A 57671-nucleotide genomic window follows, 5' to 3' on the forward strand; every position below is an offset into this window, starting at 1 on the left:
TCGGTACGTATGGGTACGCCCGCCCAGTTCCGGACCAGAAAGAAGTACGTGAGCGCCCGCATGAAGCGAGCTTCAGCAACAAACCGGGCCTTATCAGCTTCCGACAAACTGGCCCCTTTGGGCGCGTTGGCAATCACCAGATTTGCGTTACGGATAGACAGGTAAAACAAGTCCCACATCTGCCCTACCCGCGTGATGTTCGTATTATCGATTCCCTGAAAATTACTCAGGATACCGTAACTACCCCGGCCGTAGCTGTAATCGGTGTACGCTTCCATCTGAGCCGGATACAGCCCGCCCAGGCAGTTGTCGTTCCGTAATGGTGCGTAAATAGCATTCACGGCAGACTCCACTTCGGCCGTTGTATTATAAAACGTTTCGACCGCCAGCGATTTGGTCTCTTCCACCAGTACGTCTTCGCAGGACATCAGAAAAAGCGAAAGAGCGAATAAGAGAATGAGCGATTGACCGGGCCGCCGTGCGGTGATTGAACGAATCGTTATGTTAGTTTTCATGGCGAACGTATCAAAGAGTAGATGTACGATTGAGCGATAACGTGGCTGAGCGCTCCAAGGGCTGGAAAGCAAAGCCGTAACTCATTCGCTCGTTGAATTAAAATCCAGCCCGAATGCCGAACGTAATGGATTTTGCCGTCGGGTAGCTGTAGTGATCAATGCCCTGCGTAATGGAGTTCGAACCCCCGTATGAGTTAATCTCCGGGTCCCACCACGAATATTTTGTCAGCGTGAGCAGATTCTGACCGCTGACGTAAATCTGGGCGTTTCGAATCCAGTTGACGCCCCACTGCTGGAGGGGCAGCGTATAACCCAACTGAATATTCCGCAACCGAACGTATGAACCATCCTCAACGAAGCGATTCGAAATCTGGGTCTGCGTAGTCCGGCTGATGACGGGATATTTGGCGTTCGTATTGGTCGGCGTCCAGTGATCGAGATACACTTCGCGCGGCATATTCAGCCCGAAACCATAGTCGAGGGTCTGGTTTACTGAACTCAGGTTAAAGATATCGTTCCCCTGCGAGCCCTGGATGAAGAAGGTCAGCTCCAGGCCTTTGAAAGCCATTGTCGAATTGAACCCGTAGATGAAATCCGGATTTGGATTACCGATGATCGTCTTGTCGTTGATGTTGATGGAACCGTCGCCGTTCAGGTCCTGATACGTGATCTTGCCTTTGTCATCATACCCCTTTTCAACGTAGCCGTAAAACACACCCAGGGGCTGTCCCTCACGTAGTATGTTAATCACATCGTTGACGACCGTGATGTTGATAGCCGATCCCAGTACGTCCTTACCGCCGTACAGTTTGACGACCCGGTTACGGTTGAAGGCAATGTTGCCCGACACATCCCACCGGAAGGCTTTGTTCACCAGATTGGCATCGACTGCCAGTTCGAAGCCTTTGTTCTGGATCGAGCCGACGTTCTGAATCGTGCTCGTAAAGCCCAGCGACGATGGAAGCTGGACCGTATTCAGCAGATCGCGGGTATTTTTAATGTAGTAATCAGCCGTAACCCGGATGCGGTTGCTCCAGAAGCCAGCGTCGATGCCAAAATCGGTCTGCTCGGTTGTTTCCCACTTCAGGTTGCCCGGCAAGCGAGTTCCCGGCGCGTAGGTCGTGTACAACGCATCGTCGAAAACCGTCTTGCCCGATCCCAACTGGTTCAACGTAGCATACGGATTGATAGCCTGGCTGCCGGTTGCTCCATACCCGACACGTAGCTTCAGGTCGGTCAGGAACGATATACTTTTCATAAACGGTTCTTCTGAAACGCGCCAGGCCAGCGCTCCCGACGGAAAATACCCCCACTTGCTTCCCTCGCTGTAGCGCGACGACCCATCGGCCCGAAAACTGGCTGTTGCCAGGTATTTGCCTTTGTAGCTGTAATTTACCCGACCCAGGTACGACAGCAGCGTAGCCTTGGAGAAGGCCGAATTCGGTACGCCCGGCGTAATAGCCGCCCCTACGTCGTAGGTTTCGCTGGCATCACTGATGTAGCCATTACCGGAGGCATTCAGCGTCGTGGTTACAAAGTCCTGGTACGTAAAACCGCCCAGGGCCGAGATGTTGTGCTTGTCGGCAATGGTTTTGGTGTACGTAATGGTATTCTCGTTCAGCAGGCTGGTGAACTGCGTCGTACCAATGCTGGCGCTTCCCTGCGAATTGACAAAGTTGCGTGTGGTGTAGGCATCATTGCGGTCGTCGTTATTCTCCACCCCACCCGAAATCCGGATCGCTATCTCAGGAATAGGCCGGAACGTAACGGCGGCATTAGCCAGCACTTTATTGGACACCACCCGGTCGGTTTGCTCATTGATAAAGTTGATCGGGTTAACCAGTACGTTCGATCCCCAGGGGTAAGCCGTGGCCAGTACCCGGTACGAGCCATCTTCGTTATACGGTGTCAATGTGGGATAGGCGGAAAGCGCAGCCGAGATCATCGAACCACCCCGATTGCCCCCTGATGAATTACGGCGGTCGGTATTGACCCGCGTCAACGTAGCGCCGTAGCTGAGACTGAATTTCTTGCTGATGTCATTGTTAATGTTAGCGCGCAATGAATACCGATCATACCCGCTGCCGATAACAATACCTTCCTGCTTAAACACACTGCCGCTTACCGAAAACTGCGTTTTTTCGGAGCCCCCACTGACGGTCAGGTTGTGGTTGTTGATCGGTGCCCGCTGAAAAATCAAATCCTGCCAGTCGTACCCTTCGCCGAGCGCATTGATCTGAGCCTGGGTGAAGTAAGGCGTTACGTTATCGTTGGTGGCCTGCTCGTTGTAGAACGTAGCGTACTCCCTGGCGTTCATGAGTTCCAGCTTTTTGCGAAGCGACTGAATGCTGTAACTACCGTCGTAATCGACCGTAGTCCGCCCGGTCTTTCCGCGTTTTGTCGTAATCAGCACCACCCCGTTGGCCCCCCGAGACCCGTAGATAGCCGTTGCGCTCGCATCTTTCAGGATTTCGATGGATTCAATATCGGAGTTATTCAGCACCGTTGGGTTACTGCCCGAGATAGGAAAACCATCAATCACGTACAGCGGCTCGTTACTCCCCTGGATGGAATTGGTACCCCGGATTCGCACACTGACGCCCCCGCCCGGCGAACCGTTGTTTTGCGTAACCTGTACGCCGGGAGCCCGCCCAGATAGTGCCTGCAATACGTTCGTAGCCGGAAATGCATTAATTTCCTTGGCTTTCACCTGTGCCAGCGAACCGGTCAGATCACTTTTCTTGACGGTACCGTAGCCAACCACAACGACTTCGTTCAGTTGCCGTTCGTCAGCAACCAGCTTGACATCAATAACAGATTGTCCATTGATGGCTACTTCCTGGCTCTGATAACCCACCGACGAAAACACCAGGGTTCCACCACTGGTAGGGACGTTGATGCGATACATACCGTTTGCATCGGTTGTTGTGCCGGTGGTGGTTCCTTTGAGCGAAATAGTTGTTCCTGGTAAAGCGATTTCCTCGCCAGCCCCTGTCACCTTCCCGGAAACGGTCTGGTTCTGTGCCCAGAGCATCCCGGTGCCTAGAGCCATAAATATGCTCATCAGCAGTTTTACGTAGACTGTAAATTTCATTGAAGCAGGGTTTAATTTTTATATTATAAAATTCATTTTTATAATGAATCAATAATAGACAGCTTTATGAATTAAGTCAAATTTTTTTGCGATTTTTTTCTAAATATTTGCCTTGGGGACCAAATGAGGTATTAAGAAAGGCTTTAGGCTAGCCTCTCCTACATTGACTTTGCTATGGAGCCAGCAGGGAAGTAAATTACAATAGCCGACCGGAGATATGGTTTGCTGTTTTTTGTAGCAATTGGATCAAATCCGTTTTTTCCGCCATCGAATACCGGTATTCGGGCAGGTATATACTCAGGCTGGCCACTACGTTCTTGTGTTTGTATACGGCAACGGCAAGGCCAATGATCTGCCGTTTTGATAATGCCTGGAGTGCATACCCCTGCGATCGAATCACGTTGATGCAGGTTTGAAACTTTTCATCGGTATCCGCTTCCGGCCAGACCTCTGAAGATGGCAAACCAAATTTGCGGACAAATCGCTCCAGATCAACATCCGAGAGCGTCGCTACCAGCAGCCGCCCCGATGCCGAATCATACACGTGTTTTTCGTCGGCAGTTCTCACCTGTAGGTCCTGTTCAGCGTAGGTCCGTAACACGACCTGACGCATATTGCCTTTCAGGATGGCCAGCAAACAGTTTTCGTTCACTTTCCGGGTTAATAAATCCATTTCTTCCCGGGCGGCATCCAGCAGATCTTTCCGGTACGCGTCATTCCCCGTCAGGCTATACGATTTTGCTCCTAATATGTATCCTTTTTTGGTACCAACCTGCTCTACGTAGTTTCGGCTGACCAGGGTTTTCAGAATGTTGGCGCACGTTCCGTGATTTAACCCCAGTGGATCAGCTATATCACTCAACGATTTGGGTTTTTCCGGATCAGCGGCAATTTGTTCCAGTATATCTAAGGCTCTGTTAACGACCTGAATCATGAAATGGCATTTTTATAATGCAAAATACTAATATACGACAGGTGACCATATTTTACGGCTGAATCCGACGCAGGCGCCCTGGAACGATCAAAGTAGGTATATGATTTGAGATATTTTTTTAACTTTTTTGAAAGGCTGGCAATCCAAACTCCGCACTTATTCGTATGCATAAGCGAAAAGCCGGACTACTGATCGGCAAAGCGATCTGACAAATCACGTAAAACACTATAAGTCAGAGCGCTTGCCTTTACTATACAAGTATTAATCTCGTGAAGAGTACCACGTAGCGTCCTGTCGATTTCGTGGTTCAGCTCTTGAACTAGGGTTTTAAATAAAGTGAGTGTACAAACAGTGGACCGCCACATGCCTTTGGCTTGTGGCGGTTTTGTTTTGGCCTATTTTCTAAAAATCCATCGGATTCCAGGCTACGCGCGTATTGTCATGCCAGGTGTTCATCTCAGCCATGTCCTCGTCGGTGATGGTAAAATCAAACACGCTGAAATTTTCCTGAATACGTTCCTTCTTCACGGATTTGGGAATCGTGACAACGCCTTGTTGCAGCGACCATTTTACGAGAAGCTGATACGTGCTCTTACCGTATTTCCCGGCCAGGGCTATCAATCGGGGATCACCGCTTTTTTCGCCCCGTACCAGGGGCGCATAGCCCTCGGGCTGGATGCCTTTCTGACGGCAGTACGCTACTACGTCGGCTGGGTTGCAGTATGGACTAAATTCAAACTGATTGACAGCCGGCGTTACGTTGGCAATCGTGAAGAGTTCGTCCAGATGCGGTTGGTAATAATTCGATACGCCGATGGCCCGTACGCGTTCATCGCCATACAGCTTTTCTAGTGCACGCCACGTATCGAGCCGCTTCTCCCGAATGGGCCAGTGGATCAGGTACAGATCGACGTAATCGGTTTTCAGCTTTTCCAGACTTTTGTCAAAGGCGGCCAGTGTGGTATCGTAACCTTCATCGTCGTTCCAGACTTTGGTAGTGAGAAATATTTCCTGACGCGGGATGCCGCTGGCGGCAATGGCATCGGCCACTTCGCGCTCGTTACCGTAGATGCTGGCCGTATCGATCAGCCGGCAGCCTGCTTCGAGCGCCCACTCGACGGCCTGTTGTACTTCGTTGTTGTGGCGGGGAGCATACACGCCGAGGCCAAGCAAAGGCATCTCGACGCCGTTGTTAAGCGTGACAGTAGATTGTAGGTTCATGAAGCGCAAACTCAGACGCCTGGCTAAAAGTTTAGCCAGGCGTCCTTTGCCAGTCGAATCTCTTATCCTACTCGGGCACCAGCCGAACAATCCGGCCCGGCCCTTCAATCGACATATACAGATTACCATCGGGGCCTTGTTTCACGTTCCGTACTCGGCCCTGCTGATTCATCAATCGTTCTTCGCCCACGACGCGGTTTCCGTCAATATCCAGGCGACTGAGGTAAGTCAGCGCCAGCGCCCCGGCAAACAGATCGCCCTTCCAGTTCTTGAACGCATCGCTTGTGACAAACGCTAATCCAGACGGTCCCATCGACGGAGTCCAGGTGTAAATCGGAGCCTGAATCCCCTCGCGTGTCGGGCTATCGGCAACGGGTTGACCGTTGTAATTAACACCATTGGACACCAGCGGCCAGCCGTAGTTGCGGCCTGCCTGAATGATATTCAGCTCGTCGCCCCCACGCGGCCCGTGTTCAGTGGCCCACAGATCGCCCGTGGCCGGGTTGAGCGCCAACCCCTGCGGATTACGGTGTCCATACGAATAGATCGTTGTTGGGCCTGTTCGGCCAGGTAGCACCGGATTATCGGCAGGAACTCCGCCCGATTCGGTCAAGCGGTGAATTTTGCCCCACTCGTTACTGAGGGTCTGGGCATTCTGATTTGGAGACGTAGCGCCACCGTAGCTGCTGGGTCCGCCTTCGCCGACACTGAGATACACCAGCCCGTTTCGATCAAATTCAATACGCCCGCCATAGTGCCCCTGCCAGGTGTTGGTGGCCACCGTCCGGAAGATATTCGACAGCTCGGTGATCTGATTTCCGTTGATCTTAAATCGGATCAGATTAAGCCGGGTGGCTCCACTACCCGCCGACGAACTCGAATAGGCTACATATACCCAGCCGTTGCTGGCATAATTGGGATGTACGCGCAGATCAAGCAACCCACCCTGCCCTCTGGCATCAATGTCAGTAGGCAAGCCCATCAGTTCGGTAGCGGTCCCATTGGCAAAGCGGAAAATACGGCCCCGCTTTTCAGTAAATAATAAATCGCCGGTGGGCAGGAAGTCCATGCCCCATATGATCTCATAGCCCGTCAGTACGTTCTCAGTACGAACGGCCGGTGCATCCGTAGACGTTGGCGTTGTGTCTGGCTCCGTTTCGGCTTCCTCACGGCAGCTAACAAACAAGGCTGTCAATACCATAAATGCGACAGCCCGTATCGGCAAAGCAGGTTTCATAGCGATGTTCGTTGATGCTTTATTTAGTAACGCAGAACACCAAAAACAGTTGTGCCACAGCTTCATGAAGCTGTGGCACAACCATAAATACTCCACTCCGGCCTACCGGCTCAGGTACAGATTCCGCTCGGAGTAGACCTTCTGAAAGAAATCGTCGGTCAGGTCGTCGATGAAATAGATACCTTCACCCGTCGACTTCATCTCTGGCCCAAGCTCCTTGTTCACGTTCGGAAATTTGTTGAATGAGAACACTGGAATCTTGATCGCATAGCCTTTCTTGACCGGCTTGAAGTCAAAATCCTTCACTTTCTTGTCGCCCAGCATCACCTTAGTGGCGTAGTTGACATACGGCTCCTGGTAGGCTTTGCAGATGAACGGCACCGTCCGCGACGCCCGTGGGTTGGCTTCGATGACATACACCTGCTCATCTTTGATCGCAAACTGGATGTTGATCAGACCAACAGTACGCAGTGCCACGGCAATCTTCTTGGTGTACTCCTCGATCTGCCGGATTACGTTCTCACTCAGGTCGAAGGTCGGCAGTACGGCGTAGGAGTCGCCGGAGTGAATACCAGCCGGTTCAATGTGCTCCATGATACCAATGATGTACACGTCCTTGCCGTCGCAGATAGCATCCGCTTCGGCTTCTATGGCGTTCTCCAGGAAGTGATCGAGCAGGATGTTGTTATCCGGAATGTCGTTCAGAATTTTCATCACGTGCTGCTCCAGTTCCGTTTCATTGATGACGATCTTCATGCTCTGACCGCCCAGTACGTAGCTCGGCCGTACCAGCAAGGGGAAGCCCAGCTCCCGCGACAGTTCCAGCGCACCTTCCGACTCGCGTACCGTACCGAACTTCGGATACGGAATGTCGAGCTTGCGCAGCATCTCGGAGAAATGGCCCCGGTCTTCGGCCAGGTCGAGTGCTTCCCAGCTTGTTCCGATGATTTTGATACCGTAGCGGGTTAGCTTCTCGGCCATTTTCAGGGCCGTTTGCCCACCCAACTGCACAATAACGCCCTCGGGCTGCTCATGCATGATGATAGCATGAACGTGCTCCCAGAACACCGGCTCGAAATACAGCTTATCGGCAATGTCCGGATCGGTCGACACCGTTTCCGGGTTGCAGTTAATCATAATGGTTTCGTAACCAGCCTCTTTGGCGGCCAGTACGCCGTGCACGCAGGAGTAGTCAAACTCAATACCCTGACCAATACGGTTTGGTCCGGAACCCAGCACGACAATCTTCTTCCGGTTGCTCCGGATGGATTCGTTACCGGGCAGGTCCGACACCGGCTCGGGACGGTCTTGCGTGATGGGCACCTGGTTGTTAAACGTCGAATAGTAGTACGGCGTTTTAGCCTCAAACTCAGCCGCGCAGGTATCCACGCATTTAAACACCCGACGGATATTGTGTTGTTGACGATACTGATACACTTTACTTTCCTTCACGCTCAGCAGGTGCGCCAACTGCCGGTCGGCGTAGCCTTTCTGCTTGGCGGTGCGGAGCAGTTCGGGGGGAAGGTCTTCCAGGTCGTACTGCTGAATTTCGCGCTCCAGTTCGATCAGCTCTTCAATCTGGTGCAGGAACCACGGGTCAATCTTTGTCAGCTTCTGAATAGTGCGGAAGGACATGCCCGCTTTGAACGCATCGTAGATATGAAACAGCCGGTTCCAGCTCGGATGCGCCAGCGATTGTTTCAGTTCCTCCTGATTGGTCAGTTCACGACCGTCGGCACCGAGACCATTCCGCCGAATTTCGAGTGACTGACACGCCTTTTGCAGAGCTTCCTGGAAATTCCGGCCGATACCCATGGCCTCGCCCACCGACTTCATCTGCAAACCCAGCGACCGGTCGGCTCCCGGAAACTTGTCGAAATTCCAGCGCGGCACTTTCACGATCACGTAGTCGATGGCCGGCTCGAAGAACGCCGACGTAGTACCTGTGATTGGGTTGATCAGTTCATCAAGATTATACCCAATAGCCATTTTGGCGGCAATCTTGGCAATGGGGTAGCCCGTTGCTTTCGATGCCAGCGCCGACGACCGGCTCACCCGTGGGTTTACTTCGATCACAATGATATCGTCGGTTTCGGGATTGACCGAAAACTGAATGTTACACCCACCCGCAAACTGTCCGATGCCGTTCATCACCCGGATCGCCAGATCACGCATCTGCTGGTAGAGCGTATCGGGCAGGGTCATAGCCGGGGCTACCGTAATGGAGTCGCCCGTATGGACGCCCATCGGATCGAAGTTCTCGATGGAGCAGACAATGATGAAGTTGCCGTTACCATCCCGCAGTAATTCAAGTTCGTATTCTTTCCAGCCCAGAACACTCTGCTCGACCAGCACCTCATGTACGGGTGATGCATGCAGCCCGTGCGTAAGGGCTTTGTCGAACTCCTCAGGCGTATTCACAAAACCACCGCCGGTCCCGCCCAGCGTAAACGACGGACGAATAACGAGTGGGAAGCCGATCTCCTGCGCAATTTCTTTACCCTCCAGGAATGAGCGGGCGGTACGGCCTTTACAAACGCCCGCGCCCAGTTTGAGCATCAGGAGCCGGAATTTTTCGCGGTCCTCGGTTGTCTCAATGGCTTTGATATCCACGCCGATGATCTGCACATCGTATTTGGTCCAGATACCTGCCTTGTCGCAGTCGATGGCCAGGTTCAGCGCCGTTTGGCCACCCATCGTTGGCAACACCGCGTCGATGGGACGGCCCATATCCCGGTGTTTCTCCAGGATTTCGATGATGTATTTCTTTTCGAGGGGCTTGAGGTAGACGTGATCAGCGTTGATCGGGTCGGTCATGATCGTCGCCGGATTGGAGTTGATCAGCGCCACTTCGATACCTTCTTCCCGGAGTGAGCGGGCAGCCTGAGAGCCGGAGTAGTCAAATTCACACGCCTGGCCGATGATGATGGGGCCGGAGCCGATAATGAGTACTGAGCGGATGTTGGGATTTTTGGGCATTGGTGGTTAATAAGCGGCTATTAACTAGTCAATTATTAGCTTGAATAATGATCTAATTAGTAATCAATGACAAAACCATCATTGACCTCGCCGAAACCGAACCGACTGCCGAGCGAAACGGGATGGGTGACAATCAGCCCCGATTTGTCGGACCGATCCGTTTCTGTCTGGTCAAAAATTACGCAAAATTAGCGTATGGCGAAGGAAATTGAAAAGGTAAATCGAACAAAAACAGGTTGATGATCTTATTTTTACCATAAATTCCTCCCGCTATGCACCGACCGTATCTTTATTGCCTTTTTTTGCTGCTTACCTGTCTTGTCCTTTCGTGCGTTCAGGTAATAGGGCCGGAAGATTACGTCGCCCCCCAACGCCCACCGACCAACCCCGGTAATGGCGGGCTGCCTCCGCAGCAACAGCCTACTCCGCAGAAACGCCTGTTCATCTCAAACGGGCAGGTTCGGCTTGGCATCGATCTGAACGCCGGAGGAGCCATTACGTACCTGTCTGAAGCCAGCAGCAGTGTCAATATGGTCAACAACGTGGATCTTGGCCGACAGATACAAACCTCGCTGTATGCCGGTCCGATTCCGTACGTCATCAACGGCAAACAGCCCGTCCCCCAATGGCGCACGCTCGGCTGGAATCCCGTTCAAACCGGCGATTATTACAACAACCCGGCCCGCGTTGTAAGCTACCAGCAGGGCGAAACCACTCTGTACGTAAAAACTGTGCCCCTGATCTGGCCCTTGTTTAACGAGCCGGCCGAGTGCGTAATGGAACACTGGATTGAGTTAAAAGAAAACCGGGTTCACGTTCGTTGCCGGTTTGCCGTGAACCGCCCCGATACGACCCAATACGAAGCGCGTACGCAGGAGTCGCCCTGTGTGTACCTGAACGGTCCTTACTACCGGATGATTGGTTACACCGGTCTGCAACCGTTTACCAACGCCCCCGTTTCGGAGTTCACCGAAGCGGGCGTCACCAATCGGTATTCGACCGAGAACTGGATTGGGTTATTCAACGAACAGGGCCGGGGCGTTGGTTTGTATCGACCCAACGAATTCCGCTATCGGTCGTCGTTTATGGGAAACTCCCGGACCTCAGGCGAATATGATTTTTCGAGCGGCTACGTCAACGCGGAAGATTTTCTGCTGATCGATCACAACGGTCAGTATGAATTTGATTACACCCTGATCCTGGGCTCCATAACCGATGTTCGGCAGTACGTCTACAGCCAGCCCCGCCCAGCCCGGGTTCCGAACTATCGGTTTGTAAACGACCGGCAGGGCTGGTACTACAGCAACGCAACGGATAGCGGCTGGCCGATTCGCAACGAACTCAACATCCGCTGGAGCCGGGTCGATACCTCGAAAGTGAATTTCCGGGTCAGCAGTCCGCTGGTGTTCTGGCAGGCAACGGAAGTCCCCAGGATTTACATTCAGGCCGCTTTTCAGACCAGGTCTACAACCGCGCGTTTCAGTTGGCGGAAGCCTGACGAAGTAGATTTCTACGCCATCAACGGCCGATTCATCGATTTCCCGATTATTGGTGATGGGCAATACCGAACCTACGAAATCAACCTGAACGGCGTTCCCGGCTGGGAGGGCGTTATCAAACAGATCAGTCTCGACCCGACACCCGGGCAGGAACCGTTCGAAAAAGGCTCTACGTTGCGATTGCGCAGTGTAACGGCCTCAGCCCCCTAACAAACAAAAGAGCGCCGGGCACAGGCCCGGCGCTCGCGATTTTCCCAACTGGTCGATTAAGCCAGAAACGGCGTAACGATACCCAGTACGCTTTCCCGCGATAGTGGTTCGTCGAACGCTTCTGAAACAACTGTTGCCGGAAGGCCAGTAAGCTGAACCAGATCGACCCCAGCCTGGATTTGTGCTTCGTCGCCGGTGTAAACTCCCTGCGGAGCCCCGTTAGCCAGCGTAATCCAGCCTTTCTCGCCCCGCAGATAGCGAATCCGGGCTGCGTGACGAGCTTCTACCGAGTGAATCTGCAGAGCTACCGTCAGCACTTCGGGCGATACCAGCAACCGGGCAGCCTGCCCTTTATAAGCTCGTACACCTGTATCTTCAAAAGCCTGGGCTACGGCGTAGTTCGTCTGAACGTTAGAGAACACGTCGGCAAAAGTCCCTTTGGCTGTGAAGTCGAAATTCGGCTTCATCACGGCCGCTGAACCCAGCGCCCCTTTCAGCACGTCAACGTGTGCGTTTTCGTGCTTGGCAATCTGCTCATAATAAGGCCGCGCCATAGCCGGAATGATACCAGATGCCAGGCTCTTGTTATAAAATTCGGCTTCGAGGTATTCCAGCGTCAGGGCGAAGTTCAACACCTCGGCCACTACGTTATTTTGCGCATACGCCTTGTTCAATACGGCCGAGAAAGCTACGGGGGCCGTACCGACCAGAGCTTTTTTCAGCCAGCCCTGAAATACATGGCGACGCGTTACATGGTCCAGACGCTCGTACATGTCAGCATCGACCTTTTCAATTTCATTCAGTATGTTTTGGAGATTCATGGCGATTAGGGGGTTATGCGCGACGACGCACGTTCATGCCGTTGAGAGTTTCTTTTATGTACGGTGTTACCAGCGCCAGTACCTCTACCGGCACCCGAATTTCTTCCAGTCCTGTGCTCGGGAAGATAACATCGTCACCGGCGAACGAACGGCTCTGCGGCTCGATCAGTGTGCTGATAATGGAAGCATGACGAGCTTCTACGGATACGATCTTACCTGCCAGCGTCAGATAGTCGGCGCTCATGATGTACTGACCAGCACCGTTGTAAGCCGATACGCCGATGTTCTCGAACAGGCGGGCTGCGCCCAGTACCGCAGCACGGCTACTGAAATTGATGCTGCTGAAATCGGGGGTCAGGCCGGGGATGGCAGCACTACCCAGTGCAGCTTTAAACAACTCGCGGTGAACGATCTCGTGGTCGCGGATATCGGTCAAAATTCTCCGTTCCATATCCGTAATGCCCGAATATGGCGTTGCTATGACCTGCGTGTAAAAAGCTGCTTCTAATTGCTCCAGCGCGTAGGCGTAGTTGAGCACCGTTACATCGTTGTTACCAACGTCCCCAAAGTCAATGGTTCTGAACCCTTCGCGTGCGTTCCGGGCCGTAGCGGTAGGGTCAACAATTTCGTTTTGGCAGGCACTTAATGCCACACCTGCTGCCGCGGTTACCCCGAGGTAGCGCATGAACATCCGGCGGCCAAGTGCTGCGGACTCTTTGCCGGACAGCAACTGACGAACGTCAGTGTGGCCATTAGACTGATTTTCCATTGAGTACAAAAGTTTGGTTTGCCACTTCCCCATTCATCGAAGAAGTACCATAAGTACGCACGGATCAGTCACGTAGATTTGTTGATATGTATAATTTTATCTCTTTTGATTGAAACTGAGGGAATGGCCTTCTATTTCACGAACGGATGCAAAAAATTTATAAAAGCCTATTACACCTACGTATTGTTAAATATTTATTGCCGTCACTGTCAATTAACAGCTTACTAGTACGGGAATTTTACTAAAAGCCCAAATACCAGAAATCCGCCCGGCAAGGTCCTGGGAACCTGACCGGGCGGACTAATGATCAGCCTACACGGACCTTTACCTGACAACAAATAACTCGGGAAACCATTAAGCCTATCGTAGCATCAGGGCTAATCCAAAGATTGTACGATCTGCTTCACCTGATCTCTGAACACGTTTAGGTAACAACGGTCAGGTTATACGCTCTGCATCGTGCTCAGTTTCCGGTAGAAACCTTCGTCCAGCGACACCAGCTCGTCGTGGCGACCGCGCTCGATGATACGTCCCTGATGCACCACCAGAATCTCATCGGCGTGTTGGATGGTGCTGAGCCGGTGTGCGATCACCAACGTAGTTCGGTTGGCCATCAGGCGGGTCAGAGCTTCCTGTACCAGCTTTTCCGATTCCGTATCAAGGGCCGACGTAGCTTCGTCAAGAATTAGAATGGGCGGATTTTTCAGAATGGCACGGGCGATGCTGATCCGTTGCCGCTGCCCGCCCGACAGCTTGCTGCCCCGATCGCCGATGACGGTCTGGTAGCCGTCGGGCTGCGCCACAATGAAATCGTGGGCGTTGGCAATGCGGGCGGCTTCCTCAACCTGCTGCGGTGTGGCCGAACTACCAAAGGCGATGTTGTTGAAGATCGTATCGTTGAACAGAATGCTTTCCTGCGTCACGATGCCCATCTGCGTCCGCAGCGATTCCGTAGTGCAGTCGCGCAGGTCAACACCGTCGATTAAGATCTGACCGGCGGTCGGATCGTAAAAGCGCGGAATCAGGTCGGCAATGGTTGACTTGCCGCCCCCTGAAGACCCCACAAGCGCAACGGTTTTCCCCCTCGGCAGATCGAAGCTGATGTTCCGCAGCACCGGTACGTCGGGTTGGTAGGCAAACGATACGTTCTTCACGCTGATCCGGTCGCGGAAGGCCGTCAGTTCAACGGCACCAGGCTTATCCTGAATGGCCGATTCGGTATCGATCAATTCCAGCACCCGCTCACCGGAGGCCAATCCACGCTGGGCACTGCTGAACGCATTGGAGATGTCTTTGGCCGGTCGCATCACCTGCGAGAAAATAGCGATATATGCAATGAACTGCGACGGCGACAGGTCCGACTGGTTCGACAACACCAGCGACCCGCCGTACAGCAGGATGCCCGCCACAACCGTTACGCCCATGAATTCCGAAAACGGCGACGCCAGTTCCCGCCGATTCGCCAGCGACCGTACGGCCCGGCGATACGCCTGGTTTTCTTCCTGAAACTTACCCATCACGTAGGGCTCGGCATTGAATCCCTTCACAACACGCATACCGCCGAAGGTTTCATCGAGCAGACTGATGAGTCCGGCGAGCCGGTGCTGGCCTTCCTGGGCGTCGCGCTTCATACGCTTAACCAACGTAGCAATGAACACGCCGGACACGGGAATTACGATGAAGGCAAACAGGGTAAGCGAAACCGAGATGTTAAAGAGCGCGTAGAGGTAGCCGATGAGCAGAAAAATCTCTTTAATAGCCGCCGACAACGTATTGGCAATCGAGTTTTCAACTTCCTGCACGTCGGTCATGATACGGGAAATGAGATTTCCTTTGCGCTCGTTCGAAAAAAAGCCGAGGTGGAGCCGAACCGCCCGCCCGAACACGGCCTCGCGCAGTTGCGCTACCATCCGGGCCTTGAAGGTTTCCAGTTGACGGACAGACAGGTATTTGAAAATGTTGCTCAATAGTACGGACAGGATGATCACGACGCAGACAAATTGCAACGCGCCCGCCCGACCGTATTCCTGGAAATACTGCACGAAATAATAGCGGAACAGATCGGCCAGCTCACTCGGATTAAGCGAAAAATCAGGGGCTGGCTGGCTTAACAAAGTCTGGCGTTCCTGCGGACTGATCTGATCGAACAGTACGTTAAGCAGCGGAATCAGGAGCGTCAGGTTCAGCACCGCGAACACGCTGGCCAGCAACGAGGTTGGCAGGAATCCAACGATGAACCGCCCCAACGGTTTGGCGTATGATAATAAGCGAAAGTACGTCTTCATTCAGTAGTGTCTTCACCGCAAAGGCGCGAAGGCTCCTGCAAAGGTCGCAAAGAAATCAACGCGGAGCCTCAATCACCTCCTGATACAACGCCCAGTATGCCTTTGCGGCTTTTTCCCAGCTAAAACGGTTGGCCTGCCAGCGTAGCCGTTCGGCTTTGAGCGGGTCGTCGTGGTAATCCATCATACCCTGCCGGAACGTATCAACCATATCATCCGGCTCAAACGACGTAAAGTACACGGCTTCACGACCGCCAATTTCCGGCAAGCTGGTCAGGTTGGAGCAGAACACGGGCTTTCCAAACGACATGGCTTCAACCACCGGTAATCCGAACCCTTCGGAGAGCGACGGAAACAGAAACGCTTCGCAGTGGGCATAAAGCCAGATTTTTGTGGCTTCGTCTACGGTACCGGGCATAATCAATCGGTCGGCTACACCAATCTTATGCGCCTGCTCCAGAACATGCTGGGCGTACGGGTGACCATCAGGACCGGCCAGAATGAGTTGATAATCCGGAAACGCTTCCAGAAACGGTAGCAGCACGTGGACGTTTTTCTTGGGATGGATAACGCCTACGGACAGAAAAAACGGCTGGTCAGTCCGGATCGTCGAGGCCGCTTCCTGAACCGGGATGGTAAGGTTTGCCAATGAGTTACCGTTATAAATGACCCGTACCGGCAGGTGTTTCGATACGTTCAAATGCTCCCCCACGACCGAGGCCGTAAACTCCGAAATAGCCGCCAGGGCCGAGACCCGGCTAAGTTTGCGTTGCAACAGGCTCAGCTTTCGGGCTTTTTTGACAGATGGGTAATCCGGCCGATCGAGGAAGTTCAGGTCGTGGATTGTCAGGATCAGTTTGGTGGGCGATACGGGCAGATAGATGGAATCCTGATGCAGGCAATGCCAGACATCGTACCGACCGCCCAGCCAGATTTTTCGCCACCACGACGCTTCAACGTAGCTTACGTCATCGCCGAAGATACCCTGTTGTCCCTTGGGGACCAGAAACGTTAACGTCCAGCCGTCGGGCCGCTGGCGGATCAGTTCACGGCCCAGGTGCAGGCAGACCTGCCCCAGGCCGCTGTTAAGATCACGCAAACGTTCGGTATCGATAAAGAGAGACGGCATGAGCAGGATTTCCTAATTTTGGCAAAATTGGGAAATCTTAGGAAATCCTCACACCCGCTGAAACACGACAATCGCGTTGTGGCCCCCAAATCCGAACGTATTACTCATCACGACGTCCACGGTAGTTTCAACCGCTACATTCGGGGTCAGATCAAACCCCGCCGGTACGTGCTCGTCGCGATCCTGCTGGTTAATCGTCGGTGGAATGCAATTATGCTGCATAGCCAGGATACCCGCTACGCCCTCAATAGCCCCGGCGGCTCCGAGCAAATGCCCCGTCATGGATTTTGTTGCGCTGATGTGCAGCCGCTCGGGAGTTGACCCAAACACGGTTTCAATCGCTTTGGCCTCGCTGACGTCACCAATCGGGGTCGACGTAGCGTGAACGTTCAGGTAGTCAACGTCGGCCGGTTGCAGCCCCGCTTCCCGTAACGCTTCCTGCATGGCCATGGCAGCGCCGAGCCCTTCCGGGTGCGTGCCGGTCATGTGGTAGGCATCGGCGGTAGCCCCCGTACCGACCAGTTCGGCGTAGATTCGGGCACCGCGGGCTTTGGCGTGTTCGTATTCCTCCAGCACAATAGCACCGGCCCCTTCGCCCAGCACAAAACCGTCGCGGTTGGCGTCGAACGGCCGCGATGCCGCAGCCGGATCGTCGTTACGTTCCGACAGCGCCTTCATGTTGCTGAACCCCCCAACGGCCGATTCCGTCACGACGTACTCTGAACCTCCGGTTACAATCACATCGGCTTTGCCCAGCCGGATGTGGTTGTAAGCTTCTATCAGCGAGTGCGTCGATGATGCACAGGCCGATACCGGAGTAAAGTTGACCCCCATGAAGCCGTGCCGGATCGAGATCAGACCGGATGCCATATTGGCGATCATTTTGGTAATGAAGAATGGGCTGAACCGTGGATTCCGGTTGCCGTTTGCGTAGGCTATAACTTCCTCCTGAAAGCTATACAGACCGCCGATGCCCGACGCCCAGATGACACCCACGCGTTGCTTATTGACACCACTGTCAGCTAGACCAGCGTCGGCAATGGCTTCGTCAGCGGCTACGATGGCGTAATGCGAGTAGCCATCCATCTTGCGGGCTTCTTTCTTATCAAAAAAATTGAGCGGATCAAAGCCTTTAATCTCGCAGGCGAACCTGGTTTTGAATAACGTTGTATCAAACTTGGTAATCGGCGCAGCTCCGCTTTTGCCCGACACCAGACCGTTCCAGTATTCGGCGACAGTATTGCCAATAGGTGTGAGGGCACCCAGACCCGTTACGACCACACGTTTGAGTTGCATAGTGATTACGTCTGATTCTGTTGAATAAACTGTACGATTAATTGTGCCCATTCCTCTCCTTTATCTTCCTGGATGAAGTGCCCTCCGCCCGTGAGTGTTGTGTGGGGCTGGTTTTTGGCACCAGGAATGAGCGCTTGTAAAATACGATCGGCCCCGGCCGTGATGGGGTCTTTATCCCCAAAGGCCGTCAGGAACGGTTTTTGCCACTGTTTGAGCGTCTGCCAGGCCGCTCCGTTTGCAGCCGCGGCCGGATCGCCGGGCGATGTGGGTACTAATTTTGGAAATACGCGGGCCGCCGTTTTATACGATTCGTCCGGGAAGGGCGCATCGTAAGCCGCGATGACTTCAGCAGGTAGCTTGTTTACACAGCCTCCACTGACGATGAAACCAATCGGTAGTTCAGGTACCGTCTGAGAGAACTGCTGCCATTGCAGAAAGGCGGCCGAGGGAGGCTGATCACCCGTCGGCAGACCAGTGTTAGACGCCGTGATACGTGCAAACCGTTCCTGGTTTTCGGCCGCCACTCGCAACCCCAGCAGGCCCCCCCAATCCTGGCAAACGAGGGTTATGCTACGTAGATCCAGAGCGTTAATGAACACAGTGAGCCAATCGACATGCTGCTGATACGAGTACACATCCGGCTCAACCACTTTATCGGACCTCCCAAAACCGATAAGATCCGGTGCGATAACCCGGTAACCCGCCCTGGCAACAACGGGAATCATTGTGCGGTATAGATACGACCAGGTAGGCTCACCGTGTAGCATCAGCACTACCTCCGCCGACTGCCGTGGGCCTTCATCAACGTAGTGCATCCGCAGGCCGCCAACATCCACGTAGTTAGGGATAAACGGATAGCCGGGTAGCTTCTCAAATCGATCGTCAGGGGTTCGAAGTACAGTCATGCATTGGCACGTTAAGTCGGTTAATCGCCCGTTCCCGGCAATCCCGCAGCAGCGATTCCGGACTACCCAGTTTCACCAGAAGCAGTGAGCCTTCTATTTCAGCCGCCAGTTGCTGAGCCAGTTTCAAAGCCTGTGCGGTTGGATACGCAGTCTCATAGATATGCGCAACGGCATTGGTCCAATTTGTAAAGAAAACCAGCATCGGCTCCTTAAACTCGTCGGTTATCATGGCCGTTTCGAGTACGGTATTCCCCATGATGCAGCCGCCTTCGGATACTAGTACGGCCGCGTACAGGCGGTCCAGAAAAAGCCCCAGTCGTTCGTCGGGGGGTAACTCGTGCTGATAAGCAACGGAGAAAATACGTTGCTCGCTGGTACGGTTTACCCACCAGAGCACTTCCTTCATCAGCGTTTCTTTGCTGTCGAAGTAGTAATAAAAGCTTCCTTTCAGTAAGCCACACGCCCGCGCCAGGTCATCCATCGTCGTGCGGTGGTATCCCTGCCGTTTGAATACCCCCAGCGCTTTCTGGAGTATTTCGTCCCGGGTGACTTTCTGAATGGGCATAATCAGCGTTTCGTTCCGACGGCAATTTTACCAAACGAACGTTTGATATAAAAGCCTGAACACCGATTTTCCTGATTTTATCTTAGTTACATGAGTTCGTAAGCGTTCCGCATCTGGCTGAAATCAGTCAATCAATAAATCAGTTAACTCCCGCGGGGTCGCCCTTGCGATTCTGACTACCTTTGCACCATGACTTTGCAAAATGATCTGCTGCTGCGCGTTGCGCGGGGTGAACTGACTGAACGGGTTCCGGTCTGGATGATGCGCCAGGCCGGGCGCGTACTGACCGAATACAGAGCCGTTCGGGAACGTGCCGGAAGTTTCATTACGTTAGCCAAAACACCTGAACTGGCGGCCGAAGTGACCATCCAGCCCGTTGACGCTTTTGGGGTCGATGCGGCCATTATTTTCTCCGACATTCTGGTGGTGCCCGAAGCGATGGGGCTTCCCTACGAGATGATCGAAGCCCGGGGACCGGTTTTTCCGCAAACGGTACGTTCATCGGCCGATCTTAATAGACTGCGGGTAGCCGATCCGGAAACGGACCTTGGTTACGTACTGGATGCCATCAAACTGACCAAAAAAGAGCTGAATGGGCGCGTGCCGCTGATCGGTTTTGCCGGTGCTCCGTTCACGATCTTCTGCTACATGACCGAGGGCAAAGGCTCCAAAACGTTCTCGGTTGCCAAGAAATTACTGTATACCGATCCTCACTTTGCTCATACGCTGCTTCGGCAGATCACCGACAGCACCATTGCCTACCTCAAAGCGCAGGTTCGGGCGGGGGCTGATCTGGTGCAGATTTTTGATTCGTGGGCGGGCATTCTCTCGCCAGAGCAGTACCGCACATTTTCGCTGCCGTACATTCAGCAGATTTGCGACGCGCTGGGCAGCGAAGTCCACGACGGCATTGTCGATCATGCACCGGTGCCCGTCACTGTTTTTGCCAAAGGCGCATTTTTTGCCCGGCACGAGATTGGTCAACTGAGTTGCTCGGTGGTTGGTCTGGACTGGAATATGGACCCGCACGAATCCCGGGCGTTAATACCGAACAAGGTCTTACAGGGTAACCTAGACCCCTGTGTGCTCTATGCTGACTTTGCCCAGATACGTACGGAAGTGAAACAGATGCTGAGCGCCTTCGGGCATCAGCATTACATCGCCAACCTCGGGCACGGTATCTATCCGGACACCGACCGGGATAAGGCCCGGTGCTTTATTGATGCGGTGAAGGAACTGGGTGTTGCTCCAGGCGTCAGTGTGTGACGCTGCGAATTTACTAGAATCGTACATGTAGAGGGGGCCTACTGCCCCCTTTTGCATTGTATGTCATCTAAAAGGTTGATTAACTTCCTTAAAACAACTCATGCTATATCTCGTTATATACAAGAAAATTATATATTTATTACTAATTAAACCTGCCTTACTGTGAAAACTTTACTGATTGATCTTTTCCGGGCTTCAGTACCCCTGTTTTTCCTCTCCCTGGTGGCTTTAGCGTGTCCAAGCTGTCAATCAACGCCTACCGAGGAGCAGATGATCGTCATGGGCGACTTAACCGATACGCATTCTTACCTGGAGGGAAAGACACTCTATCTGGAAGACCTCGAAACAGCGCGTGCACTGGATTCCTCGGTAGTTAAACAAGGCAAGTTCAAATTCACCGTCAACTCTGGCAATGATTATACACCCGTCAGAGTCCGAATTGGCCATGAAACCGGTAACCCCACATCACCTTATCAGGTACTTGGCTACACTAACCCTTTTCTTGAGCGAACCTACGAGAGTATTTTTTACCTTGAGCCGGGTACTACGTATCTGGAAAGAGATCCTGCAGTAGGTCCGCATGGTTTGGTTAAACTGGGGCTTCGGTTTGTAGACGTTAAGCCACAAACGGCTGTGGCATTCAAACACCTGCGTTTCAGCAGCAAGCCGGTGAAAGCGCAATCGCCCGAAGAACACAATCGCGCCCTTGTTCGTCGCTATCCGTATTCAGTTTATTTACTAAACACACTAAATGAAAGCAAGTACAGCCTGACCTCGTCCGAAGTAACAGAACTCCTGTCGCTATTTGATGAGCGTTTGCATACTATCTCTGTCTATCAAGACCTGCAAGCCTATGCCACCTATAAAAAATCCGGATCGGATTTTCCGGCTGATGTTGTCCTGAAAAAAGCGGACAATTCGTTAACGTCCGCCATCATCCATCCGGCGAAGTACAACCTGGTCGTATTCTGGGCTAGCTGGTGCGGCCCTTGTCGCCGGGAGATCCCGCACATTAAGGCACTCTACGAGGCAAATAAAGACAAACTTGCTATATCGAGTATTTCCATTGACAAGCGGGAAGATCACTGGCGCAGGGCTTTGCAGCAGGAAGCCATGCCTTGGGAACAATATCTGGTTAACCAGGGGACATCCTTTGCCAGACTGGATCGGAAATACAGGCTAAATGCGGTGCCGCTCTGGTTGCTGTTCGACTCAGGTACCAAACTACTTGATTACGGGCTGGGTACAGAAGAAGGCAAGGATGCCATTGACAAACGGGTGGCGGCTGTGATCAGTAAGTAATCAGCTATACTCTCTGGGCACGGCAACCTATTCTACCGCTTTCCTGCGCTCAACACGTACCAGTTTTCGGTCGGGTATATGACCGGTAATGACACCATCGCGCAACAACCGCGACACGAGTGTTCTGCGACTTCACTACCACCCGAACTCGACTTGTCTTAGCCCTCTATCAGTTGGACCGGCGTTGGGCTTCGGCGTAGAGGGTACCGAAAGCCAGGGATGATTTACCGGAACCGGAGATGCCCGTAAACACCACCAGGGCATCCCGAGGAATGGCTACGTCGATATTTTTAAGATTATGCTGTCCGGCTCCGCGCACGCGGATGAAGCCCTCGTGGCCCTGTTCAGACGAAGAATTCACTAGGATTATAGATGGCTTTCCTTGTGTAACCGCTGCTGGTTCGTGGTTGTTAGTTAGCGAATCGAGTTTCTGATCCGGCATAGGGTTGCAACGTTTGCTATTCAAGTCAGAAGTAGCTGTACTAGTCATTCTGCACAGAGTCGGAATGACTAGTACAGCTACACTGGTTTAGAATTTACTCCTTATAAGAAGGTTGGTAACCCGCCTTATACAAGAGTCTAACCGGCTATTACGGAGCAAACACAACCCGCATGGTTTCTTTCTTATTGAATAGATCGTAGCCTGTCATGCCCTCATCGAGCGACATTTTGTGCGTTAGTAAAAAGCCTGAATTAAGCTCTCCTTTTTGCAGATGTTCCAGCAACCGGGGAATATACCGCTGCCCGTGTTGCTGACCCATCCGGAAGGTCAGGGCTTTATTCATGGCCGCACCCATCGGGATGCTGTCTACCAAACCGCCATAAACACCGATAATCGAAACGGTTCCGCCTTTCCGACAGGCCAGGATGGCTTCCCGCAGTACAATCGGCCGATCGGATTCCAGCCGGACAAACTGCTTGGTTTTATCGTAATAATAATCCAGCCCTTCGCTGACCGCTTCCATGCCCACGCAGTCGATGCAGCGGTCGGGGCCACGCCCACCGGTCATCTCACGCAACGCTTCCTGAATATCGACTTTCGAGAAATCCAGCACTTCGGCTCCACTGATGTCTTTCGCCATTCGCAGCCGGTCGGGTTCACGGTCGATGGCAATCACGCGGGACGCGCCCAGCAGAAACGCACTTTGAATGGCCATCTGGCCAACTCCTCCGCATCCCCAGATGGCCACCACGTCGCCCGGCTGGATGTCGGCTAAATCAGCCGCCATAAAGCCCGTCGGGAGGGCATCCGAGGCAAACACAGCGGCTTCGTCGGGCAAGCCTTCGGGAATGACAAAGCAGCCCCGGTCGGCATACGGCACGCGAATGTAATCGGCATGCGAACCGGCATAGCCGCCAAAGGCATGGGAGTACCCGAAAATCCCGGCTGGCGAATCCCCGTAGGCTTTTTCTGGTATCCAGGCGTGGGGATTGGAGTTGTCGCAGAGTGAAAATTGCGTACTCTGGCAATATTGACACTCGCCACACCCCAGAATCGAGCACACCACGACGCGGTCGCCTTTTTTCAGATTCTTCACCTCGGAGCCTATTTCGACGACTTCGCCCATAAACTCATGGCCAATGATGTCGCCTTCGCGCATCGTTGGCACGTAGCCATTGAGCAGGTGCAGGTCGGAGCCGCAAACCGATGACAGAATAACCCGCAGAATCGCATCTTTGGGGTTGATGATGGTTGGGTCGGGAACCCGCTCTGTGCGCAGGTCGCCAACACCATTATAACATAGCGCTTTCATGTTTTTCGTCTACTTTAGCGTGTTCAGATACAGGTTTCTTACCGGATTGTTGCTCACTTTTTCGACCGGACGGCTGCCCTTCAATGGTCGTAATTTCGCCGGTTTCCAGCAATTGCTTGAACCGGCGCAGGTCCTGCTTGATCATTTGCTCAAAAGCCGGGTTAAACAGTTTCATGATCGCACCGCCCAATTGCCCGGCTGGTGGACGGTACTTGATAACCGCGTGCACTTCCGTACCCTGACCATTGGGCGCATCGACAAAACGGACTTCACCCGCGTTGTCAATCCGGGCGTCGGCGACTGATTTCCAGACCAATCGCTCGTTTTTTACCTCTTCCAGGATCTCCGCATCCCACTCTACCGTTCCCAGCGTTTTAGCAAGGAGACTATCCGAGAGCTTCGCTACCCAATGCGACCGTTTGTTATCGAGTTGTCGAACCTCGCTCAGGTGAAACATAAACCGGGGCAGGTTCTCCAGTTGCCGCCAGTAGGCGTATACCTCTTTGCGCGGTTTGTTGATCGTCAGGCTTTTGGCGATTTCAATCGAATCCATCGACTTGTCTTCAGCGGTTGGCTCGGCCGTATTTCGCCCCACCGCCTGGTTCATGGGGCAATAGCCCGACGCCCCCCGATAGACCATAAATCCGCCCAGTGTGGCCAGTACTAGCCCGCTAAACGAACCCCGCCGTAAGCCGTACGTGGCTAACAGCGCTCCACCTGCCACCGACCAGATCCGCTCCGTATTGCCAACATTGATTTGACTGGAACCACTGGTGTCTGGTTCAACCTGTCCCATGCCCAGTACACTCGACACGGGCTGCTTTTTGTTTGCCATAGTTTTAGAAAGATATAAGGTTTGTTTACCTGCTTAACCACCTATTTCACTCGCCAGCCCCGCTCAATCCAGGACTGGCAAGCCCCCCCTCTTAGGTATCAGGCAACTTCATCCGGTAAATGGCATACGGGGTAGTTCGTTTGTTTTCACCTTCGTTGTAATCGGGCTGCTTGTTGATCTGGGAGCAACTGATGTACAAATAGTTATCCGTCGAAATGGAATAACTATCCGGCCAGATCAGCCTTTCATCGGCCACGACATCTTCCAGCTTGTGTTCAGGCGTTATTCGGACCAGTTTGTAGTTCTGGTAATCGCCCAGGTACAGGTTGCCGTTAGTGTCGAAGATCATCCCGTCCGTGACCGCAAACCTGCCCAAATCTTCCACCGCAGCCTCCCGTTGATCGTCCGGCAATGCCTCGTCCCGCAAATAGTCCGTCTGGATGCGGTAGAGCTTGTTGTCGGTGAGCGGTTTGTAATACAGCCATTCGCCATCCGGTGTTAAGGCAATGCCATCGGATTGAAGGTGTACCGGCTGCCCCTGCTTTTTAAATTCCTTCCCGTCCACAATCAGGGTAAAGGAAGGGTCGTGTTTTACCGACGGATGGTTGTGCAACACCTCCCGGATTGTTCCCGTCTCCAGATTAACCACCACAATGCCCCCTTCATTGGAGTTGGTTAAATATGCTACGTTTCTACGGGTATCGACCCGCACATCGTTGATATAGCTTTTGTTGCTCAGTACGCCCTCAAACCGGTACACATCTTCGATGCTGTCGGTAGCCAGATTGAACTTGACCAGCTTAAAACTAGTGTCATACACCTGTTCCATGTTCGGGCAGGCTGGGTCCACCACCCACAAGTTGTTCTCATTATCAACGTACACGGCCTGCACACAAACCCATTTGTTCGTTCCGTCGTCCCCTTCCTGCCAACTGTTCCATTGCTCATCCGGATACGGTTTCACCCGGTTATTGGGGAAGATTTCAACAACACTGTACCGATGGGGCCCGGGCCATAATGGATAACAGCTAAACAAACGACCGTCTTTGGCAATCGCCACACCGGTTAACTGGTAGATATCGTCGGAAAAGACTGGTTCCAGTTGATGACTGCTTGTACTCATGATTGGATCGGTTTAATTGACATGGTACAGGTAAACCCGATCCTATGCCAAGCTATTCTTAATGGAATGACCCGTCTCGTTGATCTTTTTTTCACTTGCTCTGGGCAGGGCGAAATAGACGTATAGTAACAAAACAGGTATAATACTGAAAGGAACACTCCACAGACAAATGATCAAGGCCGCCAGGTGCAGCCCAGGGACAATTGCATATTCTTTTGTAAGGGAACGAATGAGCCGCTTATCTGTGCCATCTTCCAACAGTTCATCCTTTCTAATTGCGTACCACCAGACACAATTGTAAAAGAATGTCATCAACAACAGTGTAGCATGATAGATCAAGGCTGCCGTACGCTCGTCTGGTTTGCCTACATGCTGTGCTAATAAGCCGGTGGTAAACGACTGCAGTGTCACGAAGATCAAAAACAGAGTATTCAGGATGAGCAGGTACTGATCCGTCTGCCTGATGTAAATAAATATGTTGTGATGGTTAGACCAGGCAATGCAGATAAACAGGAAAGACGCAGCAAAGGCAGCATACGATGGCCATTCTTTGGCGACGGCCTGCAGCAAGCCTGTTTCTGTTTCGGGTTTCGGCAATTCGGTAGCAAGCAATGTTGCTGCGATAGCCAGAATAGCATCACTAAAATATTCGAGCCGGTCGGTTGGCCGATGATTGTGCATAAAGCCTGTTTAAAATTCTACGTTCCTACACAACAGAAGGATTCAAAAAGGATCAACCCAAACGTGTTCAGTGAATACCAACTTCTGGGTTGATCCAATTAAGGCGACCTGCTGGCTACAACCTACTTCCGTTTGCTTTCCCGTTTCAGCAGCATAAGACCGGCCGTGATCAGCAGGGCCGTAGTCGCTGCCTTTCGGACAAAAGCAGGGCGATTGTGCTTCCATTCCGCTCGCCAGCCCCGCTCAATCCAGGGGTTGGGAAGAATGCCGTGTCTTAAGTCATCGAGCTTGCCCTCAATGGCATTGATCCGGTCGGCCAGTATGAGCGTCATCCAGTGCGTAGCGGTCGCTTCGCTATACTTGTAGGCGTAGCGACGGATAGCTCCACTCAGACCCGAAGGCGGTGTTGACGTACCAAAGACCCGGGTAACGCCCGGTCGCTCCACCGAATGAAAGACCTCGATGTCGATGCGCTGCTGGGGGGCTTTTTTATAATTGAGCCGCTCGTGGTCCGCCCCGTTCCAATGTTTCATGGGGTAGGTGGGGTCATTTTCCGGATCGGCATCCATGCCCCAGCCGGGGATGTCTTTGACGCGGTTATTTAGGTTTCGGTCCGCAATCTTGCGGTCCTGAAATTCGTCGATTCTATCTTCTAATACGGGTTGCATATGATAAGGGGTTAAATCGCATTGGCGCGTGGCGGAATCAATAAAGGTTTGACTATGTGGTCCAGCTTACTGGAAAACATGCGGTAGGCATCCGACACCTCTTCCAGCGGCAGCCGGTGTGTAATGATTTCCTTGGGATTGATTCGGCCGCTCATTATGTGATCGATCAGCTTGGGCAGCAGCCGTTTGACCGAGGCCTGGTTGGCCCGTACGGTAATCCCTTTGTTCATGAGACTCCCAATGGGTGCCAGATTCCAGGGAGGACCGTAAACCCCGATAATAGAAACGATGCCGCCTTTTTTGACGGAGTTAATCGCCCAGTGCAGCGCGGTGGCATTGCCGGCCTGCAGCATCAGTCCCTTGCCGGTAATCTCCTGCAGGAGACCGCCGGAGGCATCGCAGCCTACCGCATCAATACATACGTCGGCGCCAAAGTAATCGGTGGCTTTTTTCAGGAACAGGACCGGGTCTTTCATTTCCCGGAAGTTGTAAGCCTCGGCAAAGGCAAACCGGCGGGCAAACTCCAGGCGGTAGTCGACATGGTCGATCACAATGACGCGGGTAGCTCCGAAAAACCAGGCAAAGCGGGCGGCCATCAGACCCACCGGGCCAGCGCCAAACACCACTACGGTATCGCCTTTCTGGATGCCGCCCTGCTCGGCAGCCTGGTAGCCGGTCGGCACGACGTCCGTCAGCAGGACGGCATTCTCCAGGTCCATTCCGTCGGGAATTTTAGTGGGGCTCACATCGGCGTATGGTACCCGAACGTATTCGGCCTGTCCGCCGTCATAACCACCGGCTGTGTGGGCATAGCCAAAAAAGCCGCCGACGGCGGTAGCTTCCGGGTTTGACTCATGGCAGTTGCCGTAGAGTTCCTGCTTGCAATGCGGGCAGGTGCCGCAGGCGATGTTAAACGGCACCAGCACGTGGTCACCCACTTTCAGTTTCTGTACGCCCGAGCCTACCTCTTCTACGATGCCGGTAAATTCATGACCAAAGGTCATGCCCACCCGGGTATCGGGCACCCGGCCGTGGTACAGGTGCAGGTCTGAGCCGCAAACCAGGGATCGGGTAACCCGGACAATGGCATCATAGGGATGCTTGATCTCTGGCTCGGGCTTGTTACGGTCTACCCGGATTTGCCGGGGCCCGCGAAAATTCATGGCCAACATAGTAACTTGGGGTTAAGCGTGAGGAAACGAATCGACTGAAGTCACAAGCTATCGTGCCGTCTTTAGACCAGCCTCAGCGCTTAGCACAAGGCCTAAATGAGTCCTTCAGCAACAATATCTTGTTAAGACACCTACCTGAAGCGTAGGTTAAAAGGCGAAAAATCAACCAAGAAGTTTTTCCCTAACAAGCATCCACACCCGCGCTTATCGAGCGACGCGGTTGGGTTCTCAGAAGGAAATGTCGTACGTACGGGGCAAACCAGTCACCCCCTTACGAATCGTTCCTTCAGGCTGAGCCAAATCATCCCACCGTAAGCTTGATGAATCAACCTGTCGTGTCGGTTGTCAACAAGCCCATTCACCTTGTCGCCCTACAGCAGAAGGGTCATCCTTCTGCAGGCTGCACAGTGTTGTTCTGATAGGGGACTATCAGCATCGTCCAGGCGGTACCAGCAAGTCTTTTAAAGGTTTACTTAACGAGCGAGCCGCATCGGTCAAGCCCTCGACCTGTCTGCAAGAGACTCTTTTGTCCTAAAGGCAGTTCGCAAAATGAATAGAGAATGAGGTAATGGCCCTGCCTTGTGGGTCAGAAAATTTAATCATCAAAAAGCCCGCTGGCTAGGCCACAGCATGAAGGGAAGATGCTGTTTTGCTCCGGCGTAGAGGCCGTTGCAGCCAAATTGTTCGAAGGAAATTCAAATCATTTGAATCCGCTAATTCGGCTCATGCTAGGCGTAAACCATTTTCTTTTAAACGGGTAATTGATGCAGGGGCGCGCCTGCCTACACGCGTTTGAAGAGATGAAAGGTCAATTTGTCAAAATAGTACTTTACCGCTAATCAGGAAAGTAAAAGATTACAAACTCTCCGATTCTCTAATTTGCATTTTCCAACGTAAGCGCGTGAAAAGCGCAACGGCTTCGTGAACGCTTTTTCCAATCAACAGCAATGGTTGAGTTCCTTCATCAAGAAACAGGTGACATCCAATTGGTGAAGCGTTTATGAGAGACAAGGGCTAGCCTATCAATTGCTCAGGCTGGTCGAGCAAATTCCTGAGCAGTTTTGTTAGTGCCGCCACGCTGAGCTGGAGCAGGAACTGATACCAATCCCGACTTTCTCTGAGGAAGCTGTCATCTGTTTGCTGCTGTATCTCCCTGAGTGGATAAGGATGGGGTCTTGCGATTGCTCCTCCATAAGAAAATAGATTATATAGGCTCAAAACTAAGTCGTCTCTTAACTGTTTAGGGGGTTCGGGTTTAAACTGGTTTAAGGTAGAGAGCTACTTGAATTTGTTAAACGCCCCGTACTCAAGACCGTCTGAAAGGGTTTGGCATTGCCATAAGCAACGTAGTGGCTGATGCAGATTATTGTCCGGGAGAGAACTACGAGCAACTTGAAAATCGCGGACTGAACGGCTTTATTCCCCCTCATGGCAAGTACAAAGACGAGCGCTCCAACTTTACTTACGATGCACCTAGTGACAGTTGTACATGTAGCCAAGGTAAACAACTGGCCTTTGGGGATCGACTGGTAGTCGATAAGCCAAGCAATCCTAAGAAGCGCTATCTGGCCAAGGCATCCGATTGTAAGGACTGCCCCATTCGTGAGCATTGTAAGGGTAAAAAGGCTAAGGAAAAGCGCTTGCATCATACCTACTACAAAGCCCAATACGAGCGAATGTTGAAGCGCTTATCGAGTCGGCTCGGCAAGCGCATGATGCGAATCCGTTCGGCAACGGTGGAGCCCGTCTCAGGAAGCCTGATCAACTACTATGGCTTGCATCAAATCAACACTCGGAGCCGAGAAGCCGCGACCAAAGTGATGTATGTGGCAGCTATGGCTTACAATCTAAAGAAGTACTTACGCTTTACTTCAGTTGAGCAAGGCGGAATGGTAATTGCCCTACCAATACCTGATCAGTTTTATTATATACTGATTTACTTTTGCAACAGCCACAAGCTAAAACTTAAGCAATAACTTCTCCTTAGCTTCTTCTTTCAATTGGGCCTTATCAATCGGCACGACGCCTACCGATTCGCAGACCAGGCCACCGCCGAGGTTCGATAAGCCCGCAATGACGTGGGGCGGCTGCTTCAGGGCCACGCAGCAGGCGGCAATGCTGATCACCGTATCGCCCGCGCCCGATACGTCGGAGATTTGCCGAACGTGGGCCGGAAGCAGGTGCTGTTCGCCGTTATAGTCGATAAACACACCCCGCTCCGACAACGTAATGAGCGCCCCTTTCAGATTCAATTGTTCCTTCAACTGGTTAACTGCCATCTGAAATTCATCGGCATTATCGACCTCAAAATCGAGCTTAAGCCCTTCGCGCAGTTCTTTCAAATTTGGTTTGAACAGCGTGGTGTTGTGGTACGCCAGAAAGTTTCGCTTCTTGGGATCAACAACCGTTGGGATGCCTTTCTCGTTGGCAAAGTCGGTTATTTCGGCAATAACGTCCCTGCTCAGTACCCCCTTGTCATAATCCTCAAAGATGATAACATGGCAGGTCGGAATCAATTCTTTGGCCTTCGCCACCAGCTTCGCCTGCTCTTCGGCAGTGATAGTCTTATCCGTTTCCGTATCGACGCGCACAACCTGCTGCGATCCGGCGATAATGCGTTCTTTGATCGTCGTAATGCGAGAATCGGACCGGATTAGGCCGTCGCAGTTCAGGCCCCGGTCGCAAAGCTGGCCTTCCAGCATATCGCCCGGCCCATCGGTGCCAATCACTGAGCATATGATGGCTTCGGCTCCCAATGCCTGTACGTTCAGCAGTACGTTGCCCGCCCCACCCAGCCGCAGCTCCCGGCGCTGAACCGTTACGACCGGCACGGGCGCTTCGGGCGAAATCCGTTCGACACGACCCCATACGTACGAATCGAGCATCACATCACCAATAATCAACACACGCAGGGAATCGAACTGGTCGAACAGTTCATCGATAGTCATGTCCAGCACCGGACTCATACGGGTAAAAACACTTGTTCAGACCACAAAGAAACGAAAACCAGAAAAGCTTTCCGCAGTGCCCGAAAGAGTTCGAGGGAGTGGCCGATGCGGAGGTCTGTACCGGATTGCGTATTTTGCAATCGGTTTGTGGCCTCTTGAATGCTGTACTCACTGTTCGCTGCACTCAACCGTAAACCAAAACCTGTAAACCTTCTTGCCAATGTATTTCCTTGGATTCGATCTGGGCAGTTCATCCGTGAAAGCCTGCCTGTTAGACGCCGAAACCGGCACAGCCGTAGCCTCTGCTTTTTTTCCTGAAACCGAAATGGCCATCGACGCCCCGCAGCCGGGCTTCGCCGAACAAAACCCCGAAGCCTGGTGGAAAAACGCCTGTCAGGCTTCTAAAGCGGTGATCCAGCAGGCTGGCGTAGCACCGGAGGCTGTCAAGGCCATCGGTATCTCCTATCAGATGCACGGTCTGGTTGTGGTGGATAAAAATTTCAACGTACTGCGTCCATCCATTATCTGGTGCGACAGTCGGGCCGTACCCTACGGCAACCGGGCATTCGACGCACTTGGCCACGACCGTACGCTCCGGCATCTGCTCAATTCGCCCGGCAACTTTACGGCCGCCAAACTGGCGTGGGTGAAAGCCAACGAACCGGATGTCTATGCGCAGGTCGATAAGTTTATGCTCCCCGGCGATTACCTGGCGGCCCGCATGACCGGCGAGATTGTAACGACCGCATCGGGGCTGTCGGAAGGTATTTTCTGGGATTTTCAGCAGAGTCAGCCCGCCGATTTTCTGCTCGATTACTACGGCTTCGATTCGTCGCTTATCCCAACGATTCGCCCTACGTTCGCTGAGCAGGGTCAACTGAGTGCAGAGGCTGCCGCCGAACTGGGACTGGCGGCCGGTACGCCCGTTACGTACCGCGCCGGCGATCAGCCTAACAACGCGTTCTCGCTCAACGTCCTTGAACCGGGTGAAATTGCTGCTACGGCTGGTACGTCGGGGGTTGTCTATGGTGTCAGCGACAAGGCCGAGTACGATGCGCAGTCGCGGGTCAATACGTTCCTGCACGTCAGCAGTACGCCCGAAGCCGCGCGGTATGGCGTATTACTGTGCGTTAACGGTACGGGTATCCTGAACAGTTGGCTGCGCAACCAGCTCCTCCGCAACTCGGTGAGCTACGCCGACATGAATACCATTGCCGCCCACGCGCCGGTAGGTGCCGACGGACTCGTTTGCCTGCCGTTCGGTAACGGAGCCGAGCGGGTACTCGAAAACCGCGACCTGGGTGCTTCGTTCCACGGCCTCCAACTGACCCGCCACGGTCTGCCGCACCTGGTTCGGGCCGCGCAGGAGGGCATTGTGTTCGCGCTGTACTACGGCATCAAGGTGATGGAGCAGGTCGGAGTCGGCCTCAAAACCATCCGGGCCGGAGAAGCCAACATGTTCCTGAGCCCCCTCTTCCGCGATACGTTAGCAACGCTGACCGGCGCTGAAATTCAACTTTATAACACCGACGGCGCGCAGGGAGCCGCCCGGGGAGCCGGCCTGGGGCTGGGTTATTACAAAAACCGCGACGAAGCGTTCGTGGGCCTGCACGTAACGAAAACGATCGATGCCGACATCCGGGATCAGGCCCGGTTCACCGATGCGTACGAACGGTGGCTGGAAAAATTGATGGCCAATACTACAGACATAACACCGGTACTATCATGAATGCTGTTTTCCAGAAACTGAACTTAAAAAATCAGACTGAGGTAGCCGTCTTTAATGCGCCGGATGAATTTCTGCCCGTGCTGGAAGATGTAAAGCCGATGGTCTCGATTTGCAACGACCCTGAGCAAATCCAGGAGGGGCAGTTTATGCTCGCTTTCGTAAAAACTCAGAAGCAACTGGATGAGTTGGTACCGGTTCTCGCTGAACGGCTGCAGGGCGACGGGTTGCTTTGGTTCGCGTATCCAAAGGGGTCGTCTAAAAAGCACAAGTGCGACTTCAACCGGGATACGGGCTGGCGGGAACTGGGCAAACTCGGGTTCGAGGGCGTCCGACAGGTTGCCATCGATGAAGACTGGAGTGCAGTCCGGTTTCGCCGGGTTGCGTATATCAAAAAAATGACCCGTCAGGATAGCCGCGCCCTGAGCGAACAAGGTAAAATCAAAACGAAGCCTACCGGCACAACAGCTCCGTAAAGAAACTTCCTGTCCGACTTATGAGTAAAGGGACTAATTTCACCGCCTTAATACCCTAAAATTTCCGCTGAATACCATGTCAGACATCAAGCTTACCCTGGGCCAGAAGACCTACTTCCCCTTTGTCGACAAGCCCATCGCCTTCGAGGGACGTGACTCCGACAACCCTCTCGCCTTCAAGTTCTACCAGGCCGACCGAACCATCCTGGGCAGGCCCATGAAGGACCTCTTCCGATTCGCCGTCGCCTACTGGCACTCCTTCTGCGGCACCGGCAACGACCCCTTCGGACCCGGCACCAAACACTTCCCCTGGGATGAGCTGGCCACCTCCGACCCCCTGGCGGCCGCCCACCACAAGATGGATGCCGCCTTCGAGTTCATCACCAAGATGGGCATCGAGTTCTACTGCTTCCATGATGTCGATGTCGCCCCCGAGGGTAAGTCTAACGCTGACTTCGAGCGCAACTTCCGCGCCATCGTCGACTACGCCAAGCAGAAGCAGACCGCCAGTGGCGTCAAGCTGCTGTGGGGCACGGCCAACCTCTTTTCGCATGAGCGCTACATGAACGGGGCCTCGACCAACCCTGACTTCCACGTGCTGGCCCATGGAGGCTGGCAGGTCAAGAACGCCATCGATGCCACCATCGAGCTGGGCGGCTCAGGCTACACCTTCTGGGGAGGTCGGGAAGGCTACATGTCGCTGTTGAACACCAACATGAAGCGGGAGACCGAGCACCTGGGGCGCTTTTTGCAGATGGCCCGGGACTACGCCCGCCAGCAGGGCTTTCAGGGGGCCTTCTACATCGAGCCCAAGCCTATGGAGCCCTCCAAGCACCAGTACGACTTTGATGCGGCTACGGTGGTGGGCTTTCTCAACCGGCATGGGTTGCAGGATGACTTTGAGCTGAACATCGAGACCAACCACGCCACGCTGGCCAACCACACCTTTGCCCATGAGCTGCAGGTAGCGGCCGATGCTAACATGCTGGGTTCGATCGATGCTAACCGGGGTGACTACCAGAACGGCTGGGACACGGATCAGTTCCCGATGGATCTCTATGAGCTGACCGAAGCGATGCTGGTGATCCTGGAAGCGGGTGGTCTGAAGTCGGGCGGGGTGAACTTTGATGCCAAGACGCGGAGGAACTCGACCGATCTGGAGGACTTGTTCATTGCCCACATTGGTGGGATGGACGCTTTTGCGCGGGCCGCGATCGTGGCGGAGGCCATCCTGGAGAAGTCGCCGTACCGCAAGTTGCGGTCGGATCGGTATGCGAGCTATGACAGTGGTGAGGGGGCACGTTTTGAGCGGGGCGAGCTGACGTTGGCCGACCTGCGTCAGTACGCAATGGACAATGGCGAGCCCAAGCAGATCAGCGGCAAGCAGGAGCTGTTTGAGACCATCATCAACCAGTATATTTAAGCAACTAACGCTTAGCTGAAAATAGGTTTACCAGATTTACCGTCTGTGTAAACCTATTTTCGTTTGTATAACCCTTATCCTATCTTGAGTTTTATTCCTGATCAATCACTTTATGGAGCTATTCATCGGATTGGGTGATATCGAGCTAACTGTGCTGTTGGCTGTCATCGGGTTTTTCGTCCTACTGCCGCTCATTGCACTCATCGATGCCCTTCGCAGTTCATTCCGTGAGAGCAACGATAAGCTTGTTTGGGTATTAGTTATTTTATTTTTCCCTTTTTTGGGGGCCATCTTATACTTTGTCATGGGCCGTAACCAACGCATTTCATGAAAGCCATTCTACTCCTGGTTAATCTCTTTATCTGTTCAGTAGCTATCGCCCAATCGGGGGAAGAACAAGCCGTTCGCGCCACCATCACCCGAATGTTCGACGGTATGCGCAAATCAGATACGACCTTGTTTAAATCTGTTTTTGCGCCAAACGCTACGTTGCAGAGCATCGCTAAAAATAAGGAAGGCGTCGTGTCGGTCCGGCAGGATGCCATTCCCGGCTTCATTACGTCGGTGGGAAAACAAACACCGGGCTCCCTCGATGAGCGGCTGTCGGGTATGGAAATCAAAATTGACGGCGAACTCGCTACGGTCTGGACGCCCTACACGTTTTACTACAACCAGAAAAAGAGCCACTGCGGGGTTAATGCCTTCACGCTGGTCAAACTGGACGGCAACTGGAAAATCCAGAGCATCATCGATACCCGTCGGCGCGAGAACTGCCCGGATTTGTAGCCGCTACTGGCCGCTCCACCGGGGCGAACGTTTTTCCAGAAAAGCGGCCATACCCTCTTTCGCATCGGCCGTTTGCTGGATCTCCTGAAACTGCTCGTACAAAAAAGCCTGCTGCTGATCTGGTGGCAGGCTTTTTAATTGCTGATATGCCCGCAAACCGAATTGCATGGCCGTTGGGGAATACTGCTTCAACTCGCCGACCAGCTCTTGTACGGCATTATCAAGTTGATCGGGGGCTACTACGCTAGTGGCTAACCCCACTTCCAAAGCGTCGGCGGCCGTCAGCGTTCGGGCTCGCAGACAAAGATCAAGCGCCGTTCGGGCGGGCATGATGTCCAGCAGCACTGCCAGCACCTGAAACGGAAACAATCCGCGCTTCACCTCGGGCAGACTGAACGTAGCCCGTTCCGAAGCAACGACGTACGTACTACCCCCAACCAACAAAAAGCCACCGGCATACACCGGCCCCTGCACCCGGGCAATGCAGGGTTTGTGCAGACCCGCCATCAATTCGCCCAACCGAACGGGTCCGGACGGTGGCGGGACGGTAGGCGACTCCTGCTCGCCCACAGACAACGCTTTCAGGTCCATACCGGCGCAAAACGTATCGCCCGCGGCCCCCAGCACCACCATCCAGATCTCGCTGTAGTAGTGTGCGTAGTGTAGAGCAAAAGCCAGTTCGTTGAGCAGGGTCGGGTTGAGGGCGTTCTTCTTTTCCGGCCGGTTGAGCGTAACGGTTAATACGTGGTCGTTACGTTCGACCAGGAGGTGACGAAAACCGGCAGCGGGTAATTCAGCCACCTGAGCGGATGTATAAAGCATAGCAAGGGTATCGTAAAACGGCATAATTCGGCTATGAGGCAGCGCCATCGCAACGGCACTAATTAAACGACTGTCGGAATTCCAGCGGAGAAAAAGTCGTTTTTGCCTTGAATAACTTACTAAATGACTGAGGGTGCTCAAAGCCTAAACCGTACGCAATCTCCCCAACAGATAAATCTGTGGTAGACAATTGCTCCTTGGCTTTTTCAATCAGCTTATTGTGAATATGCTGCTGCGTCGTCTGGCCCGTTATGGCTTTCAGTAATTCGCTTAAATAAGTCGGAGATAAATTGAGTTGGTCGGCCAGTTGCCCCACAGTAGGCAGTCCTCTGCTCAACAGATCATCGCTGTTGAAATAGTCGTTCAGCAACTCCTCGAGACGATTCAGTACCTGGTGGTTGGTTATCCTGCGCGTAACGAACTGGCGTCGATAGAACCGTTCCGCATACGTAAGCAAGGTCTCAAGCTGTGAAACAAGAATGGGCTGACTGAACGAGTCAATGTTCGACTGATATTCTTGCTCCATTGTCAGCATAAGATTAGTAATCGTCGTTTCTTCCTTCTCTGATAAGAACAACGCTTCGCACACGGAGTAATTAAAGAACTCGAATTGCTTGATGGTTCTGGCCAAAGAGGTGTTCCACAGCAGATCTGGATGAACCAGCAGTAGCCATCCTGAATGATTCAGCTGTTCGTTCGTCTCAACAGTCAGTATCTGCCCCGGTGCTATAAAGACCATGATGCCTTCGTCGAAATCATACGGCTGTTGACCGTACTTAAGCTTACCCGTAAAATTTCGCTTGAGGGCGATGGCGTAAAAGTTGTTAACCAGGCTTTGCGACGTATGGGCTACGGGGCGTTGCATGGCCTCAAAACGGACAACGCTGATGAGGGGGTGTTGCGGTTTGGGAAGCCCCACCAACTGGTGATACTCGGCGATGGTGTTATTGCGGTAGATTGACTCGTTTGACATGCTGTATTTCTATGATGGTCAGGCTTCGGCTGGCGACCGAAGCCTGATGACCTGTCTATAACAAAAACAACGATTTTAAACCGTCCCTGAGCGAAGTCGGCTTTCGCCCCAATATCCTTTCCAGGTCCGTGCTTACGCCGGCTTCCTGCCCATTTTTTATGTCGGTCATAAAGTTAATGATTCGCTGTATCATGCCTTCTGGTATGCCCCGCTGCTTCATCTGGCTCTGAAAGGCAGACGCATCAACCGGTGTGTAGGTAACCGTTTTATCAGACAGGTCGGTTAAGACCGACGCTACGTCCCCGAACGAGTATGCTTGAGTGCCGGTAAAATCATAGACCTGGTTTTTACAGGGAGCATCTACCAGTACGTTAGCCATGGCTTCGCCCATCTCGGCGCGCAGGGCAAAGGCTACTTTCCCCTGACCAGCAGGCAGAAAAATACCACTATCCAGGACAGATGGTCCTAAAAAAACAGGCAGCGTATCCATGTACAAGATATTGCGAAACAGCACGTAGTCGAGTCCGCTGGCTTTGATGTAATCTTCGGTTTCAAAATGGCGGGTCATTAACCCATTGGCCAGCGAGCTGGGATCTTGCATCGATCGGCTGGAGTAAGCGATACACGATACGTTCGCTTTTTTTGCCGCATCGACCACATGGTAATGTTGCTGAAGACCGTTGTCGGCATCACCCCCTGAAATAAGCAGTACCTTTTCGATACCCTGCATGGCTCTGTCGAGCGAGTTGGTATCATCGTAGTGGCCAATGCGTAGATCAACGCCCTTCTCGACTAAGTACGCAGCTTTGTTCTCATCCCGCACGAGGGCGGCAATCTGGTCGGCGGACGTTTTTTGCAGCAGTTGTTCAATGACGGCTTTCCCCAACTGGCCGGTAGCTCCGGTTACTAAAATCATGGCTGTGTCCTGTTTTGTTTCGACAAAGGTCCGCAGCCGCAAAAGATTCGGCGTAGGTGAATCCGGGTTTGTTGTAGTCGAAACCAGGGTACGTGACGTATCGGGTACTGAATTCTGAATCAACATTCCCAATAGCAGCAAATGCGCCAACAAGGTTGGTATAAACTTCGCTCAGGCCGTCGGCTGACAGTCCGGCGTAAGCGGTTTTAAGGGATTTTCGCAGTGATACGCGTGGGTAAAACTACCGCTTAATAAATTTAGATAAGTAGCCTATTATGCAGTATATGTGTATGTGTGCTTTTCCTGTTAGGAATCTGAAAGCCAGCAATTCATCCTTCTCTCCTAGCCGTTATGAAACCCTTTACCTGTCTGTGCCTGGTGCTCATGAGCGTCCAGACATACGCTACCCATATCCTGGGTGGTTACGTTCAGGCGAAACGCATCTCTCCCACATCACTTCAATACGACATCATTGTAACGTTGTATTTAGATGAGGTTTACGGCCGGGCGGCAGCCGACGATGCAAATACCATACAGCTATGTTTTGGCGACGGCACTACGGGTACCGTCACCCGGGCTACCCGGCAGTTTGTTACTGGTCGTATTGCCAGCCTGAACGTGTACCAGATTAAGCACACCTACAACGGACCAGGTACGTTTGTCATCACAACCAACGTTCTTAATCGCACCGAGGCCCGTAATCTACCCCAGGCGGATCAGTTGCCATTTACGCTCAGTACAACGCTGTTAATTAACAATCAGCTCACCAATCAAACCCCTACCCTGGTTATACCAGAAACTAGTTTTCGACTGGCCGCCCGGCAACGCGCCACGGTTAACCTGCAGGCAACGGATGCGGAAGGTGATAGCCTGGTGTATGGGCTTGTCCGTCCGCTTACATCCACCACAATGCAGTCATGTGAACAGCGAACCGCTACTGCCTACCAGTTTCCAAACGATGCCACCCGGCAGGGTACCTACAAACTAGATAGCCGCACCGGCACCCTGGTCTGGGATGCCCCCGTTGACCCTGGCCGTTACGTTATCGTGGTCAGTATTGACGAATGGCGTAATGGCGTATCCATTAGCCGTACGATTCATGAAATTACCATGTTTGTGGAGGATAGGCCCGGTACGCCCACGCCTATACCGCCCTACGAACCTGCTATCGAAGGCATATTTAGTGGCATCGTCACGGCACTGCCCGAATATACGGATGCCGACGTAGAGGTAATCGTCTTTCCAAATCCGGTAGAGAGTCGTTTGCAGGTAGCCATCCGGAGTCGTAGGATCGTTACACCGGTTGTGCAGCTTCGGGATACCAATGGGCGTCTGATCCATGAACTGCGGTTTAGACGACCCGCCCGTCAGCATGAGCAGTTAATTGATATGGAAAGCCTCTCGGCTGGTACGTACATACTGCATACAGAGGTAAATGGCCGGTCGATAACGGAGAAAATTCTGAAGAAGTGAAGGCGTCAGAATAACTGCTTCCACATACCCTTCACCCGATTGTATTTGAGCGTACTGGGCAGGGCTTTCCACCAGTATTTGTTGATTTCAACAGCAAACGACGGCTGCATATAGCAGTTGATGGCGCAGCCTTCGCAACCGGGCAGACGACCTTCCAGGGCTACCAGTTTCTGGACCTCATCGGAGCGATAGAGATTGTACAGATTCCCATCGATAGCGAAATCTTTCAGGCCAAGATGGTAGCAGGGCAACACCAGCTTGTTTTCCGGCGAAATCACCAGCGTTGTGCTACCTGCGCGGCAAACCGGGTTGTCGACGTGGTTACCACCATCGCGACGAAGCTGGATAAATGCATCGTTGAGGTACACGTTTTTCTGCCGGCCCCACCAGGTCATCTGCTGGAGCGTTGCTTCCGAAAACTGCTCTCCGGTATCAACAGAATTGTACTCGAACACCGGGTTTAGAATAAGCACCAGGTTGTTGGGCAAACAGATTTCCTCGTGTAGTTGCTTGATCTGACCAACGTTGTGTTCAAACACGGTAAACAGTATATCCGGCCGTTCGCCGAGTTGCCGGGCAACGCCAATGGATTCCATCACCTTATCGAAGCAGGTTACACCCCGCGACCGGTCATGTTCTTCGGCAATGGGTGAGTCGAGCGAAAAGTGCAGCATATCGACCAGTCCACGTAACCGGTCAGCATACTTCGGGTAAAGTAACCCGTTGGTTGTGATGGTTGTGATAAAGCCAAGTTGCTTGGCTTCAGCCAGCAGATCGGGTAGCTGGCGGTGTAGCAGGGGCTCTCCACCGGTAAAATCAATGACCCGAACACCCAGCCGTTTCAGGTCCCGCAGGTTTTCCCGTACGTTTTCAGGGGTGACGTAGGGCGAGGGCCGCTCCCATATATCGCAAAAACTACAGGTCGCATTGCAGCGGTAGGTCACGTAGTAATTACACAGAACCGGATGGGAGACAAGGCGCATGGTGAAAGGAGAAAAGGGAGAAACGGGAGGAGGGAGGAAAGGAGAAAGGATTGCTAATAGCGTGTTCTTTCTCCTTTCCTCCCTCCTCCCGTTTCTCCTTCTTATTGCAACATCTTAAACAAGCTCGATAGCTTGTCCTTCAGGTCTTTTCGATCGACGATGAAGTCGAGGAAGCCATGTTCGAGTACAAATTCCGCGCTCTGGAACCCTTTGGGCAGGTCCGTACCGATCGTTTCGCGAATTACACGCGGCCCCGCAAAACCAATCAGCGCACCAGGCTCGGCAATGTTGAAGTCGCCGAGCATAGCATACGATGCCGTTACGCCCCCAGTAGTAGGATCGGTCAGCAACGAAACGTACGGTAGTCCAGCCTCCGACAGCAACGCCAGCTTGGCCGACGTTTTAGCCATTTGCATCAACGAGAAACCAGCTTCCATCATCCGGGCGCCACCCGACCGCGAAATCATCAGAAACGGTGTCTTATGCTGCAACGCATGGTCGATGGCGCGGGCGATCTTCTCTCCCACTACCGATCCCATTGAGCCGCCGATGAAACCAAAGTCCATACAGGCTATTGTTACGGTCGTTTCATTAATGGGACCGTACGCTGTCCGAACCGCATCTTTCAGGCCGGTTTTGTTGATGGTGGTCCGCAACCGGTCCGGGTAGGGTTTGGTATCGGTAAACTTCAGCGGGTCCGCCGACGTCATATTTTCATCCAGTTCAACGAATTCATTCTCATCGAACAGAATGGAGAAATAGGCATCGGAGCCGATTTTCTCGTGGTAGTTACAGTGGACGCAGGTGTACGCGTTCAGCTTATGCTCCCGCGTATGCATGATTTTTTTACAATTCGGACATTGGTACCACAACCCATCGGGAGCTTCCCGCTTCATTTCGGTTGGGGTCTGAATACCCTTATCTTTTCGGACGAACCAAGACATTTGCCAGCTTTCAGTTTGTGGTTTACAGCTTACGGTTCACTGACCGGATCTGTAAATGACCGGTAAAGATACTAAGAAAAAACTGTCGGGTGGTCACAGTGTGAGATAGTAACGTCGGCGAACCGGCTCGTAGCGTTCAATCGCATAGCGGAGAGCCGTTCGGGGGAGTTGCCGAATATGGTCGTGTAGAAACTCGTCGAGAGCGTCGGCGTTACGTTTACCTACTTCGCGCAGCATCCAGCCGATAGCCTTGTGAATCAGGTCATGCTTATGGCCAAGCAGCAGTTCACCAATTGCGAACGTATCGGCAAACTGCCCTTTTCGAATAAACGTGAGGGTAGATACCATCGCAATTCGCTGGCTCCAAAGATGGTCCTGAGCAGCCAGATCATACAAAAGTGATCGATCCTGCGTAAGCAACGTTTCGCCAACGATGGTCGGACACGACGAGTCGACCAGGTCCCAGTTGTTAACAAACAGACGGTTAGCGAGATAGCGCTCCAGGATTTGCTGCCGTTGCACGCTCCCCGCCCGACGTATCTGGTAGACCCAGATCAGCAACCCAACCATCCTGCACTCGTGGAAGGGGTCCTGCACCAGCATTTCGGTTTCGTTGATTGGCAACGCGACGTACTGCCGGGCCAGGGCATGCTGTTGAGGCATTGATAAGCCAAGGAATTGGTCGCCAGCCCCGTACTCGCCCGGTCTGGTTTTAAAGTATCGAGCCACAAACGACGCCCGTTCGGGCTGTTCCAACGCCAGCAGCGCTTCTTTTACCTGATCGGCGGTCATGGTATATTGGCAAAGGGCGTGGGGCTAAGGGCAAGGGGTTATTAATCCCCTTGCCCTTTGCCCCACGCCCAGAAAATTGATGACATTAGTCGTTTAGCCGCGCCCGAATGAACTCGTGTTCGGGCAGCATCGGCGTTTGATACAATTGTGTCTTATTCCGCAGATACGTCGGCGAGTCGAGGTCGTTGCTGTTGTATTGCCCCTTCACGAACATGTCAATCGTACGCTTGATCAGGTCCGCATCGTCCGGCCGCTCGTCGTCAAGAAGCTCCAGCGTATCGACATTGACCTCCGGTGTCAGGCGCTGACCATTCGACTGGTCGGGCCGGATGATCGTCTGTTCGGTGGTGTATCCGGTTTCCCAGCGTACACTCTCGCTTTGCGGACTAACCGCCACTGGCGTTGGTGCTATCGGCTCCGGTTCCACCTCCACCAGTTCCGGCTGTTCCTCTTCGACATCGAGGATATTGTCAACCGACTCGGTTTCCACCTCATCCTCCACCGGTTCGTCTTCCTTTTCCTCGGTCTCGATCGGCAGGCCCGAAGACAGCGTTTCGCCCAGGTTATTGGTTGTTTCAAACCCGGCGGCAATGATCGTTACCCGTAGTTTTTTGCCCAGTTCCTTATCCGTGATAGCACCGAACTTAAACATCCGGGCTTCGGTGCCAATTTTGTTGACGATGTATTCCGAAATGAGCGTTTGCTCGTCCAGCAGCATATCGTGCTCCGGGCTCGACGCAATGGTCAGCAGTACCCGCTTGGCCCCCCGAATATCGCGGTCGTTGAGCAGCGGTGAATTAAGCGCGGCTTCAATGGCCAGTAACGCCCGGTCTTCCCCATCAGCCTCCGCCGACCCCATCACGGACTGTCCGGCTTTATCAAGCACTTTCTTTACGTCGGCAAAGTCAGCGTTGATATCGCCCTGGGTTGTGATGATTTCGGCAATACTCTTCACCGCATTGGCCAGTACGTTATCGGCGTGGGCATAGGCTTCTTTCCACCGAAGTTTACCGTGCAGTTCAGCCAGTTTATCGTTCAGCACCACCAGTACCGTATCGCAGCTCTTCTTGAGCTTTTCGATACCCCGCATGGCCTGTTCTTTCTTGTCGGTACCTTCGTATTTGTAGGGTGCCGTCACGACTGCTACCGTCAGCAACCCCATTTCGCGAGCCACTTCGGCCACAACCGGAGCCGCACCCGTTCCCGTACCGCCCCCCATCCCGGCCGTGATGAACACCATCTTAACCGGTGGAGCCAGCAGATGCCGGATCTCCTCAATACTGGCGCGAGCGGCCTTTTCCCCTTCGTCCGCATCGGTGCCGGCCCCCAACCCATCGCCTAACTGCAGTTTAATGGGTACTGGGTTGCTCGTAAGCGCCTGTCGGTCAGTGTTGCAGACGGCAAAGTTAACGTCCTGCACACCCATCTTAAACATGTGCTTGACCGCGTTACCCCCTGCACCCCCTACACCAATTACCTTGATGATCGTGGGATTATCGTCCGGTATTTCAAATCTATATCCCTGACTATGCATATTGTCCTTGGGTGGAATCTTCTTTTTATGTCTAGAATCTGCCTGATACACGTAACCGGCCTGACAGCCGGTTCATACGGTGCGAATCATCAATAGGTGTCGGTTTCACTGCCACGAATGGGCCGGACTGCTTTCTTGAGCCAGGCCAGTAGCCCGCTGCTTTCAGGTTCTTTCTCAGGAGCTTTCTCTCGTTCGCGTTCACGCTCCCGTTCCCTTGTAGCGGTTGGAGCCGGCGGGCTATAAGCAGGCCGCATGGGCGCGGGTTCTTCATTATAGACCGAACGTCCTGGATCACTGATGAACGATATACGGTTGTCGATGGTCTTGTAGCCAGCCCACACCAGGCCGACGGCCGTTGCGTAGGCCGGATCGCCTACCAGATCGGCGCGGGGGTTTGGCTCCAGGTGTTCAGGGTAGCCAACCCGCACTTCTTCCATACCCGTCACGCGTTGGAATATCTGCTCGACACCCGGAATCAGCGCCGACCCTCCGGTCAGCACGATACCGCCAAGCAACTTTCCGTCGTAGCCCGACCGAGTGATTTCGGCCTGTACCAGGGCAGCAATTTCGCGCAGGCGGTCTTCGATGATAACCGCTACGTTTTTCAACAGTACATCTTTCGGCTTACGGTTGCTCAGGCCCGGCACTGCCACCACCTCGTTGATTTTATACTCGCCGGGGTTTGCGTTACCGAATTTCCGTTTCAACTGCTCAGCCTGCTGCGGCAGCACTTTGCAGCCACTCTGAATGTCGGACGTCACGCTGTTGCCCGCCCAGGGGAACACCGCTACGTGCCGCAATACATTCCGGTGGTAAATGGCCATTTCGGTGGTGCCACCGCCGATGTCGACAAGGGCCACGCCCGCGTATTTTTCTTCGTCCGTCAGCACGGCCAGCCCCGACGCCAGCGCCGAGAGCATCATGGTGTCCTGCGTCAGGTTATTGCGCGAAATGCACTTCCGTACATTACGGGCTGCGTTAGCCTGGGCAATAATTAACTGAAAATCGGCGCCCAGCTTAACGCCGTTACGTCCAACTGGCTGTTGTACGTTGGTTTCTCCATCGACAACAAAGTCCATTGGTAACGCATGAATTATCTCCTTGTCAGCCGGAATGGTGGTGCGGTACATATCGCTCAGCAGGTGGTCGATGTCTTCCATCTGCACCTCATCGCCCGATGAGCTACGTGTGATACTGCCGCTCGACTTCACCGACGTTACGTGCGAGCCACTGAAACTGACGTTAACGAGATGGATGTTGAGGTTCGACTGGTTGGAAGCCTCCCGAACCGCCCGCCGGATGGCCTCAACCGTGTTATTTACGTTGACGACGGACCCTTTGGCAACCCCGTCGGCCAGAAATGTTTCACCCACGCCCAGCACTTCGAGCGTTTCGTGGTCTTTATGACGTAATATACGGCCTGCTACAGCGCATACTTTCGTGCTGCCAATGTCAAGCCCCACCACTATCTTGTCATCAATGCCTGTCGTCATTCGCACACTATTTGGTTACGGTACTGCACACTTACCCGACTGTATCGCTCCCAGCCCTTCAGAGGAAGCACCTTAGTATAAAATAATTTTAGTTTCTTCAGTTTAGCGTCCAGATCGACCGGCGGTCCGAATTCGATCCGGTGTTTTCCAATCTGAGGCCACATAGTCACCTCGCCCTGGTCATTGACGGATAGTTCGGCAATCTGCGCCCGCCAGAACGTATCCTCATAAACGGCCTTCAGCAGGTTCAGCAGCGGCCGGTTTCGTTCGCTCGACAGCGACCGGTTTTTCTCAAAATAGCTACCGGTCAGAATAGGCACCCGTGCCGTGTAATTCATCGACACCGGAAAAATTCGTCCCTCTTCACTAACATACTGACCTGACACGACCCCTCCGTCGCGATACGTCATTAACCGAGCCAGCGGCCGGGGCTGCTCGACCGTCACGATCAGGTTTCCTTCCAGATCGCGGGCAATCTGACAGCTTTTCACCAGGCCATGCTGAAGTAATCGTTGCTCCAGTCGTCGAAAATCAACGTCTGAGTAATCTTTGCCGCTGATTGGATCTGCCCCCTGATTGGTCAGGTACCCCGTTACGTCGCGTCGCGTCAGAAACCGGTGTCCATCAATCTCGTTCAACCGAACAAAGACCGACTGCACCCGCTTCTGCCCGTGCCGAACTTCCGTGAAAGCGATCAATCCGAACAGCAAAAATAGCCCTCCAGCGATCACCAGCCATTTTTTGGTTGAATTAAAGGTAGAAAACATCTGGAAATAAGCTATCTGAGCATACAAATATTTTTATTTATTGGCCTTGTAACGCGCTTTTTAATGCTGGCAACAGTTGATCAATGTCTCCAGCCCCGATGGTAACAAGTAAAGATGGCTGCGTTTGCTGTACTAAATTAACCAATTCTTCTTTGGTACACTGCCGTTTCGACGGAGCCTGCACATTTTGCAGAATCAAGTCCGACGTAACGCCTTCGATCGGCAATTCACGGGCGGGGTATATGTCCAGCAAAACCACCTGATCGGCCAGCGACAGGCTCTCGGCAAAGCCATCGGCAAAGTCACGCGTTCGGGTATACAGGTGCGGCTGAAACACCGCCATTAACGTACGATCGGGATACAAGGCTTTCACCGACGACAGGAAGGCCTTCACCTCGGCAGGGTGATGTGCATAGTCATCGATCAGAACGGCCTGATCGGTTTTTAGTACGTACTCGAAACGCCGTCTGACACCCCGGTAACTGTTCAGCGCCGACCGGATAGCTCCCGGCTCAACGCCCAACTGCAACGCAACGGCACCGGCGGCCACCGCATTTTCAACATTATGAAACCCTGGCACCAGTAACTGAATATCGGAGATAACGCCCTGCGGATACACCAGGTCAAACACGAAACAGGCATTCTCGATCCGCAGGTTCTGGCTGTGATAATCGCCTTCCGTAAGCGAATACTGACGAACGGTCGCTTTTGTTTTATCCTTCAGCGATAATCCTTTCTTCATGAACAGAACGCCAGGCTCGCCGACTTGATCCGGCTCAATCTGACTCACGAACTGCCCGAATGACTCCAGAACAGCGTCGTGTGCTCCATAAATATCGAGGTGGTCGGCATCAGTCGATGTCACGATTGCCAGGTGCGGAAACAGGGTCAGAAACGAACGGTCGAACTCATCCGCTTCCACGACGCAGACCACCGACCGGATGTCGTCGGCGGGTTCGTTGAGCAGGAAGTTGGTACCGTAATTGTTGGTAATACCGCCCAGAAAAGCCGCGCAGTTTACGCCCGCATCCCGCAGGATATGCGCTATCATCGATGAGGTCGTGGTTTTACCGTGTGTTCCTGCCACCGCCACCGTTGTCATCTGCCCGGCCAGCAGGCCCAGCACCTGCGAACGCTTCTGGATGGTGAAGCCATTTTCCAGCAGAAAGACGTACTCCTTGTGATCTTTCGGTACGGCGGGCGTGTAGATCACCAATGTCTCGGCCGGATTTTCGCGAAATGCCACCGGGATTGACTCGACAGACTCCAGAAAATGAATCGCCATGCCTTCCGACTGCAGCGCGTTCGTCAGAGACGTTGGTGTTTTGTCATACCCGGCCACTTCGTATCCGTTGATGCGAAACCAGCGGGCCAGGGCACTCATGCCGATTCCCCCAATACCAAGAAAATAGATGTACTTAAACTTGTCTAAGGTCATAAGTGTGAGGGAGGAGAGGAGGAAAGGGAGGAGGAAAGGGAATACATAAACCTTCTCCTTACCTCCTCTCCTCCCTTTCCTCCTTATTTTTTCAATTTAATTACTTCTTCTGCAATTTCCCGGGCAGCATTGGGTCTGGCCAGCGTCCGGATTTGGGTACTTAGTTGTGTTCGTTTGGCGGCATCGTTGAGCAGGTTCAACGTAGTCGTTATTAATTCACTGCGGGCTGCCTGGTCCCGAACCAACAGGGCCGCATTACGTTCTACGAGGCTCATTGCGTTTTTGGTCTGGTGATCTTCCGAAGCCGCCGGAAATGGTACCAGAATGGCCGGTCGCCCGACCAGGCACAGCTCCGACACCGACAACGCTCCCGCACGGGACACCACGACGCTGGCCACGGCATAGGCCTTGTCCATGTCATAGATAAAATCGTACGCTTTCACAAGGGGCGAGTTTACAGCGGCAACGGCGGCTCTGGCCCGTTCAATGAACGCCGGTCCTGTCTGCCAGACGACCTGCACCCCTGCATCGACGAACCGTTGCAAGGCCGGCTCCATGCTTTCGTTCAAGGTACGGGCGCCCTGGCTCCCACCAATCACCAGCACTGTCGGGCGGTTACCCTCCAGGTCGAAAAGCGTCAATCCGGCGTCAAGCTGCTGGTCAGCAAACTGTATGTCTTTCCGAACCGGATTTCCCGTCATGCGGATTTTTTCGGCGGGAAAGAACGCTTCCATGCCCGGATACGCCACACAGATTCGCTCCGCCCAGCGGGCCAGCACTTTGTTGGTTAGGCCCGCGTATGAATTCTGTTCCTGGATCAGAGCCGGGATACCTTTGAGTGATGCCGCCAGCAAGAGGGGGCCGCTGGCATACCCACCCACACCAACCGCTACGTCGGGGCGGAAATCGCGCACAATTTGCTGCGCCTTGATCAGGCTCCGGCCCAGTTTTAGCGGAAAAGCCAGATTATCGAGTGTCAGTTCCCGTTTAATACCGACCACTGGTAGCCCGACGATAGAGTAGCCAGCCCGGGGCACTTTCTCCATTTCCATCTTACCTTCGGCCCCTACGAACAGAATATTCGTAGTCGGGTCCATTGCTTTCAACTCGTTGGCAATGGCTATGGCCGGGTAAATGTGGCCGCCGGTTCCACCCCCGCTAATAATTACATTCATTCGGTTTGTGGTTTGTAGTTCGTAGTTTGTGGTTAGTTGATGCGCGGGTACCTTTACTCAACCCAACTACAAACTACCCACTACGAACTAACTTAAATTTTACTTTCATCCACCTCTTCCCGACTGACACTCAGCACAATGCCTATGGCCAGGCCGGTGAAGATCAGCGACGTACCACCCATACTCAGTAACGGGAGCGGCTGTCCCGTTACCGGGGCTAAGCCGACTGCTACGCAAATACTGGCAAAGGCCTGAAACACAATACTGAATGTCAGGCCGGCCGACAGTAGCCCCCCAAACGGTCGGGTTGTTTTCTGGATGGCTTTCATGCCACGCCACAAAAACCAGAGGTAGGCCATAATGACCGGTAGGCCACCAAACAGCAGCCCGTATTCCTCAACGATGATGGCAAAAATGAAATCGGAGAATGGGTTAGGCAACGTATTCCGCTGGTGACTGTTGCCGGGCCCCTGCCCTGTCAGTCCACCGTTGGCCAGGGCGATATACGACTGCTCTACCTGATACACGATGGTGTCGGAGTCCATGAAATTTTTCATCCGGTTCGTAGCCGTACCGAGTCGTTGACCCACGGCCAGCGCAATGCCGCCAACCACGACGCAGAATACGACCATGCTCGTCAGGTAGCGCACCGGCACCCGCCCGATGTACATCAGCAGGAAGCAGGTTGCACCGAGCAGTAGCGCCGTTGACGTATTGGAGAGGATAATCAGGGCACAGATCACCCCAATCCAGATGATCAGGTTGACCAGTACGCTTGGATCATGCATAAATCGTTGGCGCTTGGCCAGCATGGCTGCCAGATTCGAGATGAGGGCCAGCTTCGCCAAGTCGGATGGCTGAAACGTCTGGTTGATGATCGGGATAGTTACCCAGCGGGATGCGTCGTTTAACGTGGAGCCTTTGAAAAACGCCCACAGCAGCAGTGGAATCGATAACCACAGCCCAAACTTTGATAATCGGGCGTAGTAGATGTAGTTGATCTTGTGCGCAAAGTACGTACAGACCAACCCCAGCATCAGCAGGGAGCCGTGCTTAAGCAGAAAGACTTCCGTGTTGCCGTCGAGTTCGCGAAACGCTTTGGTACCTGTTGCACTGTACACAACCAGCACACTCATGATAGACAGGTATAATACGATCCACCAGATTTGCCGGTCACCTTTGAGGTTGTTCCGTATCCAGTCGCGAATTGAAAAGGTCATGGTTCTATCAATAAATCGTCGCTGAATTAGCTATTCCTTACTGCTGACTATTCACCAGCGCCTGCACCGCGGCCTTGAACTGGTTGCCACGGTCTTCGTAATTTTTGAATAAATCGAAGCTGGCGCAGGCCGGCGACAGCAACACGACATCGCCCGGCTGGCCCAGCGCCAATCCTCTTGCAACAGCGTCCTGAACGCGCTGCGTTTCATAAATCACGGGCACTTTACCCTCGAAATATGCTACCAATTTATGATTATCTGCGCCCAGACACACCAGTGCTTTTACCTTCCGGCGTACCAGTTCTTCAATCTGACTGTAATCGTTGCCTTTGTCCAGCCCGCCCGCAATCCAGATCGTCGGGGACGTCATACTCGACAGGGCATAAAAGACGGAATCAACGTTGGTTGCTTTGGAATCATTGATGAACTGAACTCCGTTGATGGTACCGGCCGGTTCGAGTCGGTGTGGGGCGTTCTGAAAGGTTCGTAACCCCTCAGCGATCGCTTCGTCACCCACCCCAACTGACAATGCCGCCAGCACAGCCGCCAGCATATTGATCGCGTTGTGCGGCCCACGCAGTGGCGTTTCGTCTTGAGCGATCTGAAACGTGCGATTGTCGCACTGCGCTGTTAACTGGCCGTCGCGCAGATAGCCCCCCGGCACCGGCTGCGTCTCGAGCGAAACAGGTAGTCGACGTACTGACGGCCCGCGTTTCGTCAACCCGTCAAGAATGGGTTGGTTTTCCTGAAAGAATATGAAAGAGCTGTCCGGCTGCATGTTCTGCAAAATCCGGAATTTAGAGTCGACGTAGTTCTGAAAGTTGTACCCGTAGCGGTCGAGGTGATCCGGCGTAATATTAAGCAGAACAGCCGTGTCGAGCCGGGTTTGGTACATATCGTCCAGTTGAAAGCTGCTTAACTCAAGTACGTAGTAATCAAACGTATCATTGATAACCTGCTCGGCGAAGCTATCGCCAATGTTGCCGGCAAGTCCTACATTCAGACCGGCCGTTTTCAGCAGGTGATAAATCAGCAGCGTGGTAGTGGTTTTTCCGTTGCTACCGGTGATGCCAATCAGCCGGGCCCGGGTATAGCGAGCGGCAAATTCAATCTCCGAAATAACAGGCGTTCCCTGGTCCTTTAGTTTCTGTACCAGCGGTACCGTACCCGGAATGCCCGGACTTTTTACAACCTCGGTAGCATCCAGAATACGCTCTTCCGTATGTTGTCCTTCTTCAAACGGGATACCGGCCGCCTGTAGCGTAGTGCGGTAGTCTTCTTTCAGGCTTCCCCGATCCGACAGAAACACTTCATACCCTTTTGCCTGCCCCAGCAGGGCCGCTCCAACACCACTTTCTCCTCCACCCAGAATTACCAGTTTCTTTGCTGCCATACGTAGTTATTACCAGTAGCAAAGTAACGCATAAATAAAAAAGCCCCGGCTACAAACCGCGGCTTTTCATTCAGCTTTATCCGTCTGATTATTCTTTGGCCGCTAATGAATTCGAAAAACGAAGCCGATTGGCAGCCTTAACAATCAGAAAGATAACCCAGGCGATAACCAGAAACTGAATCAGAACATTCAGGAAATTTCCGTAGCGAATGGCCACCTCCGGCGTTGTTCCAACGGCTTCTTTCAGCACGATTTTCAACTGGCTGAAATCAATCCCCCCAATGATAAGACCCAATACCGGGTTAATAATGTCTTCGACGAGCGATGTCGTGATTTTACCAAAAGCCGCCCCGATGACGATACCAACGGCCAGATCAAGAACATTTCCCTGAGCAATAAACGTGCGAAATTCGTTAAGCATATACGGTTTGTTTAAGTGAATATTGACTTGAAAAGCTACTGAAAGTTCTTGTTAATATATGTCGAATCAATGATTTAACGTTTACTTCTCTTTCTTCCGGAACGTACTGACGTTGTACACTAATCCGACTGCCAGCGTCTGCTGGACTTGAAGATTCGTGCTGAAGTCCTCGTCGTACAGCGCAATGAAGCCAAACGTCGTAGTGAGGTACCGGTTGATTTTAGCCGTTATGAGTACGTCCAACCGGTGATCAATGGCATCAAGCTGCTGGTAGTTAGCAAAGAGTTGATATCGGGTGTTGATGCTGATGTTCTCCGAGAGATTGCGGTTCAACGAAGCCTGCAACTGCAACGCCAGCCATTCCGTTCGCACCGATCGACCCGGCTCCACGCCATAGGCCACCGCGTTCGGGTTACGAACCGGTATGCCGTTCACCTCACTGAACCGAACCTCATTGTCGGCCAGGAATGTGAATCGGGGTGCAAAGGGACTAAGCCGGACGGCAATCCACTCGTTCGGTTTAAGGGCCAATCCCCAGGCAAGCGTAAGTTGTCCGGGAGCCAGAAAATTGGAGATCTTGAACCGCTCCTGCCCGGGACCAAGCTTATCGTAGCGATACCCTGTTGTGAAAAACGAATTGAACGTCCCCGACATAAACAGGTCCAGTTTCGGTGAAATTTTATACCCTGCCACCGAATTCAGGAAAATCTGGTCGGCCGACTTCCGTGTCGTACCCGTCTGTGTGACGTACCCCAATTGAAGATCAGCCGTGTTGTCCCACGACCATCTCGCTTTTTCGTACAAAGCCCGGGCTGCAACCACAGCCCCGATAGCAAAGGAATTGGTGCCCCCACCGGTCCAGTTGCTGAATGAAGCCTGATTAAAATTGATCCCACCACTGAAGGATTTCTGCCAATACGTAGTGTCTTTCAGAACGACAGCGACTGTGTCTTTGAAGTTAGTTGTGACAACGGTAGAATCCTGCGCCATAGCAAGGCTACCGCTCGCCCAGGCAAGGAGCAGCCAGATAAACTTTTTCATGATGTAGTTGTAGCGAATGGAGGTTGAACCGTCAGCTAACGTACTGATAAATACCGTTTAATCAAATACCTCTACTTTTTTCATCTGTAAAGCCTGAAGCGGAATAATGGTGGTAGTCTCGCCTGTCCGAAGAGTCATTGACGTACTATCAATCTTTATGATCTGCCCTTTTACTTCGTCGATCTGAATGGTCTGCCCTTCTTTGAAGCGGTTTTTCGAATAAAATGATGAAAGAATATTAGCCATCACGTCGCGTGAAGCCAGACCGTAACCGGCGGCAAATGCAAAGATGATACCGCCAATAATCAGGTTAAAACTTGACTCCAGCAGTTCGGTGTTCAACCCGGCCTGCCCAAGGGCGTTGATGAGCGTAATGATCAGGAAGAAGAAAAACACGAGCGTTCCCAGCATTCGTCCACCGCTGATGTTGAAGGAGTTGCAGAGACCGATTACAAACTTTTTTAAGCCTTCTGAAATGAACAGCCCCACAACCAGCATCAGCCCGGCCACAATTAGTTTTGGAATCAGGTTTGTAATGCCCAGCACCAGATCAGTCAGTGCTGCTACGGCCAGCATCTCGGCGGCTGCCGTAGCGAAGATCAACACGATAAAAAAGTACAACACCTGCGCCAGCGCACGACTGACTTTAATGTCGGTGTTCATGCGCCGGACAAGATCGATGTCGTTCAATTGCTCCCCTATCTTATCGATGCCTATTTTTCGTAACACCGTTTGCACCAGATTACGAACCAGTCGGGCAATAAGCAACCCCAGCAACAGGATCACGATGGCGCTGATCAGCCGGGGAATGAAATTGACTAACTGATTGATCAGGCCAACGGCAATATTGGATAGAATTTCCTGCAGATTGGGTATGTTGTTCATGATTGAGGGGACATCACTGGGGTTGGTTTTCGTTCGGTAGGAGTTCGCACACGAAAACGGTAAAGGCCGCAAAAATGTCGTAGGCATACACCTCTACGACCTGAAGAGAATTTCGGATCATGTCAATCTCCGAAATCACTTCCTGCTTCAGGTAAGGCGGACAGGATGCATCCGGCTCCAATGCTTTAAAGGGATTTGTATTTTCCATGGGGTTAGCAACTCAACGAAAAGGCCATTTAACGGATAATACGGCCTTCAAGGCCAGCAGCAACCAGAATACGGCCCCTTCCAGGTAGTACTTGCGCAACTTATCCCGCGTCCGTTTGAGCCGCATCTTAATGGCGCTCTCGGTCGTTTGATGCATGTCGGCGATGTCACGAATACTGAAATCGTCCTGGTACTTCATCATCAGTATACTCTGCTCCTCGGGTGTCAGTTGATTCATGGCCCGTTGCAGTTGCTGTACCTGCATTTCAGCAAGCTCGGTCGTATCCTCGTCGTCGCTTACGTCGACCAGTTCCCACCCCTCATCCATATACACTTCATGGCGATGTTGGGATGACCTAACCTGATCCACGCAGTAGTTGTACGTGATAGAATACAGCCAGGTCGAAAACTTTGCCTGCCTCTGGTAGCTGCCGAGTTTGATAACCAGGCGGAGAAAAATATCATGCGCCATATCCTCGGCGCGCATGGGGTCTTTGGTAAATGACAGACACTTACGATACACCTTGTCGCAGTAGCGCTCATACAACGCTTCAAAATAAGCGTTCCGCTGCGTTTCGATGTACAGGCTGACTAGCTCTTCGTCGGCAATCCCTTTCATTCAGTACAAGTGATTGAGATTAAGACAGGAAATCAACGGAAAGTAACGGATTCGCTCAATCAGCCCTAAAAGAAATCTCTTACTGAAAGAAAAGCCCGGCACAAAGCCAGGCTTCTGCTACTCTATACGGTGGTATAATCAGTCGCTTCAAGGCGCGTACCTGTTATCTACGTGGCATTTAGCGCTCAATTTCCATAAAGTATCGTCTCAATTTGTCCCGAGAGCGCTTGAGTCGCATCTTCACAGCACTTTCCGTAAGCGACTGCTTGTTGGCAATTTCGCGAATGCTGATGTCTTCCTGATACTTCAGCAGAAGCAATGTCTGCTCCTCGGGGGCCAGCCGTTTCAGCGCCTGCCTTACCTGTTGATCCTGTATCTCCAACTGATCGGCCGTAGTATCGTCAGGATTACTTGATAAGTGTTCCCAACCCTCATCCAGCAACACTTCGTGGCGCCAGTTCGGAACCCGGATGTGATCGGCGCAGTGATTGTACGTAATGGTATATAACCAGGTGGAGAACCGAGCCTGTTGCCGGAAGCTGCTCAATTTACTGATAAGCCTTAGGAAAATATCGTGGGTTAAATCTTCGGCTCTGACTGGATCTTTTATAAACGACAGGCACTTGCGGTAAACTTTACCACTGTATCGCTCATATAAACGTTCAAAATAAGCGTCACGGTGCGTTTCAAGATATAGACTAACTAACTCTTCGTCGGTGAAGTGCTTCATTCCAAACGTATATAACAACCGTTATATGAAGGTTTGTCATATAAACGAACCGGTTTTTCGTTTGGATTTCTCCAAACACAAAAATGCCCGGCCAAACAGCCGGGCATTCATTGAATGGTACTAAATTCTATGGGATTAACCGATTGCAACCCGTTTGAAAGCGGAAACCGTCAGGCCTTTGCTGGTTTTATCGAGAAGCTGAGCGATCGTCAGTGAATTATCTTTCACAAACTCCTGGTTCAGCAGTGTGTTCTCTTTGTAGAACTTGTTCAGCTTACCCATGGCAATCTTCTCAAGCATAGCCTCCGGCTTACCCTCCTGACGAGCCTGCTCTTTACCAATCTCAATTTCACGCTCGATAACGGATGCGTCAACACCGTCTTTGTCCAGCGCGATCGGCTTCATAGCGGCAATCTGCATGGCAACATCGCGGCCTACTTCCGTTACGTCAGTGCCGTTCGTGTTATCCAGGCCAACCAGTACGCCCAGTTTACCGTTTGAGTGAATGTATGATACCACCTTATCGGCAGAGACGTTCTCGTACGAAACCACGTCAATTTTTTCACCGATTTTACCCATCAGGTCAGTGATGTGTTCCTGCAACGTCCGGCCATCAGCCTGGGGAGTCGACAACAGCGTTTCTTTGCTTTCGGCATCGGTCGTTACGGCGGTGCTCATCACAGCCATCGCCAGGTTCTGGAAGTCGGCAACTTTAGACACAGGCTCCGTTTCACAAGCCAGTGCAATGATTTTACCATTCGTTCCTTCCGTATTGACGTGCGCCAGCACGACACCCTCAGCGGTGGTGTTGTCGGCCCGCTTGTCAGCGATCTTCTGGCCTTGCTTGCGCAGAATCTCTTTTGCTTTTTCGAAATCGCCGTCGGCTTCGGTCAGGGCTTTTTTGCAGTCCATCATGCCCGCTCCGGTCTCTTGCCGAAGCTTGTTGACATCAGCAGCAGTAATTGCCATAAAAAGGGTGGTTGTAAGTTAAATTCGCCAAAAAATATTTGGTACTTAATGAAATGTCTGTTGAAATGGAATAGCCCATAGCGGCTGGCTACGGGCTATTTCGGTGCTTTAGTTTTCAGTTTTCTGTTCACAGGGCGTCACGGTTATGACCCGGTATAACCACCGCAAACCAAAAACTGTAAACCGGTTTTACTCGTCGCGGTCTTCTTCAGCAATGGCAGCGGGCGAAGACGTAGCTTCGGCACCTTCTTCCAGTTTGCTTTCGTCCTCAGCCCGGGCTTGTACCAGGTCTTCGGCCCGCTTAGCCTCTTCCTCCTCCTGCAAACGCTGATCGTCTTTGTCCTGCTTACGCTCCAGCAGACCTTCTTCGATGGCCTTACCGATAGCGAGCGTAATCAGCGAAATCGACTTGTAAGCGTCGTCATTAGCCGGAATGGCAAAATCAACCTCATCAGGATTCGAGTTCGTATCGCACATAGCAAACACCGGAATACCCAGGCGCTTGGCTTCTGACACGGCGATATGTTCCCGTTTTACGTCTACTACAAACAGGGCGGCCGGCAGGCGAGTCAGGTCAGATATACCACCCAGCACACGCTCTAATTTTTCTTTTTCCCGCGACAGCGTCAACCGCTCACGCTTAGCCAGGTTGCTGGCCGTGCTTTCGTCCTTCAGCATTTTATCCAGCGTCTGCATTTTCTTCAGCGACTTCCGGATTGTAGCGAAGTTAGTCAGCATACCACCCAACCAGCGGTCGGTAACGAACGGCATTTTCAGGCGACGTGCTTCTTCTGAAACAATTTCCTGAGCCTGCTTTTTGGTCGCAACGAACATTACCTTCCGACCCGAGCGCACAATGCCTTTGATGGCGTTTTGGGCTTCTTCGAGAGCGGCCTGGGTCTTGTTCAGGTCAATAATGTGGATGCCGTTCTTCTCCATGAAGATGTACGGAGCCATCCGGGGATCCCACTTGCGCGTAAGGTGGCCAAAGTGCACACCAGCGTCCAAGAGGTCTTTATATTCGATCTGTGCCATTTCTGGTTTTGAAATTTTAATAAAAGTTGGTTGGGCAATCAGACACATTACCCGTGTGTGTTCTACGCAGCACTACGCATCGGCATCATCTAAGCGTAGTCTGGACGATTGGTACGGGGCTGGAGCATGGGGCAAAGGGTGATCAAAACAACCCCAGGCCCTAAGCGCTTTGCCCTTCGCCAATTAACGTTTCGAGAACTGGAACCGACGACGTGCTTTCCGGCG

At 52.7% G+C, this 57671-nt stretch carries 52 protein-coding genes and 1 pseudogene (2 of these 53 only partly in view); 10 read left to right on the forward strand and 43 right to left on the reverse strand.

What is annotated here, in order from left to right; all coding sequences use genetic code 11:
* The 6 genes from BN8_RS24130 to carB all read right to left on the reverse strand — a co-directional run.
* Positions 1-515, reverse strand: the start of a protein-coding gene (locus tag BN8_RS24130; RefSeq protein ID WP_009284566.1) for a RagB/SusD family nutrient uptake outer membrane protein. The gene continues 976 nt to the left of window position 1, outside the view; 515 of the gene's 1491 nt are visible here — the first part of the coding sequence; the start codon lies at positions 513-515; the stop codon falls past the left edge of the window.
* 97 nt (positions 516-612) lie between these two features.
* Positions 613-3609, reverse strand: a complete 2997-nt coding sequence (locus BN8_RS24135) for a SusC/RagA family TonB-linked outer membrane protein (RefSeq protein WP_009284567.1) — start codon at positions 3607-3609, stop codon at positions 613-615.
* 196 nt (positions 3610-3805) lie between these two features.
* Positions 3806-4543, reverse strand: a complete 738-nt coding sequence (locus BN8_RS24140) for an IclR family transcriptional regulator (protein WP_009284568.1) — start codon at positions 4541-4543, stop codon at positions 3806-3808.
* A gap of 402 nt (positions 4544-4945) precedes the next feature.
* On the reverse strand, positions 4946-5764 hold the full coding sequence (locus BN8_RS24145) for an aldo/keto reductase (RefSeq protein ID WP_040006488.1): 819 nt from the start codon (positions 5762-5764) through the stop codon (positions 4946-4948).
* 67 nt (positions 5765-5831) lie between these two features.
* Complete coding sequence (locus tag BN8_RS24150) at positions 5832-7001, reverse strand: PQQ-dependent sugar dehydrogenase (RefSeq protein WP_040006489.1); 1170 nt, start codon at positions 6999-7001, stop codon at positions 5832-5834.
* Between the two features lie 102 nt (positions 7002-7103).
* The gene (gene carB / locus BN8_RS24155; RefSeq protein WP_009284571.1) at positions 7104-9980 is read right to left on the reverse strand and encodes a carbamoyl-phosphate synthase large subunit; all 2877 of its coding nucleotides are present in this window, start codon (positions 9978-9980) and stop codon (positions 7104-7106) included.
* Positions 9981-10252: 272 nt separating this feature from the next.
* On the opposite strand from carB, the gene BN8_RS24160 reads away from it, so the two are divergent.
* Complete coding sequence (locus BN8_RS24160) at positions 10253-11689, forward strand: hypothetical protein (protein WP_009284572.1); 1437 nt, start codon at positions 10253-10255, stop codon at positions 11687-11689.
* A 56-nt stretch (positions 11690-11745) separates the two neighbouring features.
* Here the strand turns inward: BN8_RS24160 and BN8_RS24165 are convergent, their stop codons facing one another.
* From BN8_RS24165 to BN8_RS24195, 7 genes are all read right to left on the reverse strand, one after another.
* Positions 11746-12510 (reverse strand): ferritin-like domain-containing protein, encoded by a 765-nt coding sequence (locus BN8_RS24165; RefSeq protein WP_009284573.1) that lies wholly within the window; start codon positions 12508-12510, stop codon positions 11746-11748.
* Positions 12511-12523: 13 nt separating this feature from the next.
* Complete coding sequence (locus tag BN8_RS24170; RefSeq protein WP_040006490.1) at positions 12524-13279, reverse strand: ferritin-like domain-containing protein; 756 nt, start codon at positions 13277-13279, stop codon at positions 12524-12526.
* Between the two features lie 443 nt (positions 13280-13722).
* Entirely contained in the window at positions 13723-15564 is a 1842-nt protein-coding gene (locus BN8_RS24175; RefSeq protein WP_009284575.1) for an ABC transporter ATP-binding protein, read from the reverse strand.
* Between the two features lie 55 nt (positions 15565-15619).
* Entirely contained in the window at positions 15620-16690 is a 1071-nt protein-coding gene (locus tag BN8_RS24180) for a glycosyltransferase family 4 protein (protein ID WP_009284576.1), read from the reverse strand.
* A gap of 48 nt (positions 16691-16738) precedes the next feature.
* Positions 16739-17986 (reverse strand): beta-ketoacyl-ACP synthase II, encoded by a 1248-nt coding sequence (gene fabF / locus BN8_RS24185; protein WP_040006491.1) that lies wholly within the window; start codon positions 17984-17986, stop codon positions 16739-16741.
* 5 nt (positions 17987-17991) lie between these two features.
* On the reverse strand, positions 17992-18891 hold the full coding sequence (locus BN8_RS24190; RefSeq protein ID WP_009284578.1) for a haloalkane dehalogenase: 900 nt from the start codon (positions 18889-18891) through the stop codon (positions 17992-17994).
* Positions 18869-19456, reverse strand: a complete 588-nt coding sequence (locus BN8_RS24195; RefSeq protein WP_009284579.1) for a TetR/AcrR family transcriptional regulator — start codon at positions 19454-19456, stop codon at positions 18869-18871. The genes BN8_RS24190 and BN8_RS24195 overlap by 23 nt, the downstream gene beginning before the upstream one ends.
* 189 nt (positions 19457-19645) lie before the next feature.
* On the opposite strand from BN8_RS24195, the gene hemE reads away from it, so the two are divergent.
* Together hemE and BN8_RS24205 are read left to right on the forward strand one after the other, a co-directional pair.
* A complete protein-coding gene (gene hemE, locus BN8_RS24200) occupies positions 19646-20722 on the forward strand; it encodes a uroporphyrinogen decarboxylase (protein ID WP_009284580.1) in 1077 nt (358 codons plus the stop codon).
* Between the two features lie 162 nt (positions 20723-20884).
* Positions 20885-22024: a TlpA family protein disulfide reductase gene (locus BN8_RS24205; RefSeq protein WP_040006492.1), complete on the forward strand. Its 1140-nt coding sequence runs from the start codon at positions 20885-20887 to the stop codon at positions 22022-22024.
* Positions 22025-22202: 178 nt separating this feature from the next.
* Here BN8_RS24205 and BN8_RS24210 read toward each other — a convergent pair.
* The 7 genes and pseudogenes from BN8_RS24210 to BN8_RS24240 form a co-directional block, all read right to left on the reverse strand.
* Positions 22203-22466, reverse strand: a pseudogene (locus BN8_RS24210) (hypothetical protein); the annotation flags it as partial.
* 148 nt (positions 22467-22614) lie between these two features.
* The gene (locus tag BN8_RS24215; protein WP_009284583.1) at positions 22615-23778 is read right to left on the reverse strand and encodes a zinc-dependent alcohol dehydrogenase; all 1164 of its coding nucleotides are present in this window, start codon (positions 23776-23778) and stop codon (positions 22615-22617) included.
* A complete protein-coding gene (locus BN8_RS24220) occupies positions 23759-24613 on the reverse strand; it encodes an SRPBCC family protein (RefSeq protein WP_009284584.1) in 855 nt (284 codons plus the stop codon). The genes BN8_RS24215 and BN8_RS24220 overlap by 20 nt, the downstream gene beginning before the upstream one ends.
* A gap of 91 nt (positions 24614-24704) precedes the next feature.
* Complete coding sequence (locus BN8_RS24225; protein WP_009284585.1) at positions 24705-25736, reverse strand: SMP-30/gluconolactonase/LRE family protein; 1032 nt, start codon at positions 25734-25736, stop codon at positions 24705-24707.
* A 42-nt stretch (positions 25737-25778) separates the two neighbouring features.
* Positions 25779-26417, reverse strand: coding sequence for a TMEM175 family protein (locus BN8_RS24230; protein WP_009284586.1), 639 nt, complete (start codon positions 26415-26417; stop codon positions 25779-25781).
* 122 nt (positions 26418-26539) lie between these two features.
* Positions 26540-27085, reverse strand: a complete 546-nt coding sequence (locus tag BN8_RS24235) for a hypothetical protein (RefSeq protein WP_009284587.1) — start codon at positions 27083-27085, stop codon at positions 26540-26542.
* An 11-nt stretch (positions 27086-27096) separates the two neighbouring features.
* Positions 27097-28257, reverse strand: a complete 1161-nt coding sequence (locus tag BN8_RS24240; protein WP_009284588.1) for a zinc-dependent alcohol dehydrogenase — start codon at positions 28255-28257, stop codon at positions 27097-27099.
* 1349 nt (positions 28258-29606) lie between these two features.
* On the opposite strand from BN8_RS24240, the gene BN8_RS24245 reads away from it, so the two are divergent.
* Positions 29607-30233: a transposase gene (locus BN8_RS24245; RefSeq protein ID WP_009284589.1), complete on the forward strand. Its 627-nt coding sequence runs from the start codon at positions 29607-29609 to the stop codon at positions 30231-30233.
* On the opposite strand, the gene BN8_RS24250 is transcribed toward BN8_RS24245, so the two are convergent.
* The gene (locus BN8_RS24250) at positions 30216-31223 is read right to left on the reverse strand and encodes a bifunctional heptose 7-phosphate kinase/heptose 1-phosphate adenyltransferase (protein WP_009284590.1); all 1008 of its coding nucleotides are present in this window, start codon (positions 31221-31223) and stop codon (positions 30216-30218) included. The genes BN8_RS24245 and BN8_RS24250 overlap by 18 nt on opposite strands.
* A 202-nt stretch (positions 31224-31425) precedes the next feature.
* On the opposite strand from BN8_RS24250, the gene BN8_RS24255 reads away from it, so the two are divergent.
* The 5 genes from BN8_RS24255 (at position 31426) to BN8_RS24275 (ending at position 35616) form a co-directional block, all read left to right on the forward strand.
* Positions 31426-32934 carry a xylulokinase gene (locus tag BN8_RS24255; RefSeq protein WP_009284591.1) on the forward strand — a complete coding sequence of 503 codons (1509 nt, stop codon included), beginning with the start codon at positions 31426-31428 and terminating at the stop codon, positions 32932-32934.
* Positions 32931-33407 (forward strand): hypothetical protein, encoded by a 477-nt coding sequence (locus BN8_RS24260; protein ID WP_009284592.1) that lies wholly within the window; start codon positions 32931-32933, stop codon positions 33405-33407. The genes BN8_RS24255 and BN8_RS24260 overlap by 4 nt, the downstream gene beginning before the upstream one ends.
* A 76-nt stretch (positions 33408-33483) precedes the next feature.
* A complete protein-coding gene (gene xylA, locus BN8_RS24265) occupies positions 33484-34830 on the forward strand; it encodes a xylose isomerase (protein WP_009284593.1) in 1347 nt (448 codons plus the stop codon).
* Positions 34831-34942: 112 nt separating this feature from the next.
* Complete coding sequence (locus BN8_RS24270; protein WP_040006494.1) at positions 34943-35161, forward strand: PLDc N-terminal domain-containing protein; 219 nt, start codon at positions 34943-34945, stop codon at positions 35159-35161.
* Positions 35158-35616, forward strand: coding sequence for a nuclear transport factor 2 family protein (locus BN8_RS24275; protein WP_009284594.1), 459 nt, complete (start codon positions 35158-35160; stop codon positions 35614-35616). Before BN8_RS24270 ends, BN8_RS24275 begins: the two co-directional genes overlap by 4 nt.
* A 3-nt stretch (positions 35617-35619) precedes the next feature.
* Here the strand turns inward: BN8_RS24275 and BN8_RS24280 are convergent, their stop codons facing one another.
* Genes BN8_RS24280 through BN8_RS24290 form a run of 3 tightly spaced genes read right to left on the reverse strand, consistent with a single transcriptional unit; the run spans position 35620 to position 38327 of the window.
* Complete coding sequence (locus BN8_RS24280; RefSeq protein ID WP_040006826.1) at positions 35620-36438, reverse strand: enoyl-CoA hydratase-related protein; 819 nt, start codon at positions 36436-36438, stop codon at positions 35620-35622.
* Positions 36439-36496: 58 nt separating this feature from the next.
* The gene (locus BN8_RS24285) at positions 36497-37411 is read right to left on the reverse strand and encodes a helix-turn-helix domain-containing protein (protein ID WP_009284596.1); all 915 of its coding nucleotides are present in this window, start codon (positions 37409-37411) and stop codon (positions 36497-36499) included.
* Positions 37412-37466: 55 nt separating this feature from the next.
* Positions 37467-38327: an SDR family oxidoreductase gene (locus BN8_RS24290; RefSeq protein ID WP_040006828.1), complete on the reverse strand. Its 861-nt coding sequence runs from the start codon at positions 38325-38327 to the stop codon at positions 37467-37469.
* Between the two features lie 351 nt (positions 38328-38678).
* On the opposite strand from BN8_RS24290, the gene BN8_RS24295 reads away from it, so the two are divergent.
* Entirely contained in the window at positions 38679-39800 is a 1122-nt protein-coding gene (locus tag BN8_RS24295; RefSeq protein WP_009284598.1) for a T9SS type A sorting domain-containing protein, read from the forward strand.
* A gap of 5 nt (positions 39801-39805) precedes the next feature.
* Here BN8_RS24295 and BN8_RS24300 read toward each other — a convergent pair whose 3' ends face one another.
* The 19 genes from BN8_RS24300 to rpsI all read right to left on the reverse strand — a co-directional run.
* Positions 39806-40783 carry a radical SAM protein gene (locus BN8_RS24300; protein WP_009284599.1) on the reverse strand — a complete coding sequence of 326 codons (978 nt, stop codon included), beginning with the start codon at positions 40781-40783 and terminating at the stop codon, positions 39806-39808.
* 101 nt (positions 40784-40884) lie between these two features.
* Positions 40885-41727 carry an acetyl-CoA carboxylase, carboxyltransferase subunit beta gene (gene accD, locus BN8_RS24305; protein ID WP_009284600.1) on the reverse strand — a complete coding sequence of 281 codons (843 nt, stop codon included), beginning with the start codon at positions 41725-41727 and terminating at the stop codon, positions 40885-40887.
* Positions 41728-41820: 93 nt separating this feature from the next.
* Positions 41821-42519 carry a DNA alkylation repair protein gene (locus BN8_RS24310; protein WP_009284601.1) on the reverse strand — a complete coding sequence of 233 codons (699 nt, stop codon included), beginning with the start codon at positions 42517-42519 and terminating at the stop codon, positions 41821-41823.
* Between the two features lie 85 nt (positions 42520-42604).
* Positions 42605-44053 carry a cell division protein FtsZ gene (ftsZ, locus tag BN8_RS24315; protein ID WP_009284602.1) on the reverse strand — a complete coding sequence of 483 codons (1449 nt, stop codon included), beginning with the start codon at positions 44051-44053 and terminating at the stop codon, positions 42605-42607.
* A gap of 89 nt (positions 44054-44142) precedes the next feature.
* Positions 44143-45546 (reverse strand): cell division protein FtsA, encoded by a 1404-nt coding sequence (gene ftsA, locus BN8_RS24320; protein WP_009284603.1) that lies wholly within the window; start codon positions 45544-45546, stop codon positions 44143-44145.
* Positions 45543-46313, reverse strand: a complete 771-nt coding sequence (locus BN8_RS24325) for a cell division protein FtsQ/DivIB (protein ID WP_009284604.1) — start codon at positions 46311-46313, stop codon at positions 45543-45545. The genes ftsA and BN8_RS24325 overlap by 4 nt, the downstream gene beginning before the upstream one ends.
* Positions 46314-46350: 37 nt before the next feature.
* On the reverse strand, positions 46351-47751 hold the full coding sequence (gene murC, locus BN8_RS24330) for a UDP-N-acetylmuramate--L-alanine ligase (RefSeq protein WP_009284605.1): 1401 nt from the start codon (positions 47749-47751) through the stop codon (positions 46351-46353).
* A gap of 83 nt (positions 47752-47834) precedes the next feature.
* On the reverse strand, positions 47835-48926 hold the full coding sequence (gene murG / locus BN8_RS24335; RefSeq protein WP_009284606.1) for an undecaprenyldiphospho-muramoylpentapeptide beta-N-acetylglucosaminyltransferase: 1092 nt from the start codon (positions 48924-48926) through the stop codon (positions 47835-47837).
* 92 nt (positions 48927-49018) lie between these two features.
* Positions 49019-50146 carry an FtsW/RodA/SpoVE family cell cycle protein gene (locus tag BN8_RS24340; protein ID WP_009284607.1) on the reverse strand — a complete coding sequence of 376 codons (1128 nt, stop codon included), beginning with the start codon at positions 50144-50146 and terminating at the stop codon, positions 49019-49021.
* Positions 50147-50183: 37 nt separating this feature from the next.
* Positions 50184-51539 (reverse strand): UDP-N-acetylmuramoyl-L-alanine--D-glutamate ligase, encoded by a 1356-nt coding sequence (murD, locus tag BN8_RS24345; RefSeq protein WP_009284608.1) that lies wholly within the window; start codon positions 51537-51539, stop codon positions 50184-50186.
* Positions 51540-51627: 88 nt separating this feature from the next.
* Positions 51628-51960 carry a large-conductance mechanosensitive channel protein MscL gene (gene mscL / locus BN8_RS24350; RefSeq protein ID WP_009284609.1) on the reverse strand — a complete coding sequence of 111 codons (333 nt, stop codon included), beginning with the start codon at positions 51958-51960 and terminating at the stop codon, positions 51628-51630.
* An 81-nt stretch (positions 51961-52041) separates the two neighbouring features.
* Entirely contained in the window at positions 52042-53001 is a 960-nt protein-coding gene (locus BN8_RS24355) for a DUF3078 domain-containing protein (RefSeq protein WP_009284610.1), read from the reverse strand.
* Positions 53002-53058: 57 nt separating this feature from the next.
* Positions 53059-53886: a mechanosensitive ion channel family protein gene (locus BN8_RS24360; RefSeq protein ID WP_040006495.1), complete on the reverse strand. Its 828-nt coding sequence runs from the start codon at positions 53884-53886 to the stop codon at positions 53059-53061.
* 13 nt (positions 53887-53899) lie between these two features.
* Positions 53900-54094 carry a hypothetical protein gene (locus BN8_RS24365; protein WP_040006496.1) on the reverse strand — a complete coding sequence of 65 codons (195 nt, stop codon included), beginning with the start codon at positions 54092-54094 and terminating at the stop codon, positions 53900-53902.
* A 12-nt stretch (positions 54095-54106) separates the two neighbouring features.
* Entirely contained in the window at positions 54107-54712 is a 606-nt protein-coding gene (locus BN8_RS24370; RefSeq protein ID WP_009284612.1) for an RNA polymerase sigma factor, read from the reverse strand.
* Between the two features lie 178 nt (positions 54713-54890).
* Positions 54891-55442 carry an RNA polymerase sigma factor gene (locus BN8_RS24375; protein WP_009284613.1) on the reverse strand — a complete coding sequence of 184 codons (552 nt, stop codon included), beginning with the start codon at positions 55440-55442 and terminating at the stop codon, positions 54891-54893.
* A gap of 135 nt (positions 55443-55577) precedes the next feature.
* Positions 55578-56411, reverse strand: a complete 834-nt coding sequence (tsf, locus tag BN8_RS24380) for a translation elongation factor Ts (protein WP_009284614.1) — start codon at positions 56409-56411, stop codon at positions 55578-55580.
* Between the two features lie 189 nt (positions 56412-56600).
* Positions 56601-57446 carry a 30S ribosomal protein S2 gene (gene rpsB / locus BN8_RS24385; protein ID WP_040006497.1) on the reverse strand — a complete coding sequence of 282 codons (846 nt, stop codon included), beginning with the start codon at positions 57444-57446 and terminating at the stop codon, positions 56601-56603.
* A gap of 183 nt (positions 57447-57629) precedes the next feature.
* A protein-coding gene (rpsI, locus tag BN8_RS24390; RefSeq protein ID WP_009284616.1) for a 30S ribosomal protein S9 crosses the window boundary here: on the reverse strand, positions 57630-57671 show its end. Its footprint extends 345 nt past the window's final position; only the last 42 of its 387 coding nucleotides appear in the window; its start codon lies beyond the right edge, outside the window; it ends in the stop codon at positions 57630-57632.

This window comes from Fibrisoma limi BUZ 3 (assembly GCF_000296815.2).
GTDB classification, from domain to species: Bacteria; Bacteroidota; Bacteroidia; order Cytophagales; family Spirosomataceae; genus Fibrisoma; species Fibrisoma limi.

Excerpts from the sequence above, each read along its gene's own strand:
- hemE (WP_009284580.1), top strand. The coding sequence starts at position 19,646 with ATGACTTTGCAAAATGATCTGCTGCTGCGCGTTGCGCGGGGTGAACTG.
- BN8_RS24160 (WP_009284572.1), top strand. The coding sequence starts at position 10,253 with ATGCACCGACCGTATCTTTATTGCCTTTTTTTGCTGCTTACCTGTCTT.
- BN8_RS24355 (WP_009284610.1), bottom strand. The coding sequence starts at position 53,001 with ATGAAAAAGTTTATCTGGCTGCTCCTTGCCTGGGCGAGCGGTAGCCTT.
- BN8_RS24235 (WP_009284587.1), bottom strand. The coding sequence starts at position 27,085 with ATGCAACCCGTATTAGAAGATAGAATCGACGAATTTCAGGACCGCAAG.
- mscL (WP_009284609.1), bottom strand. The coding sequence starts at position 51,960 with ATGCTTAACGAATTTCGCACGTTTATTGCTCAGGGAAATGTTCTTGAT.
- BN8_RS24190 (WP_009284578.1), bottom strand. The coding sequence starts at position 18,891 with ATGACTGTACTTCGAACCCCTGACGATCGATTTGAGAAGCTACCCGGC.
- BN8_RS24280 (WP_040006826.1), bottom strand. The coding sequence starts at position 36,438 with ATGCTTTATACATCCGCTCAGGTGGCTGAATTACCCGCTGCCGGTTTT.
- murD (WP_009284608.1), bottom strand. The coding sequence starts at position 51,539 with ATGGCAGCAAAGAAACTGGTAATTCTGGGTGGAGGAGAAAGTGGTGTT.
- BN8_RS24170 (WP_040006490.1), bottom strand. The coding sequence starts at position 13,279 with ATGGAAAATCAGTCTAATGGCCACACTGACGTTCGTCAGTTGCTGTCC.
- BN8_RS24270 (WP_040006494.1), top strand. The coding sequence starts at position 34,943 with ATGGAGCTATTCATCGGATTGGGTGATATCGAGCTAACTGTGCTGTTG.
- BN8_RS24275 (WP_009284594.1), top strand. The coding sequence starts at position 35,158 with ATGAAAGCCATTCTACTCCTGGTTAATCTCTTTATCTGTTCAGTAGCT.
- BN8_RS24135 (WP_009284567.1), bottom strand. The coding sequence starts at position 3,609 with ATGAAATTTACAGTCTACGTAAAACTGCTGATGAGCATATTTATGGCT.
- BN8_RS24165 (WP_009284573.1), bottom strand. The coding sequence starts at position 12,510 with ATGAATCTCCAAAACATACTGAATGAAATTGAAAAGGTCGATGCTGAC.
- BN8_RS24220 (WP_009284584.1), bottom strand. The coding sequence starts at position 24,613 with ATGGCAAACAAAAAGCAGCCCGTGTCGAGTGTACTGGGCATGGGACAG.
- fabF (WP_040006491.1), bottom strand. The coding sequence starts at position 17,986 with ATGCAACTCAAACGTGTGGTCGTAACGGGTCTGGGTGCCCTCACACCT.
- BN8_RS24260 (WP_009284592.1), top strand. The coding sequence starts at position 32,931 with ATGAATGCTGTTTTCCAGAAACTGAACTTAAAAAATCAGACTGAGGTA.
- BN8_RS24295 (WP_009284598.1), top strand. The coding sequence starts at position 38,679 with ATGAAACCCTTTACCTGTCTGTGCCTGGTGCTCATGAGCGTCCAGACA.
- BN8_RS24140 (WP_009284568.1), bottom strand. The coding sequence starts at position 4,543 with ATGATTCAGGTCGTTAACAGAGCCTTAGATATACTGGAACAAATTGCC.
- BN8_RS24175 (WP_009284575.1), bottom strand. The coding sequence starts at position 15,564 with ATGAAGACGTACTTTCGCTTATTATCATACGCCAAACCGTTGGGGCGG.
- BN8_RS24215 (WP_009284583.1), bottom strand. The coding sequence starts at position 23,778 with ATGAAAGCGCTATGTTATAATGGTGTTGGCGACCTGCGCACAGAGCGG.
- BN8_RS24145 (WP_040006488.1), bottom strand. The coding sequence starts at position 5,764 with ATGAACCTACAATCTACTGTCACGCTTAACAACGGCGTCGAGATGCCT.
- BN8_RS24225 (WP_009284585.1), bottom strand. The coding sequence starts at position 25,736 with ATGAGTACAAGCAGTCATCAACTGGAACCAGTCTTTTCCGACGATATC.
- BN8_RS24370 (WP_009284612.1), bottom strand. The coding sequence starts at position 54,712 with ATGAAAGGGATTGCCGACGAAGAGCTAGTCAGCCTGTACATCGAAACG.
- murG (WP_009284606.1), bottom strand. The coding sequence starts at position 48,926 with ATGAATGTAATTATTAGCGGGGGTGGAACCGGCGGCCACATTTACCCG.
- BN8_RS24340 (WP_009284607.1), bottom strand. The coding sequence starts at position 50,146 with ATGACCTTTTCAATTCGCGACTGGATACGGAACAACCTCAAAGGTGAC.
- BN8_RS24375 (WP_009284613.1), bottom strand. The coding sequence starts at position 55,442 with ATGAAGCACTTCACCGACGAAGAGTTAGTTAGTCTATATCTTGAAACG.
- ftsA (WP_009284603.1), bottom strand. The coding sequence starts at position 45,546 with ATGACGACAGGCATTGATGACAAGATAGTGGTGGGGCTTGACATTGGC.
- tsf (WP_009284614.1), bottom strand. The coding sequence starts at position 56,411 with ATGGCAATTACTGCTGCTGATGTCAACAAGCTTCGGCAAGAGACCGGA.
- BN8_RS24325 (WP_009284604.1), bottom strand. The coding sequence starts at position 46,313 with ATGTTTTCTACCTTTAATTCAACCAAAAAATGGCTGGTGATCGCTGGA.
- carB (WP_009284571.1), bottom strand. The coding sequence starts at position 9,980 with ATGCCCAAAAATCCCAACATCCGCTCAGTACTCATTATCGGCTCCGGC.
- BN8_RS24365 (WP_040006496.1), bottom strand. The coding sequence starts at position 54,094 with ATGGAAAATACAAATCCCTTTAAAGCATTGGAGCCGGATGCATCCTGT.
- ftsZ (WP_009284602.1), bottom strand. The coding sequence starts at position 44,053 with ATGCATAGTCAGGGATATAGATTTGAAATACCGGACGATAATCCCACG.
- BN8_RS24150 (WP_040006489.1), bottom strand. The coding sequence starts at position 7,001 with ATGAAACCTGCTTTGCCGATACGGGCTGTCGCATTTATGGTATTGACA.
- xylA (WP_009284593.1), top strand. The coding sequence starts at position 33,484 with ATGTCAGACATCAAGCTTACCCTGGGCCAGAAGACCTACTTCCCCTTT.
- BN8_RS24290 (WP_040006828.1), bottom strand. The coding sequence starts at position 38,327 with ATGATTTTAGTAACCGGAGCTACCGGCCAGTTGGGGAAAGCCGTCATT.
- BN8_RS24300 (WP_009284599.1), bottom strand. The coding sequence starts at position 40,783 with ATGCGCCTTGTCTCCCATCCGGTTCTGTGTAATTACTACGTGACCTAC.
- accD (WP_009284600.1), bottom strand. The coding sequence starts at position 41,727 with ATGTCTTGGTTCGTCCGAAAAGATAAGGGTATTCAGACCCCAACCGAA.
- rpsB (WP_040006497.1), bottom strand. The coding sequence starts at position 57,446 with ATGGCACAGATCGAATATAAAGACCTCTTGGACGCTGGTGTGCACTTT.
- BN8_RS24255 (WP_009284591.1), top strand. The coding sequence starts at position 31,426 with ATGTATTTCCTTGGATTCGATCTGGGCAGTTCATCCGTGAAAGCCTGC.
- BN8_RS24250 (WP_009284590.1), bottom strand. The coding sequence starts at position 31,223 with ATGAGTCCGGTGCTGGACATGACTATCGATGAACTGTTCGACCAGTTC.
- BN8_RS24180 (WP_009284576.1), bottom strand. The coding sequence starts at position 16,690 with ATGCCGTCTCTCTTTATCGATACCGAACGTTTGCGTGATCTTAACAGC.
- BN8_RS24360 (WP_040006495.1), bottom strand. The coding sequence starts at position 53,886 with ATGAACAACATACCCAATCTGCAGGAAATTCTATCCAATATTGCCGTT.
- BN8_RS24230 (WP_009284586.1), bottom strand. The coding sequence starts at position 26,417 with ATGCACAATCATCGGCCAACCGACCGGCTCGAATATTTTAGTGATGCT.
- murC (WP_009284605.1), bottom strand. The coding sequence starts at position 47,751 with ATGACCTTAGACAAGTTTAAGTACATCTATTTTCTTGGTATTGGGGGA.
- BN8_RS24240 (WP_009284588.1), bottom strand. The coding sequence starts at position 28,257 with ATGTTGGCCATGAATTTTCGCGGGCCCCGGCAAATCCGGGTAGACCGT.
- BN8_RS24195 (WP_009284579.1), bottom strand. The coding sequence starts at position 19,456 with ATGCCCATTCAGAAAGTCACCCGGGACGAAATACTCCAGAAAGCGCTG.
- BN8_RS24285 (WP_009284596.1), bottom strand. The coding sequence starts at position 37,411 with ATGTCAAACGAGTCAATCTACCGCAATAACACCATCGCCGAGTATCAC.
- BN8_RS24310 (WP_009284601.1), bottom strand. The coding sequence starts at position 42,519 with ATGACCGCCGATCAGGTAAAAGAAGCGCTGCTGGCGTTGGAACAGCCC.